The organism is Haloferula helveola (assembly GCF_037076345.1).
Classification (GTDB): domain Bacteria; phylum Verrucomicrobiota; class Verrucomicrobiia; order Verrucomicrobiales; family Akkermansiaceae; genus Haloferula; species Haloferula helveola.
Genome location: NZ_AP024702.1, coordinates 1,903,161 through 1,960,472, shown reverse-complemented (window position 1 = coordinate 1,960,472; position 57,312 = coordinate 1,903,161). Strand labels below are relative to the sequence as shown.

At 62.7% G+C, this 57,312-nt stretch carries 49 protein-coding genes (2 of these 49 running past the window's edge); 29 read left to right on the top strand and 20 right to left on the bottom strand.

Annotated features, from left to right (window positions below):
• Both HAHE_RS07160 and HAHE_RS07155 read left to right on the top strand, forming a co-directional pair.
• On the top strand, nt 1–454 hold the 3' portion of the coding sequence (locus HAHE_RS07160; RefSeq protein WP_338689760.1) for a hypothetical protein. 137 nt of this gene lie to the left of the window's left edge; the window shows 454 of its 591 coding nt (coding positions 138–591); the start codon falls outside the window, past its left edge; it ends in the stop codon at nt 452–454.
• A complete protein-coding gene (locus HAHE_RS07155; protein ID WP_338689758.1) occupies nt 429–1,784 on the top strand; it encodes a PQQ-binding-like beta-propeller repeat protein in 1,356 nt (451 codons plus the stop codon). Before HAHE_RS07160 ends, HAHE_RS07155 begins: the two co-directional genes overlap by 26 nt.
• A gap of 210 nt (nt 1,785–1,994) precedes the next feature.
• Here the strand turns inward: HAHE_RS07155 and HAHE_RS07150 are convergent, their stop codons facing one another.
• Nucleotides 1,995–2,870 (bottom strand): alpha/beta hydrolase, encoded by an 876-nt coding sequence (locus HAHE_RS07150; protein WP_338689756.1) that lies wholly within the window; start codon nt 2,868–2,870, stop codon nt 1,995–1,997.
• A gap of 379 nt (nt 2,871–3,249) precedes the next feature.
• Here HAHE_RS07150 and HAHE_RS07145 point away from each other — a divergent pair, with 379 nt between their 5' ends.
• Nucleotides 3,250–3,690: a DUF5069 domain-containing protein gene (locus tag HAHE_RS07145; RefSeq protein ID WP_338689753.1), complete on the top strand. Its 441-nt coding sequence runs from the start codon at nt 3,250–3,252 to the stop codon at nt 3,688–3,690.
• 30 nt (nt 3,691–3,720) lie between these two features.
• Here HAHE_RS07145 and HAHE_RS07140 read toward each other — a convergent pair whose 3' ends face one another.
• Nucleotides 3,721–4,668, bottom strand: a complete 948-nt coding sequence (locus HAHE_RS07140; protein WP_338689752.1) for a calcium/sodium antiporter — start codon at nt 4,666–4,668, stop codon at nt 3,721–3,723.
• A 155-nt stretch (nt 4,669–4,823) separates the two neighbouring features.
• On the opposite strand from HAHE_RS07140, the gene HAHE_RS07135 reads away from it, so the two are divergent.
• The 4 genes from HAHE_RS07135 to HAHE_RS07120 all read left to right on the top strand — a co-directional run bounded on the left by HAHE_RS07135 (nt 4,824) and on the right by HAHE_RS07120 (nt 8,976).
• Nucleotides 4,824–5,543 (top strand): DUF1080 domain-containing protein, encoded by a 720-nt coding sequence (locus HAHE_RS07135; RefSeq protein WP_338689751.1) that lies wholly within the window; start codon nt 4,824–4,826, stop codon nt 5,541–5,543.
• Between the two features lie 259 nt (nt 5,544–5,802).
• Nucleotides 5,803–6,966: an acyltransferase gene (locus HAHE_RS07130; protein WP_338689750.1), complete on the top strand. Its 1,164-nt coding sequence runs from the start codon at nt 5,803–5,805 to the stop codon at nt 6,964–6,966.
• A 111-nt stretch (nt 6,967–7,077) separates the two neighbouring features.
• A complete protein-coding gene (locus HAHE_RS07125) occupies nt 7,078–7,896 on the top strand; it encodes a membrane bound O-acyl transferase family-domain-containing protein (protein ID WP_338689748.1) in 819 nt (272 codons plus the stop codon).
• Nucleotides 7,897–8,505: 609 nt separating this feature from the next.
• Nucleotides 8,506–8,976, top strand: a complete 471-nt coding sequence (locus HAHE_RS07120) for a hypothetical protein (protein ID WP_338689746.1) — start codon at nt 8,506–8,508, stop codon at nt 8,974–8,976.
• Between the two features lie 464 nt (nt 8,977–9,440).
• On the opposite strand, the gene HAHE_RS07115 is transcribed toward HAHE_RS07120, so the two are convergent.
• Nucleotides 9,441–10,508 (bottom strand): IS110 family transposase, encoded by a 1,068-nt coding sequence (locus HAHE_RS07115; RefSeq protein WP_338684835.1) that lies wholly within the window; start codon nt 10,506–10,508, stop codon nt 9,441–9,443.
• Between the two features lie 234 nt (nt 10,509–10,742).
• Here HAHE_RS07115 and HAHE_RS07110 point away from each other — a divergent pair, with 234 nt between their 5' ends.
• From HAHE_RS07110 to HAHE_RS07065, 10 genes are all read left to right on the top strand, one after another.
• Complete coding sequence (locus tag HAHE_RS07110; protein WP_338689744.1) at nt 10,743–10,958, top strand: addiction module protein; 216 nt, start codon at nt 10,743–10,745, stop codon at nt 10,956–10,958.
• Nucleotides 10,955–11,251: a type II toxin-antitoxin system RelE/ParE family toxin gene (locus HAHE_RS07105; RefSeq protein ID WP_338689742.1), complete on the top strand. Its 297-nt coding sequence runs from the start codon at nt 10,955–10,957 to the stop codon at nt 11,249–11,251. Before HAHE_RS07110 ends, HAHE_RS07105 begins: the two co-directional genes overlap by 4 nt.
• Nucleotides 11,252–11,378: 127 nt before the next feature.
• On the top strand, nt 11,379–11,789 hold the full coding sequence (locus tag HAHE_RS07100) for a hypothetical protein (RefSeq protein ID WP_338689741.1): 411 nt from the start codon (nt 11,379–11,381) through the stop codon (nt 11,787–11,789).
• Between the two features lie 73 nt (nt 11,790–11,862).
• Entirely contained in the window at nt 11,863–12,387 is a 525-nt protein-coding gene (locus HAHE_RS07095) for a hypothetical protein (RefSeq protein ID WP_338689740.1), read from the top strand.
• Nucleotides 12,388–12,430: 43 nt separating this feature from the next.
• Entirely contained in the window at nt 12,431–13,582 is a 1,152-nt protein-coding gene (locus tag HAHE_RS07090) for a sialidase family protein (RefSeq protein WP_338689739.1), read from the top strand.
• Nucleotides 13,583–13,605: 23 nt separating this feature from the next.
• On the top strand, nt 13,606–13,923 hold the full coding sequence (locus HAHE_RS07085; RefSeq protein ID WP_338689738.1) for a hypothetical protein: 318 nt from the start codon (nt 13,606–13,608) through the stop codon (nt 13,921–13,923).
• Nucleotides 13,924–14,010: 87 nt separating this feature from the next.
• On the top strand, nt 14,011–14,502 hold the full coding sequence (locus HAHE_RS07080) for a nuclear transport factor 2 family protein (protein ID WP_338689737.1): 492 nt from the start codon (nt 14,011–14,013) through the stop codon (nt 14,500–14,502).
• Between the two features lie 108 nt (nt 14,503–14,610).
• The gene (locus HAHE_RS07075) at nt 14,611–14,979 is read left to right on the top strand and encodes a DUF2200 domain-containing protein (RefSeq protein WP_338689736.1); all 369 of its coding nucleotides are present in this window, start codon (nt 14,611–14,613) and stop codon (nt 14,977–14,979) included.
• A gap of 357 nt (nt 14,980–15,336) precedes the next feature.
• Entirely contained in the window at nt 15,337–15,987 is a 651-nt protein-coding gene (locus tag HAHE_RS07070) for a hypothetical protein (protein WP_338689735.1), read from the top strand.
• A gap of 362 nt (nt 15,988–16,349) precedes the next feature.
• On the top strand, nt 16,350–16,763 hold the full coding sequence (locus HAHE_RS07065) for a hypothetical protein (RefSeq protein ID WP_338689734.1): 414 nt from the start codon (nt 16,350–16,352) through the stop codon (nt 16,761–16,763).
• A 243-nt stretch (nt 16,764–17,006) separates the two neighbouring features.
• Here the strand turns inward: HAHE_RS07065 and HAHE_RS07060 are convergent, their stop codons facing one another.
• From HAHE_RS07060 to HAHE_RS07050, 3 genes are read right to left on the bottom strand one after another with little or no spacing between them, the layout of a single operon-like run.
• The gene (locus tag HAHE_RS07060; protein WP_338689733.1) at nt 17,007–20,135 is read right to left on the bottom strand and encodes a multidrug efflux RND transporter permease subunit; all 3,129 of its coding nucleotides are present in this window, start codon (nt 20,133–20,135) and stop codon (nt 17,007–17,009) included.
• A 21-nt stretch (nt 20,136–20,156) separates the two neighbouring features.
• Nucleotides 20,157–21,344, bottom strand: a complete 1,188-nt coding sequence (locus HAHE_RS07055; protein WP_338689732.1) for an efflux RND transporter periplasmic adaptor subunit — start codon at nt 21,342–21,344, stop codon at nt 20,157–20,159.
• Between the two features lie 19 nt (nt 21,345–21,363).
• A complete protein-coding gene (locus tag HAHE_RS07050) occupies nt 21,364–22,800 on the bottom strand; it encodes an efflux transporter outer membrane subunit (RefSeq protein WP_338689731.1) in 1,437 nt (478 codons plus the stop codon).
• Between the two features lie 109 nt (nt 22,801–22,909).
• Between HAHE_RS07050 and HAHE_RS07045 the strand changes: the two genes are divergently transcribed.
• The 4 genes from HAHE_RS07045 (at nt 22,910) to HAHE_RS07030 (ending at nt 28,984) form a co-directional block, all read left to right on the top strand.
• Nucleotides 22,910–24,226, top strand: a complete 1,317-nt coding sequence (locus HAHE_RS07045) for a sulfatase (protein ID WP_338689730.1) — start codon at nt 22,910–22,912, stop codon at nt 24,224–24,226.
• A 144-nt stretch (nt 24,227–24,370) separates the two neighbouring features.
• Nucleotides 24,371–26,941 carry a DUF1592 domain-containing protein gene (locus HAHE_RS07040; RefSeq protein ID WP_338689729.1) on the top strand — a complete coding sequence of 857 codons (2,571 nt, stop codon included), beginning with the start codon at nt 24,371–24,373 and terminating at the stop codon, nt 26,939–26,941.
• Entirely contained in the window at nt 26,938–28,284 is a 1,347-nt protein-coding gene (locus tag HAHE_RS07035) for a DUF1552 domain-containing protein (RefSeq protein WP_338689727.1), read from the top strand. The genes HAHE_RS07040 and HAHE_RS07035 overlap by 4 nt, the downstream gene beginning before the upstream one ends.
• Nucleotides 28,285–28,288: 4 nt before the next feature.
• On the top strand, nt 28,289–28,984 hold the full coding sequence (locus HAHE_RS07030) for an SGNH/GDSL hydrolase family protein (RefSeq protein ID WP_338689726.1): 696 nt from the start codon (nt 28,289–28,291) through the stop codon (nt 28,982–28,984).
• Between the two features lie 14 nt (nt 28,985–28,998).
• Here HAHE_RS07030 and HAHE_RS07025 read toward each other — a convergent pair whose 3' ends face one another.
• On the bottom strand, nt 28,999–29,454 hold the full coding sequence (locus tag HAHE_RS07025) for a VOC family protein (protein ID WP_338689725.1): 456 nt from the start codon (nt 29,452–29,454) through the stop codon (nt 28,999–29,001).
• A gap of 118 nt (nt 29,455–29,572) precedes the next feature.
• On the opposite strand from HAHE_RS07025, the gene HAHE_RS07020 reads away from it, so the two are divergent.
• The 3 genes from HAHE_RS07020 (at nt 29,573) to HAHE_RS07010 (ending at nt 33,152) form a co-directional block, all read left to right on the top strand.
• Nucleotides 29,573–31,102, top strand: a complete 1,530-nt coding sequence (locus HAHE_RS07020; RefSeq protein ID WP_338689723.1) for a DUF2235 domain-containing protein — start codon at nt 29,573–29,575, stop codon at nt 31,100–31,102.
• Nucleotides 31,103–31,120: 18 nt separating this feature from the next.
• Nucleotides 31,121–31,693 (top strand): DUF4256 domain-containing protein, encoded by a 573-nt coding sequence (locus HAHE_RS07015; protein WP_338689722.1) that lies wholly within the window; start codon nt 31,121–31,123, stop codon nt 31,691–31,693.
• A 130-nt stretch (nt 31,694–31,823) separates the two neighbouring features.
• Nucleotides 31,824–33,152, top strand: coding sequence for a hypothetical protein (locus HAHE_RS07010; RefSeq protein ID WP_338689721.1), 1,329 nt, complete (start codon nt 31,824–31,826; stop codon nt 33,150–33,152).
• Nucleotides 33,153–33,169: 17 nt separating this feature from the next.
• Here HAHE_RS07010 and HAHE_RS07005 read toward each other — a convergent pair whose 3' ends face one another.
• The 5 genes from HAHE_RS07005 to HAHE_RS06985 form a co-directional block, all read right to left on the bottom strand.
• Entirely contained in the window at nt 33,170–34,585 is a 1,416-nt protein-coding gene (locus HAHE_RS07005) for a sulfatase-like hydrolase/transferase (protein ID WP_338689719.1), read from the bottom strand.
• A gap of 155 nt (nt 34,586–34,740) precedes the next feature.
• The gene (locus HAHE_RS07000) at nt 34,741–34,986 is read right to left on the bottom strand and encodes a glycine zipper domain-containing protein (RefSeq protein ID WP_338689717.1); all 246 of its coding nucleotides are present in this window, start codon (nt 34,984–34,986) and stop codon (nt 34,741–34,743) included.
• A 124-nt stretch (nt 34,987–35,110) separates the two neighbouring features.
• The gene (locus HAHE_RS06995) at nt 35,111–35,959 is read right to left on the bottom strand and encodes a hypothetical protein (protein ID WP_338689716.1); all 849 of its coding nucleotides are present in this window, start codon (nt 35,957–35,959) and stop codon (nt 35,111–35,113) included.
• A gap of 123 nt (nt 35,960–36,082) precedes the next feature.
• Nucleotides 36,083–36,580 carry a c-type cytochrome gene (locus tag HAHE_RS06990; RefSeq protein WP_338689715.1) on the bottom strand — a complete coding sequence of 166 codons (498 nt, stop codon included), beginning with the start codon at nt 36,578–36,580 and terminating at the stop codon, nt 36,083–36,085.
• A gap of 116 nt (nt 36,581–36,696) precedes the next feature.
• Nucleotides 36,697–40,350: a POTRA domain-containing protein gene (locus HAHE_RS06985; protein WP_338689714.1), complete on the bottom strand. Its 3,654-nt coding sequence runs from the start codon at nt 40,348–40,350 to the stop codon at nt 36,697–36,699.
• A 182-nt stretch (nt 40,351–40,532) separates the two neighbouring features.
• On the opposite strand from HAHE_RS06985, the gene HAHE_RS06980 reads away from it, so the two are divergent.
• Nucleotides 40,533–41,057, top strand: coding sequence for a hypothetical protein (locus HAHE_RS06980; RefSeq protein WP_338689713.1), 525 nt, complete (start codon nt 40,533–40,535; stop codon nt 41,055–41,057).
• A 140-nt stretch (nt 41,058–41,197) separates the two neighbouring features.
• On the opposite strand, the gene HAHE_RS06975 is transcribed toward HAHE_RS06980, so the two are convergent.
• The 5 genes from HAHE_RS06975 to HAHE_RS06955 form a co-directional block, all read right to left on the bottom strand.
• Nucleotides 41,198–43,471 carry a TIR domain-containing protein gene (locus HAHE_RS06975; protein ID WP_338689712.1) on the bottom strand — a complete coding sequence of 758 codons (2,274 nt, stop codon included), beginning with the start codon at nt 43,469–43,471 and terminating at the stop codon, nt 41,198–41,200.
• Nucleotides 43,472–43,523: 52 nt separating this feature from the next.
• Nucleotides 43,524–44,405 (bottom strand): hypothetical protein, encoded by an 882-nt coding sequence (locus HAHE_RS06970; RefSeq protein WP_338689711.1) that lies wholly within the window; start codon nt 44,403–44,405, stop codon nt 43,524–43,526.
• A gap of 90 nt (nt 44,406–44,495) precedes the next feature.
• A complete protein-coding gene (locus tag HAHE_RS06965) occupies nt 44,496–45,356 on the bottom strand; it encodes a hypothetical protein (protein WP_338689710.1) in 861 nt (286 codons plus the stop codon).
• A gap of 22 nt (nt 45,357–45,378) precedes the next feature.
• Nucleotides 45,379–48,189, bottom strand: coding sequence for a hypothetical protein (locus HAHE_RS06960; RefSeq protein WP_338689709.1), 2,811 nt, complete (start codon nt 48,187–48,189; stop codon nt 45,379–45,381).
• An 87-nt stretch (nt 48,190–48,276) separates the two neighbouring features.
• On the bottom strand, nt 48,277–49,347 hold the full coding sequence (locus HAHE_RS06955; protein WP_338689707.1) for a putative peptidoglycan-binding domain-containing protein: 1,071 nt from the start codon (nt 49,345–49,347) through the stop codon (nt 48,277–48,279).
• A gap of 644 nt (nt 49,348–49,991) precedes the next feature.
• On the opposite strand from HAHE_RS06955, the gene HAHE_RS06950 reads away from it, so the two are divergent.
• Nucleotides 49,992–50,681, top strand: a complete 690-nt coding sequence (locus HAHE_RS06950) for a hypothetical protein (RefSeq protein ID WP_338689705.1) — start codon at nt 49,992–49,994, stop codon at nt 50,679–50,681.
• Between the two features lie 19 nt (nt 50,682–50,700).
• On the opposite strand, the gene HAHE_RS06945 is transcribed toward HAHE_RS06950, so the two are convergent.
• Entirely contained in the window at nt 50,701–52,269 is a 1,569-nt protein-coding gene (locus tag HAHE_RS06945; protein WP_338689703.1) for a glycosyl hydrolase, read from the bottom strand.
• A gap of 88 nt (nt 52,270–52,357) precedes the next feature.
• Nucleotides 52,358–53,593, bottom strand: coding sequence for an MFS transporter (locus tag HAHE_RS06940; protein WP_338689701.1), 1,236 nt, complete (start codon nt 53,591–53,593; stop codon nt 52,358–52,360).
• 350 nt (nt 53,594–53,943) lie between these two features.
• On the opposite strand from HAHE_RS06940, the gene HAHE_RS06935 reads away from it, so the two are divergent.
• Nucleotides 53,944–55,173, top strand: coding sequence for a PQQ-dependent sugar dehydrogenase (locus tag HAHE_RS06935; RefSeq protein WP_338689699.1), 1,230 nt, complete (start codon nt 53,944–53,946; stop codon nt 55,171–55,173).
• An 8-nt stretch (nt 55,174–55,181) separates the two neighbouring features.
• Here HAHE_RS06935 and HAHE_RS06930 read toward each other — a convergent pair whose 3' ends face one another.
• A complete protein-coding gene (locus HAHE_RS06930; RefSeq protein WP_338689698.1) occupies nt 55,182–55,646 on the bottom strand; it encodes an isoprenylcysteine carboxylmethyltransferase family protein in 465 nt (154 codons plus the stop codon).
• Between the two features lie 191 nt (nt 55,647–55,837).
• Between HAHE_RS06930 and HAHE_RS06925 the strand changes: the two genes are divergently transcribed.
• Together HAHE_RS06925 and HAHE_RS06920 are read left to right on the top strand one after the other, a co-directional pair.
• Nucleotides 55,838–56,899: a serine hydrolase domain-containing protein gene (locus HAHE_RS06925; protein ID WP_338689696.1), complete on the top strand. Its 1,062-nt coding sequence runs from the start codon at nt 55,838–55,840 to the stop codon at nt 56,897–56,899.
• 171 nt (nt 56,900–57,070) lie between these two features.
• Nucleotides 57,071–57,312, top strand: partial view of a S8 family serine peptidase gene (locus HAHE_RS06920; protein WP_338689695.1) — the start only. Its footprint extends 1,651 nt past the window's final position; the window shows 242 of its 1,893 coding nt (coding positions 1–242); the start codon lies at nt 57,071–57,073; its stop codon lies off the right edge, out of view.

Below are 57,312 nucleotides of genomic sequence, written 5' to 3'. Positions count from 1 at the left end.
TGAGGTGAAGCCGGTGAAGTATGTGGATCTCAGGGTCGATGGCAAATCGGAGGAGGCCTACAAGGCCGGGATCGGTGCGGATTCGTGGGCGGACTGGGACGAGGACAAACGCTGGATCGCCAAGTATTTCACGGACCATGTCCAGTCGTCCGCAGCGGATGGCGGGGTGAGCGCGACGATGGGCGACTCGTCCGCGCCGTTCGTGATCACTCCGACGGTTTCGATGATCGATACCGGTTACTACCGGATCCCCGCGTGGAATGCGGTCAGCAGGGTGAACTACAACGTGGTGATCACCGATCGCTCCGGTCGGCGGATCGATCACGTCGAGGCGGTTCACGGCATTCCTTTTGATGCGATGTTCGCTCCCTCGACCAGCGGTCGCCTGCAGAAGGTCGCCGCGATGTTGGGCGATGCGGTGGGTGAGTATGTGGTCGAAAGAACGGATGGGTAAGGCCGGATTCATCGCCGCCCGCCGATGGCGGCGGTTTTCAGTGTCGCTTCTGGTGGGCAAACTTGGCGTCGGCGCCGCGCTGGTGGCATCGGCCGATTGGCCGCAGTTCCGCGGGCCGAATGGCGATGGTTCCTACCCCGCTCGTGACGATGGGAAACCGCATGGTTTCCCGGTCGAATGGAGCGAGAAGGAGAACGTTGTCTGGAAAACGCCGGTGACCGGTCGCGCGTGGTCGACGCCGGCGGTGATGGGTGACCAGGTCTGGATGACCAACGCGACCGAGGACGGGAAGAAGATGTATGCCGTCTGCCTCGACAAGGCGACCGGCGAGAAACTCCACGACCTGCTGCTTTTCGAAAACGAGAACCCGGAGCCGCTCAGCAACCGGGTGAACAGCTACGGCTCGTGCTCGCCGACCATCGACGAAGAACGGGTCTACATTCACTTCGGCAGCTACGGCACCGCGGCGCTCGACCGGGAGACCGGCAAGGTCGTTTGGCAGCGTCGCGATCTGCCCTGCCGGCACTTCCGCGGCCCGGGATCTTCGGTGGTTCTCTACGGGGAAACGCTGATCCTTTCGATGGACGGCGTCGACGTGCAGTATCTGGTCGCGCTCGACCGCAAGACGGGTGAGACGGTTTGGAAGACGGATCGCACGACCGACTTCGGCGACGTCGAACCGAACGGCAAGATCCGCGGCGACGGGGACTTCCGGAAAGCCTACTCGACACCCGGATTCGTGACGGTCGACGGAACGGTGCAGCTCGTCAGTCCCGGGGCGAAGGCGTGCTACGGCTACGAGGCGAAGACCGGCAAGGAGCTTTGGAAGGTCACCTACGACGGCTTTTCGAACGCCGCCAGCCCGGTATTCGTCGATGGCAAGATGGCGATCATCAACACCGGCTTCGGCAAGGCCCACCTGCTCGGAGTGAAACTCGATGGCGGGATGAACGGCGACATCACCGGCTCGCATGTCGAGTGGGATGTCTTCAAGCGCATCCCGACGCTCTCATCGCCGCTGGTCGTCGATGGGAAAGTCTATGTGACATCCGATCTGGGCATCCTGAGCCGCATCGATGCCATGTCCGGCAAGATCGAGAAGGTGACCGCGCTGCAGGGCCGCTTCTCGGCCTCCGGTGTCTATGCCGATGGCCGTCTCTACTACCTGAGCGAGGAGGGCGACACGATCGTGGTCGACCCGAAGGGCGAGATGGAAGTGATCGCCACCAACCATCTCGATGACGGCTTCATGGCCTCACCGGCAGTTGATGGCAAAGCCATGTACCTCCGCACCCGATCCCATGTATATCGGATCGAGGCCCAACCCTGATGGGGCCGGAAGAGGTCGCAAGGCCTTGGACCGAAATGGACCGCGAGCTTCAGCTCGCCCCGTCATTCCGGCAGCTCTGGCTCCGGGGCGAGCTGAAGCTCGCGGTCCATTGCGGGTCATACCAGTCTTGCTGTTTTCCGGTTCGAATCTTCTCGATCGGGCGATGGCAGCTCTGGCTCCAGAGGTCGGAGTGCTTCTTGAAAACGTCTGCTAGGGCATCAGCTTCAGTTCGCGCAGCCACTCTAGCGATTCCTTCTGCCACTTGTCCCACATCGGTCCCTTGTAGCCGTTCAGGCCGTGGCCGCCGGACGGCAACTCGAGCAGCCGCGATGCGACGCCCTTGTCGACCAGCGCCTGATGGAGAAGCCGGCTGTTCTCCGGCACGACCACCTTGTCGTCGAGCGCGTGGGTGAGAAACACCGGCGGCGTGGCCTTGGTGACCTGCAGTTCGGGGGAGAAGTATTTCAGGAGCTCGTCGCTCGGTTCCTTGCCGAGCAACCTCTGGCGGCTTCCGCCGTGGGTGTGCTCGCCCATGCTGACGACCGGGTAAACGAGGATACCGAAGTCTGGGCGCGAGCTGACGTGTTCGACGGGATCCGATGCCTGGGAATCGCCAGAGGTGAAGTGGACGAGCGTCGTTGCCGCGAGATGACCACCCGCGGAGAATCCGATGATGCCGATGCGGTCGGGCTTGATCTGCCATTCCGCCGCCCGGCTCCGGACGGTGCGGATCGCGCGGCTGGAGTCATGCGACGGCACGAACGGCCTGCCCTTCGGCAAGCGGTACTCGAGCACCACGCCGGTGATGCCGTGACCGCCGAGCCACTTCGCAATCCCGTGCCCTTCGCCGCCGGTGACCAGTCCGCCATAGCCGCCGCCGGGGCAGATGACCATCGCCGTGCCATTGGGCTTTTCCGGACGATGCACGGTCATCCAGACCTCGGCCTTCTCCCGTTCCGTGCCGTCACGGCTGACCGGGGCTTCGCCGGGCCAGAGCGGAACGCGGAGCGGTTCGGACACTTCGGCGCTGGCGAGGCTGCAGGCGGCCGCGACGATCAGCGGAGCGAGGATGGAGAGTCGGTTCATCTCCGCCGGATCTACCGCCGCTGCGAACGCCCTGCCAGCACCAAGCTGATGGCGGAGCGGAGATTGGAACACGAATGGACACCAATGGACACGAATACTGCTTCAGATCCCTCACCGATCCACGAAGGCGAGTTCCTCTCGTCCTAAGACTGGGGCAGCTTTGTGGTCCCCGTCTCAATTCCATCTTCCGAGACATTCGTGTTCATTCGTGTTCATTCGTGTTCATTCGTGTTCATTCGTGTTCATTCGTGTTCATTCGTGTTCATTCGTGGTTCATCCCGGAATTCCTTGCGGCCGTCCGGCACCGGCTCCATGAATCGGTTGAATGCCGGGGCCCGTTTGACGCGTAGCCCGGCAGCAACCCCAAACACCAATCCCCATGAGCAACACCATCCCACTCGTCAGCTCCGGCGTCGCCGGTCCTCTCGGCGTTCTTCACCTTCCCCGACTTTGGGAAAAGGTCTCCCTCGACCAGGTCGGCAAACTCCATCCCGACTACCCCGCGATCGGAGCGGGCTACGACAGCATGGTCCTCGACGGCATCGGCATCGATAAGGACGCCTTCGTCGAGTTCATGAAGTCGAAGCCGAGCTACGTGCAACTCGAGGCATGGATTCTCGAGCAGAAGGGCGGCACGCTGGATGCCGTGGCGGTCAGCGAACTCAATTCCGCGATCACCGGTTACCTCCACGACGACGCGACCCGCGCCGAGATCCTCGCCGCCGCGGGCCGGGCCGACGACGGCTCGATCAAGGACGCCATCAACCTCAACAACCTCGACGACTGGGCCGCCTTCCATAAGCAGGAAATCGCGGGCTGAGACTCCGGTTTCCCACCGCGAGGCTATTCGTCAGCCCCGCGGCCACATCAGGAAAAGGTAAGCGGCGAAGGTGGCGAGGAGGATGGTTCCTTCCAGCCGCCCGAGCCGTTTCCCGGTGATCAGGAAGGGGACCAGCAAGCCCGTGACGAGCGCCATCGCTCCCAAGTCGAGGAGCGTTATTCCCGAGGTGCTCACGGGATGAACCAGAGCGCTGCCTCCGAGGACGAACAACAGGTTGAACAGGTTCGACCCGAGCACGTTGCCCAGCGCGATGTCGGATTGGCCCCGGAACGCGGCCACCACCGAGGTCGCGAGCTCGGGCATCGAGGTGCCGGCGGCGACGATGGTCAGTCCGATCACCGCCTCGGACACGCCGAGCGACTGCGCGATCTCGACCGCGTGCGTGACCAGCAGACGCGAGCCGAAGACGAGGACGCCAAGGCCCGCCGCAATCAACACGGCGGCGACGGCGAGTCCGGGTTTGGCGACGGTCGCAGCGTCGTCATCGCTGACTTCGACGTTGCTTCCCTCGCGCCGGGCGAGCCGGATCGCCCAGATGGTGTAGGCCGCCGCCAGTATCAAAAGGACTCCTCCCTCGGTCCGTGTCACCACTCCGTCGAGGAAGGTCAGCGGAGCCAGCAGGGTCACCGCCAGCAGAACGGGCGCGTCCCACCTGAGGATCTGCAAGTGGCTGCGGATCGGCAGGATCACCGCCGAAATGCCTAGGATGACGGCGATGTTGAACAGGTTCGATCCGACGACGTTTCCGACCGCGATGTCCGGTTGGCCGGCGAAGGCGGACTTCAGCGAGACCAGCAGCTCGGGCGTGGAGGTGCCGTAGGCGACGACCGTGAGACCCACGACTAGGGGTGTGAGTCCCAGCCGGATCGCCAGCGCCGAACCGCCGCGGACAAGCATCTCGGCCCCGGCGAAGAGGATCAGGAAACTGACGGCAACGAGCAGCGCGTGGAGCCACATGACCCGATGTTATCGCAGCCTTCGATCGCGGCGATTGGGATTTGAGGTGCAGAATCCATTCGACCCCTCTGCCGGTCGTCGAGGTGCAGCCCGATCCACCACTCGAAGGATTGCCATCGGGGTTAGAGCGGGCGCTTTTGGCACGTATGCCCCGTATGAAATTCGCTGCGATGCTTTTCCTGCTGCTGTCATCCTTCCTGCCGCTTCACGCAGACGAAGCCCTCCCGCAATGGCGCGAGCTTTTCAATGGCAAGGACCTCACCGGTTGGGTGGACGTCAACACTTCGCCGGAGACGTGGAGCGTGCGCGACGGCCTGCTTGTCTGCAGCGGTCATCCGATCGGCGTGATGCGCAGCGACCGGCAGTACGAGAATTTCATCCTGCACATCGAGTGGCGTCACATGGAGGCGGGAGGAAACTCCGGTGTCTTCGTGTGGAGCAACGCCGTGCCTTCGAAGAACCGCCTGCCGCTCGGCATGGAGGTGCAGATGCTCGAGCTCGCCTGGGTGAACCAGCACAAAGGCAAGGACGGCAAGCCGGCGCCGATCGGCTACATCAGCGGCGAGCTGTTCGGGGCCAACGGCCTGACCGCGACGCCCGAGAATCCGCGCGGCAACCGCAGCATGTCCTACGAACTGCGCTGCAAGCCCCACGGCGAGTGGAACACCTACGATGTCGTCTGCGTCGACGGCACCGTGAAGCTGTCGATCAACGGCAAGTTCGTGAACGGCATCCGCGATGCCTCGATCCGCAAAGGCTACCTCTGCCTCGAGTCGGAGGGTGCCGAGATCCATTTCCGCAACATCCGCATCCTCGAACTCCCGCCCGGCATGGCGACCCCCGAGCAAACCGCGCCGTTGATCGAGGCAGAGTGAAACGAACCGCAAAGTCGCCAAGGCGCAAAGGCCGGACTTCCTCAGATCCTTGAGAACTCCATCTTCTTTGCGCCTTCGCGACTTAGCGGTTCAATCCCCGCGAAGGGCTGTCAGGAGCCAGGAGTCTTTCCGAGACGCGTCTTGCTCCACGCCATCCCCGTTTCGCATCCATTCGCGAGTTTCGCGGTTCAACTCATCCGCGTCCGCCGCCGAAAGTGCTTCGGCCCTCTCGTCCATGCCGCTATGACTCCGGCGGCCCGTGAGCGAGCTTTTCCGCCGAACCGACCCCAGCCGGCTTCCGTTTCTCGACGGCTTCCGCGCGATTGCGATCCTATGGGTCATCGCGTTCCACACGCTCTGGCTGTTCGGGTTTTTCCGGCCGCCGGCCGAGTATGCCTCGATGACCGCCGGACCACTGCAGTCGGTGCTGCTGCAGGGTCATCTGGGCGTCGACCTGTTCTTCGTCCTCAGCGGATTTCTCATCGGCCGCATCCTGTTCCGGGAATACGAGCGCACCGGCTCGATCCGGATTCGCCGCTTCTATGTGCGGCGCTTTCTACGGCTGATGCCTGTTTACCTCGCCACCATGGTGCCGTGCGCCCTGGTCTTTCCCGACACCCTTCCGAAGGTCTGGGCGAACCTGCTCTACGTGAACAACTACCTGCCGAACCAGGAGAGCTTCATGCCGTGGACCTGGTCGCTGGCGATCGAGGAGCAGTTCTATCTCGTCTGTCCGCTCCTCCTGCTGCTCACGCTGCGCCGGGGATGGACGGGACAGACGCTGGGCATCGCGATCCTGCTGTCCTTCGTGATCCGCTACGCCATCGCCTTGCAGGGCGAGTTCCGCCTGCCGATTGCGGAAGCTTCCGGAGACGAGGGTGAGTTCTACCGTTTCTTCAACGCGCTCTATTCGCCGACGCATGTCCGCTTCGGCGGCCTCGCGATCGGTGTCGCGCTCGCCTTCATTCACTCCGGACAAAAGCACGAACTCTCGGCAAAGGCGGCGCGCTGGATGATGGCGGCTGCGCTTGCCCTGATCGCGCTCGTTGTTTGGTCGCCGGTTTCGAAATTCGGAGGAGCCGGTGGTCAAGTTTCGGCGCTGTGGATCGCCAGCGACAAGAACCTGTTTTCCATCGGAGCCGCGATGCTCTTCCATGTCTGCCTCTGCCGGCCACGCGAGATGTGGCTCAACCGTTTCCTCGGTCACGGCTTCTGGTATCCGATCGCGAAGCTTTCCTACAGCGCCTACCTGATCCACCTCGTGGTGATCGGGATCACCGCCCACTTCCTCTACGCCGGGTTGCCGATCGCGTTGCCCTACCTGCTCGGCTACGTGGTCGCGATGGCCATCGCCTCGCTGATGGTCGCCTATCCGTTCTACGCCCTTGTCGAACGCCCCCTCATGCGCCGCCGACCGGGGTAAACAAGGAGCGGCGGCTTCCAGCCGCCGGGTTTCGCCCATCCGCTCCCTCTCCGGCTTCCGGTTGCCGAATTCCCTTCGCTCCCGCCTTCGCATCGTGTTCCTTCCCGCTGCGTGGAAACGGTGCCTTGGCTTCCCGGCGACGGCCCGCGATGGGCGCTCATGTGGGCCATCGCGGTCGTCATGTTCGCCGTGCTCAAGGCCGCGTCGTTCTGGTGGGAAAGGGGGGGCCCGGCATCAAGCCCGCGCAAGCTCGCCTACCTCTTCCTCTGGCCGGGCATGGACGCCCGGGCGTTCCTCTCGGCGAAGGAGGTGCCACCGCCGTCGTCGCGCGAGTGGCTGGCGGCCGGATTCAAAACGGTGCTGGGAATCGTTCTGCTGGTGCTGGCCACGCGGCTCGAGCCGCCACTCCTGAGCGGCTGGTGCGCGATGGTCGGCATCATCTTCCTGCTCCACTTCGGGGCCTTCCATTTGCTGAGCTGCTTCTGGAGAAGCAGGGGAATCGACGCGGTCCCGTTGATGAACCGCCCGCTGCTGGCGACGTCGGTTTCCGGCTTCTGGGGACGGCACTGGAACATCGCGTTCCGAGACCTGACGCACCGGATGGTTTTCAAGCCGGTGCTGCGCCGCCATGGCGGATCCGCCGCGGTGCTCGCAGGGTTCCTGTTCAGCGGCATCCTCCACGAACTCGCCATCACCGTGCCGGCCGGTGGTGGCTACGGGCTGCCGACGGTGTTCTTCATGATCCAGGGCGTGGCGGCATTGGTCGAACGATCCGCCTTCGGCAAACGTTGCGGTTTGGGTGCGAGCTTCCGGGGCTGGACCTTCACCCAAGGCCTGCTCGCGCTCACCGTGGCACTGCTTTTCCCTCCGCCCTTCGTACTGAGAATCATCTACCCCTTCCTGGAATTCCTTCACCGCCCCTTCGCCTGATCGAAGCCGGACAGGCAACGAGTCCACAGCCGCGAGTGATGCATGGAGCGCCGGTTATGAAACCGGCCTCTTGCGTGAGGTCGAGCCGGTGGTCAGTGGTCGGTGGCCGGTGGTCAGAAATGTAGCGCCGGTTGTGAAACCGGCATCGGCCGTGAGCGAGAGGAGGGGGTCAGGGCCGAGGGGCCAGGGGCTGGAAATGGAGCGCCGGTTATGAAACCGGCATCTGCGGCGACGCGCATCCACCCAAGTCGCAAGGCACACCGGCTCAAAAAGCCCCGTCGGGGCTTCATCTTATAGCCCGGGGCAAGCGTAGCGCACCCCGGGTCATTCATCTTCCGGCACCGCCGCACTTCTCAGATCAAGGCGCAGCCTTGATTCGCATTCCCGCCCGCCCGCCGCACCCCGAGGATCAGATTCCCTCCTCCCGGGACCGAGTGATATCAGCACAGACCGTCCCGCCGAAATCCCGCGCACTCCCCAACCCTGATATCATCCTTCCGAGCTCAGGAATTCCTTGAAACATCAGGACCTCCAAGGCCACCCTCCCTCAAATCACCTCCCGGATATCAACCCTCGGGAGGGTATGAATAAATACTGTTGGGCCGAAGAATGAAGAAGCTCCTCATCGGCACTCTTTTGGTTGCCGCCATGGTTGGTGCGGTTGTGGTGACTCAGTTCGTCGTAGCGATGAACAGATCCTTCGAGTTCGCCCAGGAGCAGGCGCGAATTGGACGCGCTTACATGGACGGAATGGAAGATGCCGACTTTCGAGAGGTTGCCGCGTTTGCTCACAAGCTGATGTCGGAGCCGGAACCTGAGTGGAACTGGCACTCGATGTCCAAGCATGACGATCAGCCTGTGCCAGAACCTTGGCGAGAGCGGGGGGTAATTTTTGTGCGTTACCGCCCAGATTGGGTTTCGATTGGTTGGCACGGTGGGCCACATGCCCATACCCATCTCGACGTAGACCGGGCAGACGATGGCTCGTTCACGTTCACTGCTCGTTACACCGATCACGAGCCCGCCAAAGTCCTCCGAACAAAATTCCAAGCCCAACAAGGCGGCGATGGCGACGCCTAACCGCGGCCTTCCATGAGAAGGCAGTCAACTGGGAATTGAGGTTTGCCTCAACATTCGTTCTGGAGTGTTAGGATTGGAAGATGTCCCCCCGCTCCCCGGGGGGACGGGAGGGGCGAAGCCCCCGGATGGGGGTTTGGGGGGGAACCGAGTGTGGTCGAGCTGACCCCAGCTCGGCGGGGTGCGGGGCGGCAGCCCCGTGTCGTTACCGAGCGAGTGCTGCTGCGGCGGTCACGGAATGAAACAAGGCTCCGGGCTTCCATTCGCATTTGTCCGGCCCGCTTCCGTTTGGGGCCGGGTGCATGATTCGATCCTTGCTTCGTTGTTCTCATGGAGAGGGGTGGGACGCTGCCATCTTGTTAGCGCACTCGGGGCCTCTCGGCCTGGTGCTGCCGCGGTGCCGCAGTCGTCCCGAATCTGTTGGGAAGTCGTTTCATCGTGGGAAAAGGGTCGCCGTGCGCGGCGGGTCAGGCCGCTTCGGCGGGTTGTCCGGAATGGTGGAAGGGATCGTAGTCGAGTTCTCCGCGCCAGAGGGTGAGCATCAGGACCGCCAGCTTGCGGGCGACAGCGACGACGGCTTTCTTCTTCGCCCTGGGGCCACCCATGGCGGCAAGTTTCTCCCCGTGGCGTCTGAGCTCGCAGTCGATGCCGAAGTGACCGAGCAAGTATTGTGCGCAACCGATGAGCAGGCGTCTGAGGTAGGCGTTGCCGGCTTTGGAGATGCGCAGTTGCTTGTCGATGTCTCCGGACTGCTCGCGCCGCGGCACAAGTCCGAGGTAGGCGGCGACGTTGCGGTTGGAGGTGAAGCGTTCCGGATCACCGACGACGAGGACGAAGGTCAGGGCGGTGATGGGGCCGACTCCACGAATCTTCATGAGCCGGGCCGTGGCGGGATAGCGTGCGCAGGTCTCCTCGATGGACTTGTCGAGGCGATTGATGCCGGCGTTTAGCGAATCAAGGACCTCCAGTGAGGGTTCGATCATGGCGAGGATCTCCGCGTGTTCTCCGGCCAGGAACTCGCGGCAGCGTCTCGCCACGGCGGGTGTGCTGGATTTCGGAACGCGGATGCCGAGACTCTTGAGGGTCATGCGCACCGAGTTGAGGATGTCGACTCGGCGGGCAACGAGATTGTCACGCAACTTGACCTGAAGGAGGTCGCGCTGCGCCTGCTCGCTACCATGCTCGATGGGGTGGAGCAGCTCGCGGTCGGCGCGTGCGAGGCGGGCGAGCATGCGGGCGTCGTGGCGGTCGGACTTGCGGGTGTTGGCGTAGATGGCGCGAAGCTTGCGCGGGTTGGCGACGATGACCTCGTGACCACGCGAGGCGAGGAAGCGGCTCGTCCACGGACTGTGGGTTCCGACCTCCATGGCGATGGTGGCACCGGGGTGTTTTTCGGAGAGCCTGCGCAGTGACTCGCGATGGTTGGTGATCGTGCGCTCGTCGAGGATCGTGGCTGAGGCGTCGAGCGCGCAGATCGAGTGCTTCCGGTCTCCGAGGTCGATTCCGATGATGGTGGTCGATGATGTGGTATTCATGGCAGCAAGAGCTTACCCTTCTGGCGCTTCCGCGCCCTGCTGCCTTCTCATCTAATCTTGTTGAATTTCGTTTCCGGTGATTCAATCCCTTCAATCTGGCCCGGAGCCCCGCCATTGTTCGGGCGTCGCGCCATGCCTTTGACGTTGGAGAACCCCGATTGTTGACCCCTGAGTCGGAAGGGGGGGCGGTTCAGGACGCTTGAGGCCGGAGGAACTAGGTGGTAATTAGATCGCGTGAGCGTGCAGGAAGAAGCGTTGCGGTTGCCACGACCCGAGAAACTCAGGTTGATGGAGGCCCTGTGGACCGATTTGAGCCTTGTTGAGGAGGACTATGAGTCCCCCGCGTGGCACGAATTGGTCCTCCGTGAGACTGAGGCCCGTCTCGCGGCCGGCGAGGAACAGCAAGTGGACTGGGACGAGGCCAAGCGCCGCCTTCGGACACGACCATGAGGATCCGCATCCTCGAGTCCGCCATCGGTGATCTTGAGGCGGGCAGCGACTTCTACAACCGTCAGGAGGAGGGAGTCGGCGACTATTTTCAGGACTGCTTGTTCTCCGACATCGATTCCCTCGTCCTATATGGAGGCATTCACCGGCAGCTGTTCGGATTTCATCGGTTGCTTTCCAGGCGGTTCCCGTACGCGATCTACTACCGGATAGAGGGTGACGTCGTCATTGTCTATCGTGTGCTCGATTGTCGGAGGGATCCGCAACGGCTTCGTAGGTCGCTCGGGAATGAATAAACGAACAAGCCGTGGGGGATCGACGCTTAACCGCCGCTTTGTTGCGTTCCGCTTCGTGGATCCGGAGCGTTAGTCCATTCCCGGCGTGCGGCCTTGTGCTCGCGCGTCTTCACTGAGACGTTGTGCTATGAAAAAGAAGACTGCAGCGGCGCTTCTGAGAATGGGGCTGTGCTCCCTGCTGATCACAATCGCCGCCTCGCCATTACTGATTCAGTGGAGCCTTGAGGGCAGGTCCGGAAGCTCAGCAGCAGACTACTTGGCAGGATCTTCGAGAGTGGCCTACCTAGCTGGTCGCCCAACGCTGGGCGGGGAGTGGTCGCAGCAAGCGGATCTCATTCGTCAAGGCGTGGTCGCAATCCCCGTAGATGCAGTAGACCTGGCCGAATTGACCGACATTGCCGGCATGCTTAGGGAGGAGCTGGGAGTGTCCTTGATTACGGCTCGCTACAGCGTTTCGGGTGGCCCTCAAGTCTACGTCGACCAGTCGAAGGAGACGATGGCACGGAGAGCGATACAGAAGTGGAGAGCTACCCCATAATACCCAAGGCTCGGCTCAAGAGTGAAGTGCATCGCCGCCGAGCCATTCGTGTCCACCCTAAACCTTCATCTCCATGCGAACCATCATCCCGCTCGCGCTTGTCGCTTTGATTCTCACCAGTTGTGACAGGAGCAACGAAGAAGGCGCGACATCACCGAAATGGCAAGGTGGCGATATGTTTGCCGACGGAAGGGAATACCGCTGGAGGGCCGGCGGGCAAATGAATCAAGGGGACAACATCTACCGGGTCCTGATCCTTGAATATTATGTGCCCCCTGAGGAGGGGAGTGTCGCTCCTCGAGACAGTGTCACCTACTCTTCCGATCCACTTCCTGACATGAAGGGGTCGGCGACCGTTCTCAGTGCTTGGCCGGAGGGAACCAATGAGAGCGGATTGGTCGTCAACGGCGTCGTTCAGGAGCTTGGCTCCGGATTGAATGTGGCTTTCCTCTCGAACCTGGTCGATCCGGTCCGGTTCGATGTTCCTCCCGAGAATGTCGATTCCTTCATGGAGCAGCTGTCGAAGGGTGATTGGGATGAATTCTTCAGCGCCAATGTCCTACCTCACGTCGGAGAGTGGCCGGAGCAAGAGGACTGACGGGACTCTGAGCGGGAGGCTCCAGACAAGGAATGTGATGAGGATGATCAAGACCCTTTTGACGATACTGCTGCTCACTCCGCTGATCGGTTCCGCTGCCGAGAGGTCTGCGGTGATCATTCACCGAAGCGGCGAGGCGGACTGCCATACGTTCCGGATCCCCGCGATCGCCCGGACCGCCAAGGGCACGCTGCTGGCGGTGTACGACATGCGCTACAACAGCCGCCGTGACCTGCAGGGGCACATGGACATCGGGTTGTCCCGCTCGACCGACGGCGGCAAGACCTGGGAGAAACCCCGGCCCGTCATGGACATGGGCGAGTTCGGAGGGTTGGGGCAGGATCAGAACGGCTGTTCGGATCCCAACATCCTGATTGATCGGGAGACGGGCGAGATCATGGTTTCGGCGGTGTGGACCCACGGGAAGCCGGGAACCCACCAATGGCGCGGCAAGGGGTCGGAGCCGGGGCACGAGATCGCCAAGTCGACGCAGTTCATGATGGTCCGTTCCTCGGATGACGGCATCACATGGTCGGAGCCCGAGAACCTGACGAAGGAACTGAAGGATCCGAAGTGGCATTTGTTCGCTCCGGCTCCCGGCAATGGAATCACGATGTCCGACGGGACGCTGGTGATGCCGACCCAAGGCCGGGATGAGACCGGCAAGCCCTTTTCCAACATCATGTGGAGCGACGATCGCGGGAAGACATGGACGGTGTCGGCCTTTGCCCGTCGCGATACCACCGAATGCGCGGTGGTGGAGCTGAGCGACGGCTCGCTGATGCTGAACATGCGGGACAACCGGAACCGGAGCGACAAGTCGGAGACCAACGGCAGGGCGGTCAGCGTGACGAAGGACAAGGGGCGGACCTGGTCCAAGCATCCGTCGGATCACGGCGCGTTGCCGGAGCCGGTCTGCATGGCCAGCCTGATTGCCCACACGCTGAAGGATGGGCGGAGGGTGCTTTTCTTTTCGAATCCGAACAGCAAGACGAAGCGGGAGAAGATGACGGTCCGCGTCAGCCTCGATGACGGGATGACCTGGCCCGCCGGTAAGCAGATCCTGCTCGATAAGCGGGGTGGTGCGTACAGTTCGCTGGTGATCGTGGATGACGAAACGCTGGGCATTCTCTATGAATCCTCGCGGGCCGATCTGGTCTTCCAGACGATGAAGCTCTCCGAGTTCGGACTGTAGGAGGTCGGATTCCTTATCCAGCGATGCACATCATCAGCACCTTTCTTTCGGTCGGGATCCTTTGGTTCCTGATCACCCTGTTCACCCGCTCGACCAATGCGTCGCAGAGTCTCACCGAGACCTGGATCGTCATCATCGGGATGCTGATCGTCGGATTCATCTCGAGACTGCTGCTCTCCGGCGTTCTCGGCCCGTTCACCGTCATCATCGATATCGCGGCCTTGTATCTGCTGGTCGACAAGGTCTGCGGAGCCAGCCGGGGCGTGACGATCCGGATCTGCGCGTGGTACTTCGGACTGTCGTTTTTGATCTCGATTTTCTTTGCGATGCTGAGTCGCTGACACCGGCAGGTGAGTGGCGGAAGAACGACTTTCGATCATCAAGCCGGCACAGGAAATCGGTAACGATCCTTCAACATCCCCAAGACCATGAAAACACGTATCGCGCACCTTCGGACCTCCTGCTTCCTCTTGGGTTTGCTTCTGTTGCCGATGGTCAGGGCCGCGGAGGTGGAGGCGGTTGAAGCCCGGGTCAAGGCGTGGGCTTCTTCGCTGAGCAAGAACGATCCCGAAGTGATGGGAGCGTTTTATGAGGATAGCGAAGAGCTGGACATGGTGGATAGCGGCGGTCGTTGGCATCACGGCCTTGACGAGGTCAAAGAGTCCTACCGGGAGAGCCAAAGAGAGTGGACATGCTCCGACTCCGTTCCACTCCGTCTCGAGGTCAGGGTCTTCGGCGATGTGGCGGTCGCGGCGTTCGAGCACAGGTACAAGGCGCGGATGTCGGGGAACGGCGTGAATTTGCAGATCCACAAGCAAACGACCATGACCCTCCGCAAGGTCGACGGGCAATGGAAGATCGTCTCGGAGCACTCGTCCCCGATCGAGGGAATTCCGATGGCGATCCAAATCAAGCGTTGATGGGGGCTGGGCGCATCGTTCCGATGCCGGGGCAAGATCCTCTGCCACCTTCTGTCTGAACGCCGGGGCGGGCTGTCTTCTCGCTTCCTGTCCAAACATTGCCACTCCATGAAAAAGCCGCCTCCCGGTACCGCCGCACGCATTGCGAAGATGAGCTTCGCGTCGATCTATCCTCTCTATCTCGCAAAAGTGGTGAAGAAGGGGCGAACGGAAGAGGAGCTTCAGGAAGTGATCCGTTGGCTTACGGGCTACGACGCGGAGCGACAGCAATCGCTGGTCGACGGCGATGTGACTTTCGGCGAGTTCTTCGAAAAGTGCAGCCTCCACCCGAACGCGCACCTGATAACGGGCGTCATTTGCGGCTACCGGGTTGAGGAGATCGAAGACCCGTTGATTCGGAACTGCCGGTATCTGGACAAACTCGTCGACGAGTTGGCGAAGGGGAAGAAGATGGAGAAGATCCTGCGTGTGCCGTAGGCGTGTGGTGAATCGCCCTGTCGGCCGGTCCGGGTGCGGGGCTTGACTGCCGCGGGATATGGAACCGCCAAGACACCAAGGACGCGAAGAAGATTGGATTGGACCGGATGCCAAAAGTCCTTGCCGAAACGGAGTTGTGTCGCGGGCTGAGGCGGGGACATAACCCCGTTGGGGTTGGGGAAGGCGCCGATGATGCCCCCGGGGTAAACCGCCTACGGCGGTGCAACCCCGGGCTGTAGGACGCAATCCCGTTGGGATTAGCAGAGCTGGCGGAGAATACCCGGTTGCAAGAGTATGTTCCGTAATGTGGTAGCTGCGTGACAGCGACTGACCACAGCCGATTGAAGGGAGCTGCAAGTGAACAGCGAAAATCGCGAAAGGCCGCGAAATCCGAATCTAGGATGTCAGTTCAAGCTCTACCAGATTCGCGTAAATTCGCGATTTTCGCTGTTCAATCTCTTCATCGAGTCTCGTGAAACGGCTGCAGAATGGAGAAAGCGGTTGCTGGCTACTGGCCTGTCGGGCCCAGGGGGCGGTCCTGTTTCTGCTGGGATTGCGGAGAACGTTTTGCTTAGTTTCAGAGGTATCTCTTCCTTCCCCGTGATTGATCAGGATCCAGCCCGAGTCCGGGAACTGAAACCGAGTGTGTTGCAGCTCACGCCGTTTTCCCGGTGGATGCTTCGCTTTGGCACCGGGTTTCTCGCGTGTTGGGTGGTGTTGGCACTGCTCGCGAGCTTGCACGTGCCTCAGGCCACGAGCGGCGTCTGCGTGGTGCTAGGTCCGGTCTTTTTCGGGCTAGGGGTTGCCTTCCTTCTTTACGGCGCCGGTTACCATCTCGCCATCAATCTCGGCTACTGGCGGGAAGTGCGGGAAGACGAGCACGAAGGGCAGGCGGTGCTTTCGGGCCGCAAGCGCTTTGATCGGACGAAGAAGCTGCCGCTCGGCATGCCCGGCCCGAAGGAAGTCACGCCCGAGGATGAGACCGGGGTTTTTGACGACCTCGATTGAGGGAGTCGGACTTGAGGATCTGGGTGAGGGTTTCTGGAGGTAGAAGATGGAACCGCCAAGACGCCAAGGACGCAAAGAAGAAGGGATCAGTGCATTTTCCGATATGTCGTAGCCGCCAGGAAGCGAATGGAGATCACCGATTTCAGGCAACAATGGAAATAGAAGTGAACCGCGAAAATCGCGAAAAGCCGCTAAATCCAGAGGCAGGAAGTCATTTCAGATTTCGTGGCCTTTCGCGATTTTCGCGGTTCAGTCTCTTCATCGAGATTAGAGAAACGGCTACAGAATAAAGCAAAGCGCTGTAGGGGATGAGTCATTGGTCTTTGCATTGGCTTTCCGGCGGCCGATGATTCGTTTGTCGAATGAATCTTGCCACCGATCTTCCCGCTATCGTCCAGGGGGCGGGTGTGCTTCAGCTCTCGATCCTGGTGGCGTCGGCAATGGTGCCGAAGCAACTCGACTGGAAAGGGCACTTCGCGAGTTTGCCGAAACTGTTGCGGCAGATGTACTGGATCTATGGTGCCTACACCGCGGCGACGATCCTGACCTTCGGTTTGTTCAGTTTGCTGGTGCCCGGTGATCTGGCGGGTGGCAGTCGGCTGGCGCGATTGGTGTGTGGGGCGAATGCGGTTTTCTGGGGAGTGAGGCTGGGGCTTCAGGGGGTGATGGATGCGCGGCCGTTTCTGACGAAGTGGTGGCTGCGGGCCGGGTATCACCTGCTGACGTTGCTGTTCCTCGCTTTCACGGTTTTCTACGCGTGGTTGGCGGTGAGGTAGGGCCGGACGCCCTCGGCCGACCGGGGTGGGGGTGATGGAGTGGGTTCGAGGAACAGGCCCGATTTTGTTGGCGGACGAGCTTCGACTTCATCGGCGGACGAGCGAGGGCGCTCGTCCCTACCTTGCTTGGGTTTCCTCCTTCGCCACCTCCGTCGCCGGGGCTTCGGCGGACATGCCGGGGCGGACTGAAGTCCGCGCACCATGCTCGGGTTCCGGGGCGCGGTCGGAGCCGCGCGGTCCTTTCTATGACTCCTCGGCCGGCTCTTGCTTTTTGCCGCGGGTGGCTTCGACGAGGCGCTGGATGACGTAGTAGAGCATCGGGACGGCGGCGAGGGAGACGAGGGTGGCGGCGAGCATGCCGCCGAAGACGGCGGTGCCGAGGATCTTGCGGGACTCGGCGCCGGCACCTGATGCAATCAGTAGGGGAATGACGCCGAGAACGAACGAGAGAGCCGTCATCATCACGGCGCGGAAGCGCAGGCGGACGGCCTCCACGGCGGAGTCGAAGATGCTCATACCCTCATCGCGTTTCAGTTTGGCGAACTCGGTGAGCAGGATCGCGGTCTTGGTCGACATCGCGATGAGCAGGATGATCCCGATCTGCGTGTAGACGTTGTTTTCCATGTCGCGCAGGCTGACTGCTACGACCGCACCGAGCAGGGCGGTGGGGACCGAGAGGCACACGGAGATCGGTAGCGTCCAGCTTTCGTACTGCGCGGCCAGTACCAGATAGACCATGAGGATGGCGAAACCGAAGATTGCCCCGAGGCCGGCGCCGGCCTGCTTTTCCTGGAAGGAAAGATCCGACCACGAGAATCCCATCGAGCTGGGCAAAGTGGTGGCGGAGATCGCTTCCATGGTCCCCATCGCGTCGCCCGAGCTGTAGCCCGGCGATGGATTCCCGAGGATCTTCACCGAGGGCATCATGTTGAAACGAACGACGTTTTGGGGGCCGAGCACGTCCTGAAGCTCGGCGACGGCGCCGAGCGGGATCATCCGGCCGTCGGCCCCGCGAACTTGGAGGGCATTGATGTCATCGGGCTGGTCGCGGAACGGCGCGTCGGCCTGGGCGGTGACCTTGAAGACTCGGCCGAAGAGCGTGAAGTCGTTGACGTAGGCCGATCCGAGATGGACCTGCATCGTGTCGAAAACCTCGCCCATCGAGGTGCCGGTGCGCTTGACCTGCTCGCGATCGATATCGACGTAGATCTGCGGAACGCTGGCGCGGAAGGTCGTCCGCACGCCGGACAGCTTCGGGTCGGCATTGCCGGTGGCGATGACCTCGCCGGCGACGGCCTGGAGCTGGTCGAGCCCGACGCCTTCCTTGTCCTGAAGCATGTAGGTGAACCCGCCGGAAACACCGACGCCGGGAAGCGACGGCATCGCAAAGGCGAAGGCGCCGGCTTCCTGGATGGAGAACAGCTTCTTCTGCAGGGTTTCCAACAGGACCTTCTGGTGGAGTGAGGGAGCATCGCGTTCGCTCCAGTTCTTGAAGGTCACCACGCAGAAGCCGGTGTTCGCCGCCGCGGCGCCGTCGATGATCGAGTAGCCGGTAATCGACAGGCAATCGACGGTCCCCTCGGTGTCGGCGACGATCTTTTCGACCTTGGCGACGACGTCGAGCGTGCGGTCGAGCGTGGCGCCATCGGGCAGCTGGACGCCGATCATACAGTAGCCTTCGTCCTCCTGGGGGACAAAGCCGGTCGGCAGGCCGCCGAGGCCGTAGATCGACCCGCCGGTCATGGCGATGAATGCCAGCACACCGATCGGGGCGAAGCGCAGCGCGAGGCGCACGATCTTGCGGTAGGCGGAATTCGAGGCGTCGATCGACCGGTTGAAGACCTTGAACAGTCCGCGGGGTTCCTTTTTCTCCGGCTTGAGGAGAATCCCGCACAGCGCGGGGCTGAGGGTAAGCGCGTTGATCGAACTGAAGACCGTGGCGATGGCGATGGTCGCGGCGAACTGCTTGAACATCGTGCCGGTGATGCCGGTCATGGTGGCGGTCGGCACGAACACCGCGAGGAGCACGAGGGTGGTGGCGACCACCGGCCCGGAGACCTCCTTCATCGCCTCGGCGGCGGCCTCCTTTCCAGACAACCCCTTCTCGAGGTGAACGAAGGTGTTCTCCACCACGATGATGGCGTCGTCGACGACGATTCCGATCACCAGCACGAGGCCGAAGAGCGTGAGGATGTTCAGCGAGAACCCCATCGCCAGCAGCACCGAGAAGGTGCCGATCAGTGAGACCGGGATGGTGATGGTCGGGACCAGCGTGGCGCGGGCGTTCTGGAGGAAGAGGTAGACGGTGAGCACCACCAGCACGAGGGTGGCGAAGAGCGTGATCACGACCTCCTTGATCGAGGCGTTGATGACGTCGGTCGAGTCATAGACGACCTTCGACTCAACGTCCGCGGGAAAGGCCTGCTCGAGCTCGGCCATTTTCTCCCGGACGCCGGTGGCGACCTCGATGAGGTTCGAGCCGGGGATCTGATAGATCGCGAAGGTGGCGGAGGGGACACCGTTGAGCTGGGAGTTGATCGCGTAGGCGTCGGAGCCGAGCTCGACCCTGGCGACGTCGCGCAGGCGGATCGTGCCGCCCTCGTCGCCGGTGCGGACGATGATGTTCTCGAACTCCTCGGCTTCCACGAGGCGGCCCTGGGTCGAGAGGATGTATTCGAAAGCTGTGCCGGGGGTGGTCGGCGCGGCACCGACGCGGCCGGCGGCGACCTGGATGTTCTGCTCGCGAATGGCGGCGAGGACATCGGTGGCGGCGAGGTTGCGGGCGCGGAGCAGGTCGGGATTGAGCCAGATCCGCATGCTGAACTCACCGACGCCGAAGACCGTGACGTCGCCGACACCCGGAACACGGGAGAGCTCGTCGCGGATACGAAGGTTGGCGTAGTTCGACAGATAGGCGGCGTCGTAGGTGCCGTTCGGCGAGGTCAGGCCGATGAACATCACCGTGTCGGTGGACCTCTTCTTCACCTTCACACCGGTGCGCTTGACCTCCTCGGGGAGGCGTGGCTCGGCGACCGCGACGCGGTTCTGGACCAGCACGTTGGCGGTATCGAGGTCCGTGCCGGGCTCGAAGGTCACGGTCAGGTTCATGCTGCCGTCGTTGCCGCTGACCGACGACATGTAGATCATGCCCTCGACGCCATTGATCTCCTTCTCGATCGTCGCCGCGACGGTATCGGCCACCGTTCTCGCATCGGCGCCCGGGTAGGCGGCGGAGATCTGGATCGTCGGCGGCGCGAGGTCCGGGTAGCGCGCGATCGGCAGGTTGAGCAGCGCCACGGCGCCGAGCACCGTGATCACGATCGAGATGACCGCGGCGAAGATCGGGCGCTTGATGAAGAAGAGGCTGAACATGGAACTGGGGGAGCCGTGGTTCTACTCTTCCGCTTTCGCGGCCTGTTCCGCAGGAACGGGAGTGACGGGGGCTCCTTCGCGGGCGCGCTGGAGGCCGGAAACGATGATCCGTTCGGTGCCGTCGAGGCCCTTGTTGACGACCGTTTCGAGTTCCTTCGGCTTGTTGGGATCCTGATCCGGTTTTTCCACGGAGTCTCCCGTTTCAACTGCCCGGCGGCGGACGATGTTCTGGTCGTCCACGACCCAGACGAAGTTGCCGCCGATGTCGCGCAGGATGCAGCTCGAGGGGACGACGAAGGCCTCCTTTTCGGTGACGTTCTCCGGGTTCGGGCCGGCCGGGTATCCGACAAGGCCGTAGAGTCCGGCGGCGAGTTGGTGGTCGTCATTCGGGAACACCGCGCGGACGCGCGCCGTGCGTGTGGCGGGGTCGACCTCGTTCTCGATGTAGTCGATCTTCCCCGGCTTGTCGTAGATCGAACCGTCGGCCAGCTTCAGCCGGATGTCCGATTGGTAGACCGGCTCGTTCTCCTTGTCGGCGGTGCGGCGTTCCAGGAATCGGATCAGCGGCCGCTCGGGCACCTCGAAGTAGGCATACATCACCGAGTCGTCGATGATCGTCGCGAGCAGCGTCGACTCGGTCGCGCCGACGAGGTTGCCGGGGTCGACCAGCAGGCGCGACATCCGTCCGCTGATCGGCGCCTTGATGAGCGTGTAGTCCTCCGTCAGTACCGACTCGTTGAGTTGGGCCTTGGCCTGGGCCACGGCGGCCTCGGCCTCGGCGAGTTCGGCGGCGGCGATCTCGACGTCGAGCTCCGACACGGCCCGGGATTTTCCCGCCTTCGAGATCCGTTCGAAGGTCTTCTGCTTGAGATCACGGGTGGCTTCCGCCCGTTCGACCGCGGCCTGGGCGGCGGCGGTCGCCTGCTGGTAGGGATCGGGCTCGATGATGAACAGCTCGGTGTCCTTCTCGACCAGATTGCCGGCGAAATCGAGGTCCTCATCGGCCAGCGACAGGATGCCACGCACGCGGGCGCGGATCTCGACCTGCTGGGCGCCTGCCAGGGTGGCGGGGAAGTCGCGGTAGATCGTGACTTCGCGTTTCACCGGCTGGGCGACGGTGACCGGCAGCGGTTGCGGGGGTGGGGCCTCCGATTTCTTTTCGCAGGCGCTCAGCAGCACCGCGGCGAGCAGGAGCGGGGATGTTTTCACGGTTTCGGGAGTTTCGGGATCAGTCCTTCGTGCCGGACTTGGCGGAGCGCATGCGGGTGCCTCCGCCGAGGGATTTGAAGAGGGCGACGTAGGCGGCGGCGATCTGGCCCTGCGAGACCGCGCGCTCGTCCTCGTTGGCGAAGATGGTGCGCTCGGCATCGAGCACGTTCTGGAAGTCGATGAGCCCTTCGCCGTAGTTGTCCTTCACCAGCGACACCGTTTTCTCCGATGCAGTGACGGCGGTGTTGAGGGCGCCGAGCCGGTCGCGTTCGTTGCGCACCGATGAGAGCGCGTTTTCCACCTCCTCGACCGCCTTGAGCACGGTGCTTTCGTAATTCAGGTAGGCCTGCTTGGTGCGCGATTCCTCGATCGCGATCTGGTTCTTGATGCGGCCGGCGCTGAAGATGTTCCAGCGGAACGACGGGCCGAACGAGTAGTTGCGGGAGTTCGACTCGGTCAGGCTGGAGGCGGCGGTCGACTGGAGCTGGAAGGTGCCCGAGAGCGTGAAGCGGGGGAACAGGTCGGCCTCGGCCACGCCGATGAGGGCGGTCTGGGCCGCCAGCGAGCGTTCCGCGGCTCGGATGTCGGGGCGGGAACGGACGAGGTCGGACGGAATGCCGGTGCCCGCCGAGCGGGGCGGCACCGGGATGCCCTTCGAGCTGCCGATGAACGAGGACGCGGCGCCGGGGTAGCGGCCGATCAGGGTGGCGAGACGGTTGAGCGCGACATCGCGCTGGTTGCGCAAGGCAGGGACAAAGGCCTCGGTGCTGGCGAGGTTGGTGGTCGCCTGCGAGACATCGAGTTCCGGTGCGAGACCGGCGTCGAAGCGGTCCTGGGTGAGCCCGACCGAGTCGCGTTGGTTCTTGATGTTGTTCTCGGCGAGCCGGATGCGCTCGTCGAGCGTGCGGATCTGGATGTAGGCGTAGGCGACCTCGGCCAGCAGGCTGACCATGGTGTCGCGGTAGAGCTCCTCGGTGCCCTCGACGGTGGCGTTGGACGCCTCGATCGACCGACGGACGCCGCCGAAGAAGTCGATTTCCCACCCGGCGTCGAGGCCGGTCGACCAGAAGTCGCCCGTCTTGCCGGCCGGCGGCGAGGGCGTTCCGAGGTTCTGGCTGGTGCGGCCGCGCGAGACGCCGCCGCCGAAGTCGATCGTTGGGAAAAGCTGGCTGCGGGCGATGCCACGGCTGGCGCGTGCCTCGTTGATCCGCTCGTAGGCGATGGCGAGGTCGCGGTTCGATCCGCGCGCGGTGTCGATCAAGCGGTTGAGGGTCGGGTCATTGAAACGCGTCCACCATTTCTCCAGCGACGAGCTCCCCGAATGGAGGTCCGAGCTCAAGCTCTGGTGCCACGAGTCGGGCGTGATCGTGTCGGGCGAGGTGTAATCGGTGCCTACGACCATGCAGCCCGAGATGAGGGCGACCACGGGAGTCAGGGGGAGGATCCGGACGATCATTCGCCTACGGTCTAACCATGCGGGGCATCCAAGACCAATCCTTTCTGGTGATTGTACCCGCAGGAACTCTGTTCTTTTCCGGAGCGGCGGATGCCTTTGAATGGCGGGCATGTTTGCACGAGCCATCCGCCTTTGCTTTCTCCTTACGCTCACCCTCTGGATCCCGGCGTCCCTTGCCGCCGAGAAACCGAACGTGGTCATCCTTTTCGCCGACGACATGGGCTACGGGGATCCAGGCTGCTACGGCCATCCGCTGATCAAGACGCCGAATATCGACCGTCTCGCGGGGGAGGGAATCCGGCTGACCTCGTTCGTCACCGGATCGTGGTGTGTGCCTTCCCGGACGCAGCTCATCACCGGGCGCTACATGCCGCGGGTGAAATTCAATGGCGGCACCGGCTCGGACGGCAAAGGCGGCCTGCCCGACTCGGAGAAGACGTTGGCGGAGGCGCTCAAGGAAGCCGGCTATGCCACGCACATGGTCGGCAAGTGGCACCTCGGGTACAAGGAGAAGCGGTTCCTTCCGGTGAACCAGGGATTCGATACATGGTTCGGGCTGCCGTATTCGAACGACTACATCAAACCGTGGGTGCAGACCAACGAACCGCTCGGGCTCTATCGCGGCGATGAGATGGTCGAGCATCCCTTCGATCAGGACCCGCTGACCACGCGCTACACCGAGGAAGCGGTGGGTTTGATCGAGAAAGCCGAGGGACCGTTCTTTCTCTACCTCGCCTACGCGATGCCCCACCTCCCGATCCATGTGTCGGATGCCCGGCGCGGGAAGTCGGCGGGCGGACTCTACGGCGACGTGATCGAGGAAGTCGACTGGTCGGTCGGTGAAGTGCTGGCGGCCCTTGAGAAGAAGGGCGTGGCCGACAACACGCTGGTCTTCTTCGCCTCGGACAACGGCCCGTGGGTCGAGATGCCGCCGCGGATGCTGAGGACGCAGAACAAGCTGTGGCACGCCGGTTCAACCGGTCCGCTCCGCGGCTCGAAAGGCGAGACCTACGAAGGCGGCCCCCGCGTTCCGGCGATCGTGCGCTGGCCGGGGACCGTGCCGGCCGGCCAGGTGTCGGGCGAGCTGGTCGGCATGCCCGACATCTACCGGACCTGCCTCGCCGCCGGTGGAGCCACTCTGCCCGAGCACGTTCTCGACGGTCACGACCTGACACCTTTCCTCTCGGGCAAGGCGGATGCTTCTCCGCGAGAGGACTACTACTATTTCCGTAGTGGACTGGAGGCGGTGAGGGTCGGGCGGTGGAAACTGCGGACGGTCACCGGCAAGCCGGAGCTGTTCGACATGGTGACGGACCCCTATGAGCGGGTGAACCGCGCGGACGAACTTCCGGACAGGGTCGCCGAGCTTCGGAGCCGGATGGGCCAAATGGCGAAGGAGGTTTCCGTGAAGGTTGCGGGCGGTTGAGTCGGGCTTTTCGTCGCGCAAATCCACGACACAAAGACGCATTTTTGCGCCTATCGGGGGTCGATGGGCCGCAAGATGGCACTGCTGCGGCTCGTTCGGGAGGTTCCGAATCCTCGTTTGCCGCCCTTGAGCCGCCCCATCTCCATGCTTTTCCGATCCCAAGCGGCCCGAACCCGCTTGGTTGCGGGCTTTTGCGTCCGCCTCGCGCTGGTGGTCGGCTTGATCGGGTCTTCGGATGCGAAGGAGATCCCCACCGGGGTCGAGGGGCATCAGTCGGGGGTGAAGCCGTTTTTCGAGGAGTACTGCATCCGCTGCCACGGACCGGACAAGAGCAAGGGGAAGATCACGCTTCACACGCTCGATGGAGATCTGGCCGAGGGCCAGGAACTCGAACGCTGGGAGGACATCCTCGACGTGCTCGATTTCGAGGAGATGCCGCCGGAGGATGAGAAGCAGCCGAGCGATGCCGAACGCCAGGCCGTGGTGGACTGGATCGATGGGGGCCTGCGCGACTACGTGGACCATGCAAGCAAGGCGAGCGCCGCGCCTCAGGCCCGACGGCTGACGAACTTCGAGTATCAGAACACGATGCGCGATCTGTTCGGGTTCGAACTCGATCTGGTCAAGGCGCTGCCGGAGGACCCGAAGAAGCCGTATCATTTCAACAACACCGCCGAGTTCATGCTGCTCGGTCCGGAGCAGGTCGACCGTTACCTCGACAATGCCCGGCGGATGTTGTCGAGCGCGATCGTCGATCCGGAGAAGCCGGAGGTGATCCGGCACGAATGGAACTTCGAACCCGCGCGCTACACCCTGGCCGGCAGCCATGACGACGAGGTCGGGGTGTTTGACGGAGGTCGCCGCTCGGTGTCACGCGGAGTGAACATGCGCGAGTGGCCGTCGACGGGTGAGTACCGGATCCGGATCAAGGCGGGTGCCATCCTTCCTCCCGGTTACGACGAGGTGCCGCTGCGAATCGTGATGGGCTCGCACCTGCGCCACGATGCCGGCACCGGTGACTACCATCCGGTCGGGACCGTCCACGTGAGCAACGACGTCGATCACCTGAAGGAGTTCGAGTTCCGCGGACGGATCGAGAACCACCCCTACCAGGTCGGCAAGGTGCTCAAGTCGGGCAAGGAGCCGGACTCGATGTGGATCTACCCGCAGAACCTTTTCGACAACGGTCAGCTCAATGACCACCACTCGACCGGTTGGGAGTTCGACGTCCCTCGCGCCGTGGTGCGGAAGATCGAGTTCGAAGGGCCGATCGTCGATGTGTGGCCGCCGGAGCATCACACGCGCATTCTTCCGGAAGACTCGCTGCGCCATGCCGACCCGGATGCCTATGTCCGCGGCGTTCTCCAGCGCTTCATGACCCGTGCGTTCCGGCGCCCGGTGGCGTCGGAGGAACTCGATCGTTTCGCGAGCCTCTACAAGATGCTCGAGCCGGGGTTTGACAGCCTTGAGGCGACGATGCGCGAGACGCTCGCGATGGTGCTGATCTCGCCGCAGTTCCTCTACCACACCGTCGCCGGAGACGAGATCACGACTCCCGAGTATGAGCTCGCGTCGAAGCTCTCGTATTTCCTGTGGGGCAGTCTGCCGGACGAAGAACTGCTCGCGCTCGCTGCCGAAGGAGACCTCGATGATCCGGAAGTGATCGTCAATCAGGTCGGGCGCATGCTGGCCGACGAGCGGGCGGGTGACTTCATCGACAACTTCGCCACCCAGTGGCTGAGCATCGAGAAGATGAAGGCGGTGAACATCAATCTGAACCTGTTCCCGCGATTCCTCTACACCGTGCATCGCGGCGAGCGATCGGGTCAGGAGGTGCTCTTCCGTCCGACGATCCGCGACTACATGCACGAGGAAACGGTCGGCTTCATCCGCGAACTCGTGCGTCGCAATGCCAGCGTGCTCGACATCGTCGACTCGGACTTCGCATGGCTCAACGAACCGCTCGCCGCCCACTACGGGATCGAGGGAGTGAAGGGTCTCGGGTTCAGAGCGGTCGCGATCAAGCCGGACGACAACCTCGGCGGGCTGCCGACGCAAGGCTCGGTGCTGGTCGGCAATGGTACCGGCTCGGCGCCGCATCCGATCTACCGGGCGGTCTGGCTGCGTGAGGCGATCCTTGGCGACGAGGTCAAGCCGCCGCCGGCCGAGGTGCCGGCGCTGTCCGATACGGCCGGTGAGTCCGCCGACCATGCGGTCACGATCAAGGACCTGCTGGCACTTCACCGCACCGAAGAAACCTGCAACGACTGCCACGTGCGCCTGGATCCGTGGGGCATTCCCTTCGAGCGCTACAACGCGGCCGGACAGTTCCAGGCGTTCATCCCGCAGGACGGGGCGAGGGTGCCCCGTTTCAACGAAGGCCAGCACGGCGATCTCAAGGGCTACAACGACGCGCTCGCCAAGATCTTCAAGATCGAGGTCGATGCCTCGGCGCGGGTTCCGCACGGGCCGGAAGTCGACGGCATGCGCGAGTTGAAGGACTACCTGCTGGGCGATCGTGACAAGGACATCGCCGAGAACGTACTGCGGCGTCTGCTCGGCTATGGTCTCGGCCGAGCGCTGACCTATCGCGACCGCTACGCGGTCGAAGAGCTTTTGAAAACCTCCGAAAAGGACGACTATGCCTTCCAAGACATGATCGTGGCCGTGTGCAAGAGCGACACGTTCCGCAATCCGACTCCGAACCAACCATGACCGAAAAATCCTGGCACATGAACCGTCGCGACGTGCTTCGCGGCGGAGGCATCGCGCTCGCGCTTCCCTTCCTCAACAGCATGAGCTGGGCCCGCGGGCTGGCCGGCGGAGCGAACCAGCCGAAGCGCCTGGTGGTGAGCTACATTTCCTACGGCGTCTACGATCCGAACACGCCCGGCGGCAAGGCGCACGAGTGGAGTTGGTACCCACGCCATGATTCCGGGCCGATCACCTTCAACAAGGCCTCGGCTCCGTTCAAGGGACTGGAGCAGGACCTCAGCTACCTCCGCGGACTTGACCATGCCGGCGGCTACGGACTGGGCGGACACAGCAGCGGGGATGTCTTCGCCACCGGTGCCGACATGTCGGGACCGGAGAAGACCAACAACATCTCGATCGACCAGCTCGCGGCGAAAGTGAACGGGCATCACACGCGCTACGCGTCGCTGGTGATGGGCAGCGAGGGCGGCACCGGCTCGTACGGGATGTCGAAGACGCTTTCCCACCGCGGGCCGGGTCAGCCGATTCCTTCGCTGAAGGATCCGCAGGACATCTTCAACCGGCTCTTCAATCCGTACGCGAGCAAGACGGTCAACGACGTGCGCGCCGAACTGAAGCGAGAGGCGAGCGTGCTCGACCTGATGATGGAGAATTACAAGTCGTTGCACGGCAAACTCGGCGCGGAGGACAAGCAGAAGATGGAGGAGTATCTGGACTCGGTCCGGGCGCTCGAGCAGCGGGTCGAGCGTACCAGTCAGTGGACGCACGAGCCGCTGCCGGAAGTCGACACCAAGGGTCTCAACCTCGAAGCAAGCTACGAGAACCCGACGGAATACATCCGCTGCATGTATGACCTGCTCTACCTCGCTTTGCAGACCGACTCGACGCGCTTCGCGACCTTCATGACCGAGAGTGAGCACTCGACCGGCAATCTCGTCGGTAACTTCGCCAATCGCGTGCTCGGCTATACCGGCGCCACCCACGACATCGCGCACAAGCGGCCCGACGGCTTTTCCGGCGACTGGGAGAAGTGGCGTGCCGAGCAGCATTCCTACTTCCTCAAACGACTCAAGGACACGCCGGAGGGCGAGGGCAACATGCTCGACAACACCGTCGTGCTGTGGGGCTCGGCCCACCCGCACGGTTCGCACAGCACCAAGGACTATCCGATCCAGATTGCCGGCGGCAACCGCCTGGGCTTCAAGCACGGCCACCTGCACGCCTTCGAGGGCGACCGCAAGAAGCCGCTTTCCAACCTGTTCGTGTCGATGCTCAACGCGGTCGACACGCCGGTCGAGAAGTTCGCCGACAGCACCGGCGAACTGACCGAGATCCGCGCCTGATCCGATGTTCCGACTCCGCTCCGCTCTCTTCGGTATCGGCCTGCTGGCATCGGCCGCCGGGCTGCTCCGTGCGGAGGAGTCGCGTGTCCTTTGCCTGACGGACAACATCCACGCCCGGATGGTCGCGCAGCCCTTGGCGAGGGAGTTGGGGAAGGACGTGAAGGTCGAGATCCCGCGGAATGGGCCGAACGACTCCGGAACCGCGATTGCCGAACTCGACACCCTGCTCGGGGAGACGAAGTGGGACGTGATCTACTTCAACTACGGCATCGGCGAACTGTTCTACAAGGACCCCGCGACCCAGGAGATCCGCGCGATGAGCAAGAACGCCGGCGGGGTGCGTGTGGCGACGCCGGAGCAGTACGGGAAGAACCTCGACGAACTGGTGAAGCGGCTCAAGGCCACCGGCGCCAAGCTCCTGTGGGGAACCACGACGCCCCTGGTCAACGTGCACTCGTTTCCCAGCTACCAAGGCAATCTTTTCGATGCCGACTCGGAGGTTGAATACAACTCGATCGCCGCCGCAGTGATGAAACGCCACGGCGTGCCGGTGGTCGACGTCCATGCCCATGTGATGGCCCAGTTCGGACCGGATGAGAAACACCCCGGCTTCGCGAGCTACGACAAGACCCTCAATCAGAAGGACAAGTCTCCGGTGCACGAGCCGGTGGTCCGCGCGATCCGGTCGTCGCTGAAGTAACGGTTGGAAGGTCCTCAGCCCTCCATCATCGCCTTGAACCGGCGCTCAAGTTCCTCAGGGCTGATCTCTTCGATGAGTTGACGGATGTTCCAACGGTAGCCGAACGGATCGAGGACGATCGCGGTGCGCCAGCCCCACGGCTGATCGGCGGGTTCGGAGAGGGTCTTCATTCCTTCCGCCACCGCCTTCGAGAAAGCCGCGTCGCAGTCGGCGACATTCACTCCGAAGAGGCAGGATGCCACCTGATCCTCGTCCATCGCTTCGGCGCTCCAGTCAGGGTAGGCTTCGGAGAGGTAGAGGATCTGTTCGCCCACCTTGAACTCGGCGTGGGCGATGCCGCCACCCATATGCTCGGGCAGCGCCATCCGGTAGAGCTCCTCCGCCTCCAAGGCGCGGCGGTAGAGATCGAGCGCCGCTTTGCCATCGGCGACCGTGAGTGAAATCGAGAAGCCTCCGATCATCGGGTCCATCCGGGCACGCTAGCTGGGCCTGGGGATCGGTCAAGATGCCTGAAGGTCGCAACCCCGTCACCCGGGCGGCCGTCCCGCAGCGTTGACGCCGGGAAGCCGAGGCCCGAGGCTCGTCACCATGGCACTGTATGCATTCGACGGGACTTGGAACGACTCGAGCGCGCCGGACGGCGAACGCGATTGGAGGAAGGACACGAACGTGCACCGGTTCCGCAGTGTTTATGCCGACGGGAAACCGCCAGGTGTCCACTACCTCGATGGTGTCGGAAGCAGGGGCGGGCTCCTCGGGAAGTACATCGGGGGCATCACGGGCCTCGGGGCCGAGGCGCGGATCCGCGAGCAGTGGGACAATCTGGTGGCCAACTTCAAGTCAGGCGATACGACCATCGACATCGTCGGCTACAGCCGTGGTGCAGCGATTGCCCGGATGTTTGTCCACCGCATCGAGGAGACATTCGAAGGCCTGCAGCTCAATGGCACCCCGCTGACGTCCGCTCCCACGGTGCGTTTTCTCGGGCTCTTCGACACGGTGGCATCCTTCGGAGTGCCGTGGACCGCGGACGAGGGCGATTTCCGGCCGGACATTCCGGAGTTCGTCGAGAACACCTTCCACGCGATGGCACTTGATGAGACCCGCGAGACTTTCGGGATCGAACGCTGCCTCGGCAACCGGAAGAAGATCACCGAGGTCTGGTTCCGGGGCGGACATGGAGACATCGGTGGCAATGCGACCTACGCCGGGAGGCACGACACCGAGTCGAACCGGTTGCGGTCGGACATCGCACTCCGGTGGATGCTCGCGAAGGCCCGTGCCTGCGGACTGCCGGTCGCGAAAGTCGGGGATGGAGAGATTGACGGCGATCCGGACGAGGCGCCGGTCACTGCGAAGGAGGGGAAGATTTCGATCGGCAATGCCGGAACGCATTCGCGACGGATCCACCTTGGCGATCTGGTGCATCACTCGCTTGAGAGGATCGAGCTGACCCGGGGGCTCGACGGGCGCCTGCTTCGGCGGATTGCGGTGCCGACCCGTGTCGAGGACGAGGAGTTGGAAGCCAGCGCCGAAGCTTTGCACTGGGTCCCGACCGAGGAACCGGAGATGCCCGGCCGTCCCTCGGGGCCATCTTTGGTCGAACTGAGTTCGCGGCGCTATCCGTTCGACGTGCCTCCGGCGCGCAGGTGGAAGGCATGGCTGAAACGCTGGGGTTTCGAAAAAGTTCCCGAGATCGATGGTGAGAGTTTCGATGACGAGCGGCTCGACCTGTTCTGGTCCCCGAGTCCCGCCGATCGTGAACTGGCATGGGATCTGATCGTCGAACTCAAGACTCGGATCACGACGCAGAAAATGAAGGACGAGGACGGTGACGATGCCACCGCCTTGGAGAGCTACTACAAGCTGTTTCCCCATTCGCGGGAGTTCTTCCACCGCCACGGCCGGTCTTGCAGCAACAGCGCCACGCTGATCAGCTTCTTCCTCAACAAGCATGTCCGTCCGTTCACGGGCTCTTGGCATCCGCGCGTGCTGAAGGGAGAGTTGGACGGCCCTGATGCGGTGCATACCGAGTTCAGGAAGGAGATGGAGGAGGTCCGGCTCAAGATGCTTGAGCTTGTTGAAGCCCTTGAGGACCTCGCGGACATCCGCTTGTGATGATTCGGAATTGAACTGATGAAACGTGATCCTGCTTCCGCAAAGCTCCCGCCCCGTATGGAGGAGGAGCTGATGGCTTCGCTCAAGGCCCGCTTCGAGGCCCACCCGGAGCGACATCCGGAAGTCGGGTGGAAGGAGGTGGCGGCGCGGATCTCCGAGAATCCGGAAAAACTGCGGAGTCTTCATCGCATGGAAGAGACCGGCGGAGAGCCTGACGTCGTCGGCCGAGATGAAGTCACGGGAGAGTTGCTCTATTTCGATTGTTCACCGGAGACCCCGGACGGCCGCCGCAGTGTTTGCTACGATCGCGAGGGCCTGGAGTCCCGGAAGACCCACCGGCCGGATCACAATGCCGTCGAACTGGCTGCGGAGATCGGCATCGAGCTCCTCACCGAGGAGCAGTACCTTCACCTTCAGTCCCTCGGTGAGTTCGATGTGAAGACCTCGAGTTGGCTGAAGACCCCCGAGGATGTCCGCAAGCTAGGTGGTGCCATCTTCGGTGACCGCCGTTTCGGACGGGTATTCATCTATCACAACGGCGCCCAGTCCTACTATGCCGCAAGGGGCTTCAGGGGTTGTCTGAGGCTCTGATCGTCGTAACCCGATCGCTCACGGTCTTGACCTGAGGACTTTCGGTCGCCAATAGATGACCGGGACTATGGGTAGGAACGGGTCAAATCACAAGGTGGCCATCTCCTATGGCGGGGGTGAGCGGAGCTTCATGCGGGAGGTTGACCGGGCATTGCTCGATTATTTCGCTCCCGACGAGGTGTTTTATGATGAGAGAAACACCGCGCTCTTCGGCAGGCCTGATGCGGGCAAGTGGCTGGCCGGAGTCTATCGGGACGCGTCGCTTGCCGTGATCTTCTATTCCGATTCGCATGCGGGCTCCCCGTGGTGCCAACGTGAGCTGAATGCCGCGCGCGACCGGGATGTGTCGGGCGGGGAGCCGGTCCAGTTGTTCCATTTCGGTGATGCCGCCAATGATTCGATTCTCGGCTTCGGCATGGAGTACTGGCTCAGCATCGACCGGAAGTATCAGAGCGATCCGGACAAGGTCGCGGCCGCGGTTGCGGAATTCTATAACAAGGAGGTCCGGGAACGTGGGGAACCCCAGGTCACGAAGCGGCGCAGGCCGACGAAGGCCCGGCTGGCGGCGGAGCTTATTGTCCTTCTCGCAATCGTGGGCGGGTTGTCGGCATGGACTTCGTTTGGAGGTGCCGAGGAATACGACAGCGTTCTCGGCGTGGCTTCCCTGGGAGCGTTCTTTGTCGCGGTGTTCTTCCTGATGCTGCGGGTCTATCTGTATCTCGGGAGGCTGGACAAGCCGGTCACCTATGATCCGCTGCCCGAGGAAGCCAATCCTGACGGTTCGCTGGTTGAATCAACCGAGGACCGGCTAAGGCGGGAGAGGGAGGAGTGGCGTGACTACAGTCATCAACTCGAAGTCTATCACCAGTCGAAGATGTCGGTGGTGGGTGAGACCATGCGATCCCTCCGTGGCAGTCGAATCGTCGTCAGGTCCGGTCTCCTGATGGGCATGGCGCTGGCGACCTATCATCTCGTTCTCGAGTTGGTCGTCCGCAATCATGCCGCGGATGAAAAGACGATGACGGCCCCACCCGTCGACATGAATGGAGGCGGGACGGCCGAGCCGCAGGCCAGTCCATTTCTCGATTCCATGGGCGATTCCAAGAACTGGGATCTGCTCAAGGCTTACACGGAACATCACGCGCACATCTGTCTGGCGGGAGGAGCGGTGTGCCTCGCCTTTCTGTTGTCGCTGTGGTTCGCGGGTGGAGACGCACGGAATCGGGCCGTGTCCTTCGCAGTGGGGATCAGCGCGCCGTTATTGGTCGGTTGCGCCTACGTGGCGTTCATGGTCGGAAGCCGGTATGATGACCTTTTCCCGGAGGGTTCCCAACCGTTTACGGGCGAGCTGGGGAATTTCCTCGTCGTCGAGCGGCTTCTGCTCATCCCGGCGATCTGCTACATCGCCGCTTGGCTGGGGTGCCTGCTCCGGAAGCACTTCCAGAAAGTCCCCGCCTGACCCGGATTGCCTCGCGCTTACCGCTTCCCGTAGTCCTCGCCATTCAGGCTCTTCACGACCGACGCGAGCCACGTCTCGAGGGCTTTCTTCATCGGCTCCAGCTTATCCGGCTTCGTGTTGACGAGGTCGTTCTTTTCCGAAGGGTCGGCGACGAGGTCGTAGAGTTCCCAGCGGGGTGCCTTGTTGCCTTTCTGGATGCGGTGGAGCTTCAGGTCGCCGTCCGTCCATGCCGAGTGCCCGGGGAACGAATCGGTCGGGTAGGGCGTTTTCGGAAGCTCCGCGGCTTTGGCGCTGGCGGCGTTGGGTTCGAGATCGCCGCCGGCTTGCTGGGCCTTGAGAAGTTCCCGCATCCAGTTCTCGGAAGGTGTGCTGATGCCTCCGGTCGGATAATCCCAGAAGCCCATCGGCGCGGGCCGACGGTCGAGTTTGCCGTCGATGAGTGGGACCAGGCTGGTGCCGTCCAGCGGCACGCCCGCCGGAGGATTGCTACCGACGATGTCGAGCAGGGTGGGGAAGAGGTCGGAAGTGTTGCAGCGAACTGAAGTCTGTCGCGGTTTCGGAATGCGCGCAGGCCACTCGAGGATAGCGGGCACCAGCAAGCCGCCCTCGAGAACCTGCCCTTTGTTGCCGCGGAACGGACCCATATCCCCGAGTCCCGGCAGGCCGCCGTTGTCGCTGGTGTACCAGAGCACGGTGTTGTCACGGATACCCAGTTCATCGAGGGCGTCGCGCAGTTTTCCGAAGGCCCGATCCATGCCGGTGATCTCGCCGAGGAAGTGCTGCTTCTTCGCCGGTTGGTCGCGATAGTGGGCGAGGTCTTCCTCGACCGCGCGGTGGGGGTGGTGGGGACTTCCGAACCACACCACCGCGAAGATCGGCTGATCCTGCTTCAATGATTCGCGGATCCAGTCGAGTGCCGCATCGACCGCGATGATCGAGCTCTCACCTTCCTTCTTCACCGCCGTTCCCTTGTGGCTGAGGACCGGGTCATTGTCGTAGAAATTCGGAGCACTCAGCCATTCATCGAAGCCGTTCTTGCCGGGGTTGACCGGGCTCGAATTGCGGACGGATCCGAGGTGCCACTTTCCGAAGTGACCGGTGACATAGCCCGCCTGCTTCAGGGCTTCGGCGATGGTGGTCTCCTGCGGCCGGATCGGGTGGCCCCACTTGAAGACTCCCATGCGGTTGGGATGGCGTCCGGTCATCACGCTCGCACGGGTCGGGGAGCAGACCGGCGCGGCGGCGTAGAAGCGGTCGAAGCGAAGGCCTGCGGCGGCGGCCTTGTCGAAGTTCGGCGTCTTGAGCACCGGGTGGCCCTGATAGGCCATGTCGCCCCAGCCTTGGTCGTCGGCCATCACGAGGATGATGTGAGGCTTGTCTGCGGCGGAGGTCGGAAGCGCGTGGCAGACGAGCAGGAAGAGGAGGCGCAACATGGGATTCATGAGCCTTCTCAACGGAGATGAGGGGCTCCTCCTTGCAGATGGCGGCTTCTGCGGCCCGAGATCTTCCCGAACGCATCGGTTCCGAATCGCAACCGCCCTGCCGGACAGATGTCCGGCAGGGCGGCCAAGGATGGTTCAGATAAAACTCAGTAGCCGCGTCGGTCTTTCTGGCTGCCGACCGCGTAGCCGCCGGCGGCGCCGACACCCGCACCGATGGCCGCGCCTTCGGCGGTGTGTCCGGACTGGTGGCCGACGACGGCGCCGGCGGCACCACCGATCACAGCGCCGGTCGCGGCATCGCGCTGGGCGTTCGAGTAGCCCGGTCCGCAGTTGCTGAGGGTCAGGGCAGTGGTGACGGAGGCGATCGAGATCAGGATGGTTCGATATTTCATAGCGGTTCTAACCATCGCTGGATCCGTGCCTAACGGATTCATGCGGGTTCCAGCCGCCAACCCTCTCCGCTGCCATGCAAATTGCTTTGGAGAGTGATTCAAAAGGCAACCCGTGCCCGTCGGGTCAGCGCGACTCGCGGCGCTTCTGCGAGTAAGCGGCCGATGCCGCCATGAAAGCTTTCACCGCCTTCGAGAATTCCTTCCCGGCCGCCATGCGCACGTCGCGGTCCTCGGAACGCATGCCCTCCTTCGCCCGGTCAACCGCCGCCTGCCTTTCATCGCGGACCTGCTCCAGTTCCTCAAGGCTGAGCGTGGCGAGATAGGCTTTGTCCTTGTCCTGTGCCGCGGCTTCGTCCGCCCGCGCCCGCTCCTGTTCGGCCTTTGCCTGTTCCCGGCGTGCGTCGCGTTCCTTGCGCATGTCCTCCGCCCGCCGCAGCCGTTCTTCACGGGCCTCCCGTGCTTGATCCGCCTCACGTTCGCGGTTCTCAGCCATTTCCTGCTGTTGCCGTTCATGATCCGCGAAGGCCTCATTCATCTCCCGCTCCGCTTCGTCCCGGTCCTTTGCGATCGAATCGGTCATTTCCCGGAGCCGCCGGGAGGCGTCGTCCATCGAAGCAGGCGGCTTCGATTTGGTTCCGGGCGACTCGACGACCCGTGGCGGGATCTTCGGCTTCGGTTGGGGAGGAAGCTGATACTGCTCCGGCACACCCGGGCGGGAACCGCCAAAAACGGTCGGGTTCGCCTTGATGGTGAATTTCATCGAGAAGTAACCGGCGACCAACCCGCAGACTCCGTAGAGCGCCGCCTTCTGCCAAGCCGCGCCGTTCATGGCTCCACCTTTTTTCCTGATGCCGAGGATGATCATCAGCATCGCGAAGCCACCGACGAGCAACCCGATCCCGAGGGCGAGGATCAGGTGCCACAGGACAAGTTCGTTTCGGCTCGCTGCGAGCAGGCTGGGGAAGGGGTCCATGGACAGGTTCGGGTTGTTCTCCGGGAGCAGTCGGTGACTTCTCCGAGTTTCAAGCCAGCCTGCCGCGACGGTCCCACATCTGTCCATGACGGATTGGCGGGCGATTCCGATCCAAGTGTCGGGTCACTCGCCGCATCCGCCATCGCAGGACTTGCCGCATCCGCACGATTCCTTGTCTGCGGGTGATTTCGCGTTACGACCCCGGCCTTTCCCGTGTCCCATGCCGCCGTGTCCCGGCATCGGGAAGTCGGTGGCGTGAAGGTAGCGGGCGATCGCGGAGATCTCCTCCTTGGGCAGCGGCAATGGAGGCATTAGACCGAAATTGCGGACCGCTCCCGGCATCCTCGACTTCTTCTCATCCGGCTTCGGGACCCACTTGGAGACGGCCTTGATGAATGCCGCCTCATCGAGGTCGTCGTAGTGCCTCTTCACCATGGCGAACGGTGGCGCGAGGCGCTGGGCGCCCTCTCCCGGATTGGCATGGCAAACCATGCAGCGGGACGCGATCAGTTCGGCGGGGGAAGGTTTCGTGGCGCCGTGTTTTTCATCCTTCTCCTCGGCGATGACGGAGGGGGAGATGACGGCGAGCAGGAAAATCAGGAACGAACGGAAAGGTTTCATGGCGGTGGCGGTGGTCGGGAACCTGCCAACAGCTTAGCCACGCAAAATGATGCGAAGATGATGGGGGATCGGGATTTTCCGCAAGTTCATCGCACTGCGGATCGCGGCCGCAGCCCTCAGGGTTCGCCGAACACTTCCTTCCGCAGGGCCTTGAGCGTGTGATACACAGCGCAGCCTCCTTCGCCGTGGGTCGAGTGGAACTCCTCGATCTCCCGGCTCATCTCGCCGGCTTTGGCCCGGTCGGCCGCAGCCGCGCGTTTGAGGCACTCCCTGGTGGTGTCCTTAAGTTCTTGGCGGAGCATGAAACAGATCAGCGATTCGTCGTCCTTGGCCTTCTGGAAGATGTCATTGAGGGCATTCGAGACATCGGCTTCGACTTCGGAGCCGAGCTTTTTCCATCCGTTCAGCAAGCGGCCGACCATGGCCTCGGGATGCTCCAGACGAAGACGATCGAGAGGGGATGTCGGCATGCGGGGCCCCTTCGGATCCTCCAGGATGAGGACCTCCAGTTCCGCATCGAGATTGGCGAACATCTTCTGGACCTTCTCGCGAACCTGTTGCGACTTCCAGTGGGCGAGCACGGCATCCTTCATGTCGTCGTACTCGATTCTCGGGTCATCTTTTCTTGCGACCAGGCGGACGACCGCGACCCCCGCACCGAGATGGGTCGGATCCGATGTCTCGCCCGGTGCAAGGTCTTCGATGGCTTCGAGAATTGACGGGTTCAGGGTGTCCGGATCGACGTCGTTCTGCGGGAAGATCTTGATTCCGGTATCCGGTTCGAGATCGGCCAGTTTGCCGACGGCTTCCAGCGACAGCCCGTCGTCGGGTAGCGATGCCAGCGCGGAAGCAAGCCGGTAGGCTTCGCACACCGACCGGACGTCATTCCCGTTGGCCGGCTTGATGAAGACGAGCTGGGATGAGTAGAGGCTGCAGAAGAGGCGCTTGTGTTTCCGGAAGTGGTCGAGCAGCACCTTGTCGTCGTCCGGGACGGCGACCTGCTTCGCTGCGGAGCCAACGACGTATCCCGTGATCGAGAGAAGCCGGTGCCACGCATCGAGCTGATCGCGGGTGTAGCCCGTCGCCTCGATCCACGCCTGGGCATCCTTGCCGACAAGTTCCGGGTATTCCTTGGCGAAGAATTCGTCGAGCGCGTCCGCCTCCGGTGCCGCATCCTGCTTGCGGAACTTCTCAAGGATCAGTGTCGCGCGAATGACCGATGCGAGCGCGGGATCCATGGTCCAGGGACGGGCCTCGTCCGGTTCCGGCGCGATGAGGTCGCCTGCCGCGCCCATTTGCATGTCTCGCGCGAGCCGCACAAGGTAGCGGGGGATCGGGGTGCCGTCGGCAGTGGCGGCCATGGTCTCAGGGTCCGCGGGCGGGTCGATCTTCCGCTCGAAGTAATCGTCGGCGAGGTCCTTCAGCATCGCTTCCCAGAGTCGGTCCATGTGGGGGGCGATGGACTCTGTGTCGAGCGACGCGCCTTGCTGCTTTCCGAGGGTCTGGTGGAGTTCGGGCAGCCAGCCATCGAGCCGGGCCGGGAGGAGTTCGGCCATTTCCTTCAGCTTCTCCGGACTCGCGGCGACGAATGACGCTCGTACCTGTTCGATCGGCTCCGCCCAGAACGAATTCGGGTGGGTGAGGATCCGCCAGTCCTTCCGGAAGCCGGTCTCGTTGCTACGTTCTTTGCCGTACTTCAGGAACCGTTGCGAAAGTTCGCGACTGTCGGACTCGACGAGTCGGGCACAAAGAATGGCGCCGAGAGGGCCGAGCTCCGGATCGGAGAGAAGTGTTTCGAGGTTGCGCAAGCAGTGCTCGTCTCCGCCGCCGCGGAGGATCAGGAGTTCCCGCGCCAGCACGGTCGGCCAATCCGCGTCAGGCGCGGATTCCTCGATCGCCCAGAAGAATCCGATGCTGGCGAGCAGCGATGCCGTCTGGCTGCGCATGTAGGGTTTGAAGCTGCTCGGGATCCTGAAGGTCTCGGGATCGTCCTTGCTGACGAAGAGGTCGCTCAACTCTTCGAGGGTGCCGAAGGCGTCCGCTTCGCGCAGGATATCGAGGAGTCTCGCCATGTCACTGAGCGAGTCCATCTGCTTGCGGATCTCGGCAGGAATCGCGTCGCCGGGCAAGTTCTCGTCGATCATTTCGGACACCACCTGCCGCCACTCGTCGATGCCCAGTTCATCGGCACGGCCGACGTCGTTACGCAATTCGTCCATCCTGGCCTCGACGCATCCGGGCTCGAGGTCGACGGATCCCCCGCCGATCCCGAGCAGCTTGCCTGTCGCCAGATCAAGTTCGAGCAGGTCCTCGATGATCACCGTGTCGCCTTCCCGGCGGATGGAGTCGGCCTTGAGAAGCGGAACGGACGGGCTCACCAGGATGCCCAGGCTTGGGGGCAAATCCTGCCGGTGCTTGTTCGACAGGAATTGAGAGGCCACCGAGATCGCGAGGGGTTTTTCTTCGTGGGTGGGCAGCAGGCGGATCCAGTTCTTGCGAAGCCGGATGCCGAGATGGGCCGAAAGCCGCAGGTCTTCTTTTCCGAGGACCGCATCAAACCCGTCCTGCGAATAACGGAGAGCCACCTTGTGTTGGCGCTCGGGTATTCCGACCTCGGCGAGCAGTCCCGATTTCGCCGACCACCCCACGGCAAGATGCGGGGCGCCGTCGCCCTCGATCTCGTAAGTGACCAGGAACTCTTCGCCATCGAGTTCCAGATTGACCCATTCGATGAACTTCAGCACGGCCTCCTGCTCCGGCGAGAGTTGCTGGTCCAGCGGCGGGGTATCGTCGATCTCACAAAGCCGGATGCGGATGTCGATCTCCGGCCCCGGTCCGTTCCGGTTTTCGGTTTGGATCGCGAAGGGGAAGAATCGCCCGCTGTTCCAGAGCCCGAGCATGGCGCGGTCAATGTCCTGTGGCGCCACCGGATCCCCGTGGTGCAATCCGGTGAGTTGGAGGATCTCCTCGCGTCCGAAGCGGTTTGCGCCCTCGATGATGATCTGACCGATCTCGGGATCCGGGCCCGGGTCTTCGATATCGATCATCAGATCGGCCACGCCGTCGGGACCGCGTCGATGGCGGGTGCGGACGCGCGCGTTGGCCCGTCCCTGCTCCGCGAGATGGAACTTGATATCGCTGAGCAGGGGGGAAACACCTTCGCCCTTGAAAGGAACCGGTTGACCCGGATTCCAACTCGCCTCGTGAAGTTCTCCCCATTTCTCGAAGTAGTCGGGGCCGTGGGCCCCTTCTTTGGGGAGTCGGGATTCCTCGGCCTCGGCTGCCTCGCGAATCCGCTCGAGCAAAGTGCCCATCGGGGTCCGCGGCTTGCCTTGGGTGAGGTCGGCGATCAGCCGCTCGCGGTCGATGCCGTCCACGCCTTCAATGATGATCTTGCCTTGGCGGTAGCGTTTGCCTTCCTCGATCGTGACGAGGAATGGCAGCGCTTCGTTCCCGGGCCGGTGGGTCATCCTGACCTTCGCGTCGGGGCAACCGGACTTGCGGTAACCGGCGATCAACAACTCCGGGATCTCCTTGAGAAAGTGGTCCAGCGGTTCCGTCGGACGCGCCGCCATCGCGAAGCTGGCATCGGCCGCGAGGCCCTTCCTCAGCTCGTCCGCCGTGAAAATCTCATTGCCCTCGAAGGCCATCCGGTGACAGCGGCCGACCCTGCCGACGAGCGCAGGCTCTTTCCCGGCATCGGGTTCGTCCGCTTGAGCCTGGGTGGGGATGAGACAGAGAGACAGAAGCGGGAGGAGTAGTGCCTTCATGAAGACGGGGGCTAGGGGTGGAAAGGGTAGCCGAACTCCTTACACCGGCTCATGAGCCGGGGGGAGGAAGAAGTTGGCGGCTCCGGCCGGGATATCGTTGCCGTGCGGTGGCGTATCCTGCTCAATTCGGGCAACCCCGGTGCTGACCCGTTGCAGTCCGCCGAGTTCGCTTTCCTGGTATCATGAGTGAGATCAAATTCGCCTGCCCGAACTGCGACCAACACGTATCGGCCGGTCCCGAGTGGTTCGGTCGTGAGGTGGCGTGTCCCAACTGCCAGTTCATGCTGACGGTGCCGGGCGAACCGCAGGTTTCCGACGAGGAAGCGACGCCCCAGCCCGTTGCCGCCCGCCCGCCCGGCGGTGTCCGGTTTCTCGCGTGGTATTACCTCATCGGCGCGGCGCCCTTCATTCTGTTCGCATTGTTCGGGTTCACCATTCCGCCCGAGGAATTCACCAATCATCCTGAGTACATCGATCGGGATCGCGGGATGATTCAGGCACTGAAGGTTCTGATGTTCGGCGGCATGCTGCTCTATGCCGTGGCCCATGCCATCGCCGGAACGGGCCTGCTTCGCGGAAAAGGATGGGCCTACATCTTCGCTTGGGTTCTGACCGGTCTGGGACTGCTGCACCTGAATCTGTTCGCGGTGGCCGGCCTGATCGTGTGCCTCCGCAGCGACACCCGGGCCTATTTCGCGCGGAGCTGACCGCTCGGCTCGACGCTTGCCTGCGTGGCGAATCCGGGGATGGTCGCGGGCGTGAAGCCCTGGATCTAATCGGCGACTCGGTCTAGTCCGAGATCCCGTCTTGGGCCGGTGTAGGGAACAAACGGTTAAGCCCGTATGTCTTATCTTCCGGGCTCGGCCAGCCTTTCCAAGCCTTTGCCAATCAATCTGGCGATCTCGCCAAAGTCACCGGATCTGAGTAGATCCTCATTCTCTTCGTCGCTGAGTTTGTTTCGAAGGACCTCAGACAAGGAGGAGTCGTGGCGCGCCTGAATCAATTGCCACAGCTGGTCAAAAGCCTGCGTGGGACCAAGGCGGTCAGAGGCATCGTCCAATTGGTCAGCGAGCCAGCGGTAGACTTCCGGATCCCCAGACTGGCGCGCCTGATAGGCGACGCTGAGCTCGACGGGGCGGTCGACGGGTGGATTGAGCAACCACTCCCCAAGACGCCCGGCCGCGCCGCGGGTGGCTCGAACGACAAAGCAGGGGCGCTCCGCCAGGTAGGCATGGAGCATCTCCTCCCAAACACCGGGAATCATTCCCGAATACCTGCGGAGCTTGCCTCCGACAAAGAGGTGAGCAATCGGCTGGAACTCGAAGTTCTCCCGTTCGGGGGTGTCACAGGTGAAATCACCGCAGCGCCTGCGGCGCATCGCGGTGAGACAAACCGCGGTGTTCAGGATCTTCTGTCGCCGATGTTCCTCCTCGACGTGCTCCGGCCCCAGAATTTCGTCGGCCGGAATGCCTGCCATTCCTTGGGTAACGCAAAGAAACGAGCATGTGTTCACCCAGCGCGCCTCGTCTTCGATGGTGAAATCGAGGGAGTGCGGCCAAGCACTGAGATTGAAGAGTCGGGAAGGAAGGGTGTCTGCCTTCAGTCCTGGTTCACCGGATGGATTTCCATCGGTCTTGTCGCGTTCCGCGAGCAACAGACCGAGGAAAGTGTGGGTATAGTTCACCTTCGAGATCCACGGCTTATCGGGGTCATCCCACTTCGGGAGCCCTCCTCCGTAGAGCAGGGATATGTCTTTCTTGAAGAGTGGATGCAGGATGGCGGTCAGCAGCTCCACGGTGTGGTCGTCGCTGAACCCGGACTTCAGGATATCGCAGGCATTGCCTGCCGAGATCGCGAGGACCCTGCCTGCGAAGACTCCGGCCTTCCCGGAATCGTTACCGCCGCCGACGGATGCCGGTTCCTCGATTCGTGCGCCGAAGGCATGGAAACCGAAGTTTCCATACAGCGCCTGCAGTCCCTCAAGCTCGACGCTCGTGAGCCCGTGACCGGGATGATGGATGGTCACTCCCTTCGGGTGGTTGCGATCCACCTTGGCCAACTGCAGGAGTTGCTCGACCATTACCGGATCGGGCGGACGGTTGACGAGGAGCCTGCGTGGACCGTCGCTGTCCGGGAAACCGGACCGCTCCCGGCGCGCCAGAAGGCGGTAGAAATTGGAAAAGAGGATCTCCCGTAACAGGGTCACGACGGCGGACCGGGCGGCCTGCGGTTTCCACTGCACCGATGGCGCATGACCGAGCTCCGGTATCGTCCGCGCGACCTTGTTGCCTTCGAAATTGCTCACCACGACCGAGGGCATCACGGAGAACAATGCGGGACGGCCTGCTTCTTCTCCTGATTCCGAAATCCTCCTCGGCTCCAGAAAGTCCCGGATCTCCTTCCGGCACCACGGGCGGTCGGCGTAATGGTCGCCCTGCACGACCAGAAGGCCGGCTGACTCGGTCTGGAGAGCTTTCTCGATGACCTTGGCGAAGTCATGGCCATACGCGATATCGTTCTCGTCGAAGAAGGTATGCGCCTGGGTTTCGTTCTGGATGAAGCTCTTGATCTCTTTCGGGACATCCGTGCCGTCGGCTTTGGCGTGACTGAGGAATATCTTGATCGGATCAGTGACGCCCGGGCTGGCGATCCCCCGTAGCAGGAGGCAAAGCGCCTCGGTCAAGCGGCTCATCAGCACCTCGTCCGGTGCGTTTCCTGAGGGCCCCACCTTGCGGATGAAGTTCAGGCGCCGGACCGCTGACGGCATTTGATAGGCGGTGTCATGCAGGGCGATCGGGAGGAGGTGGCAGCGGGCTCCCTGCCAGTCCCCCGCCTCCGAGTCGCTGGCGGTGTTGGCCAGCTTCTCGATCTTCCTTCGCCAAGGCATGGAGGCCACCATGTTGGGCTCTACCAGCGGGATAATGATGTTGTGGTCGCAGTCCTCCTCCCGGATTTCAGGGAAACTCTCACCGAACGGATTCTCCGCGCACCTGAAGTAGACGGGAATTCCTTCCCCACTTGGCAACCGGAACCAGTGATAGATGTGCCTCGCCAAAGGGAGTCCCTCCGCGAAACTTTTGTGCCAGAGCACATAGATGCGGACGGGGGTACGTCGTCTCATCGGTCGTCGGAAATCCGGGAGGGGTGCAATTCGGGGTGTCGTCCGGAGCAGGCTACGCCTCGAAGGGAATCTTGAACGGCTTTGAGAGTCGTTCCGAGCCCTTCGGGTTCTCGATGTGAAGATGTAGGGTTTTCGGGCTGGCGGGTCGGTCGAGGTTGCTCAGTTCGATCGTCAACTTGTCATCGGAAAAGAAGCTGATCGTCAGTTCCTTGCCGTCGATGATCGCCTTGGCTCCTTCCTGAAAACCCCGGCCCTTGATCCGCAATTTCGTGGCGTTCTTCGGCACCGGCAAGGGATCGCAACTCTCGATCTCGGGCTGCACGTTGTCCAACTTGTCATTCCTCTGCGCATCGGCGTTGGTCTTGAAGAGCGTCTCGAAAACCTCCTGCAGCTTGTCGCTGGTTGTCTTGGAGAACCAGCCGCCCAGAAAACCGAGCGCGATGATGCCATAGTGGTTGATCGCGCCATCCGACATCGCGCTGGCACCGACCAGTCCGGCACTGAACACGACGAACACCGCGAAGCCGAGTGCTCCACCGATCCACGGCCGGAGCAGATACCAGGGAATCCAGGATCGCTTGAAGGACTCGTTCCCCAGATAGCTGGCCAGCGACTGGGCTGCGTGAATGAAGCTCCCGGCAACACCGGAAAAGAACGCGAGGAAAAGGAACAGCGTTCCGTTGGATTGCAAGGGCGCCTTGTGGACGAGGAAGTGAAAGCTCTTGTTGAGTACTTTGGCGTCCTCTCCGTCTGTGACCGCAGGGCCCGGGAAATTGATCGTCACGAGAATCGCGGAAACGAGTCCGACGAAGAACAGATAGAACATGACCATCCACCCCGTGATCAGGAGCGGGTCGGTCCCTTTCCAGAAGCGGCTCTCGTCGCGGGGTTCAGGAGAGGGATCGGGGGGAGGGGGTTTCGGTGTCTTGGGCATGGTCGGGGTAGGTTGGAGGGATTGATGCGTCGGTGCGGATTTGGAGCCGCCTGGAGTCGCTTGGACCGATTCTTTCGGTGTGTGCCACGATCACAATTTGTCGGAGTCGGTCCAGCCGATATCGATTCCCAAGCGGTGCTTGTTTCCCAAAAGGCGTCGGCCGACCCGGTCCATGTGGAATCGCCGGTATTCCGCTTCAGGTGTGCCGGGTTGTAGGTTGCGGGTTTCGGGCATCCGGTGGACTTGTAGCATCCTGGAGTTGGCCCGTTGGAAGGTTTCGACCCAGCGCGCATCGGCTTGCGGGTGTCGATCGGACTCAAAGAGTTGCACCGTCATGTCCGCGAAGATCGTGGAGAGATAGAATGCGAGCCCCGAATTCCTGTCGCGGATCGCGTCGCCGACTCCTGCGTCGAGCATGCCGAGGTAGGTCGAATCGAAACCGGATTCGGACGGAGCGATCGGCGGACTGCCAATGATCGAGTCGGAAGCCGCTTTCAGCGCCGTGGGTTTGTCACATGCCTGATACCAGAGCACGAGCGGCTCCCTTGACCGGTAGAGAATGCGGTCCCGACTGTCGAGGGTTCCGAGCGGGACGGAGTTCCAAGCGGCGCGGGCACTGATCGGCTCCTTTCGGACCGTATGGAGGATTGCGAGCCGGAACTGCAGGGGGCCGCTGATAGCGGGGTCGGGTTGTGAGGCGATCATCCGCCTCAAGCGGAACTCGGCATCTTCCTGCCTTCCAGCGATCGATGCCGCGGTTTTATCGCCCTCCGCCTTGCCAGCGACCGGGAAGTAGGGCTGGCCGGTTAGCGTTTCGACCGAGGCAATGTTTGCCGCGTTCGCTTCGGCTACAATGCGTTTGACGTCGGTTTGCGTGGCACACCCCTGGACGGCCAGGGCGGCGGTCGCCACAATCCCGAGGAGATGACGTGTGGAAAGGATTCGTTTCATGGTCGGCTGATGGATTGCCCTCTCATGCTGCGAGGATTTCGAGACGTTCTTCGATTTTGGCGACAAGTGCCTGCGCATCCGCCGGGAAGACGGCGCCGGAGGCCCACTCGCCCGCGACCGTTTCCAGAACCACCGGAAGGTCGGATGAGGAGAAACCATCTCCAATCCGGCGGAGGATCCCGGACAACGTCGCTGAGATCAAAGGCCCCAGTGATTGGGCGATGAGTGACCGGGCCGCATCCTGATCGAGACCCGACAGGAGCTGCTGCCCCTTGGCGGCGACTGCCCGGACTACCGCGCTCGTGAGTTCGGGCAGAATCGGAGCGATGATCCGGCGCGCGATTCGCGCGGGTTCGGCCTCCCCGGCGGTGGTCTCGCGGATGGCATCGATGGTCGACTTGAGCAAGGCGACCGCCACGCTTCCGTTCCCCGAAGTCAGCAGCGATTGGTTTTCGAGGAGGTCGAGCGCCGCGGCTTCGGCGACGGCCCGGACGGTCACTTCCGAGAACGGCGTTCCATCCAGCGCGCCTGCGACACAGGTCGCAACGGCGGCGATGGTTCTCGAATAGTCGGGATCGATGATCGAAGGGTCGGCAGCTACCGCCTGCAGCGCGCTTCTGAGTACTACGCTTGCGAGTGCTTCTGCGCTGATCTTGGACTGTATGCTGTCTCCGACGGCTTTCGTCACTCTACCTACAAGCTCGGCGACGCCCCGATGGACGTCTTCCTCGAGGAAGAACTCCGGGCGATCCGCCAACTCGCTGATCGTCAGACCGATCAGGCTCCGCAACCCTTCGGCAGTGAAGTGATTCACGACGTCATCCGAAGAGGCGGCTGCAAGCAATGCCTCAAGGGCTGCCCGGACCCGTCCGTCTCCGATGCCCGCGGTTACCTCGGCGGAATTGGTGGCGAAGTGACCGAGGACCACTTCGAAGTAGTGGACCCCTATCTCCCGCAGGTTGTCGGATCCGAGGCGGGTGCCTGACGGTGTGGCAACCACTGCCTCGCCGACTGCCTGCACGAGCAGGCGCAGCCATGACTCGTCGATGGTGCCGGCCATTGAAGGATCCTCCGACAAAGCCGTGGCGCCACTGCGGAGCACTCCCTCGATCCACGCGGTCGCCCCTTCCTTGTCGAGCAGGACAGCCACCCCGCTGGTTCCAAGGCCACCGACTGCGCCTTGGACCACCGCACTGAGCCAAGTTTCCGAGATCCCGTCCTGTATGAGCGACGGATCATTGGCAAACACGGAGGCTGCGGCGTCGGCCACCGCGATTGCGACACGCTTCAAACCGTCCGCGTCCAGTGTGCTCTGCAAACCGGGATCGGTGATCGCGACGACGATGGCCGGAGCGATCTGGCGGAGCCAGCTTTCGCCGACGGCGCCGTCCAATAGCGAGGGGTTGAGAGCAGCCGCGCGTGCTGTCGTGTGGATCACCTCCCGGGTCAGTGACGCGAGACCATCCGCGGTCAGCGTCTTTTGAAGCCCTTGGTTGCCCAAGACGGTCGCCGCGTGCCCGACCAACTCCCTGAACCACGGCTCGTCGATCTTTGCTTCTATGAGGCCTTTGTTCTCCACCACGGCGGTCACCGCCGCGTCCGCGAGCGAAGCGACCAGATCCGAGGAACCACTGCGAAGGAAAGCCGAGTCAGGACTTGATGAAAGTTGGTGCAGCACGCTTTGGAGCACTCGGCTCGCCAGTGAGGAGCCTGCCCCGCCGAGTAGTTCGTCCGCATGCGTGTTGATGCTCGAGAACGCGCCCCGGAGCAGATCGCCCCAACGGTGGCGGACGAAATCCCTGAGCGCGCCTTGGCCCTGGTCCTCGCACGACTTCAGCAGACCGGCCACTTGCTTCAGATAAGTGGCACTGAGCCTCTTGATCTCAGCACGGTGCCCTGCGCCGGCACCCCCTCCGGCTTGTCCGGCTGCCGTCTCGAGAAGCACGGCCACCAGACGGGGATAGCCTTTGCCTTGGAAGAGGCTCAGGACGAAAGTGTCGAAGCCGATCCCTTCGTCGCCGTCCAGCTCGTCCCTGAGTGATGCAACCGCACCCAGAAATTCTTCAAGCCAGGCATTGTCGAGGTCCAGCGCGTCCCGTGCATCCAGCACTCCGGAGAGAGTGGAGCTGAATCCAACCCGGAGCACGTCTTTGGCGCTCAGATTGCCTTCGTGTACATTGGCATCTCCGAAACTGACCAAAACCTTCTCCACAATCACCTGAAGCTTCGCGTCTTTGGTAATCAGTCCGGCATTGCTGGCCCCGAAATCCGCGAGGAGATCGAGCAGAAGCTTCGTCAGTCTCCAGACCGTTTCCTTGTTCCTGTCGACGGAGTCGCCGCCGGTTGCGCTGAGGCGGAAAACGGCTCGCATGCTCTCGGGCTCATTGATCCATGCCGGATGATGCTTGCGCACCCAGTCGATGTAGCCCTGGTCCTCCGAAGTCAGGTTGCCGACGACGATCGCTCTCGCGTCCCCGGGATCATCGAGGCGGGCTTGCCACCGATGCCGAAGCATCAGTGCGAAGACAGCGTAGTGGCGTTTGTAGGCCGTAACGAGTTCCTCGCCCGAGAACCCGTTCTCCGCTTTCACGAGCTCGCGGATGTCTTCGCGATCCTGTTTCGTTCCGAGGTCGTGAAGGTCCTCGTCTTCAACGAGGAAATCGAGGAACTCCTGCACGTTCGCCGGCGTGACGTTGGTCGCTGTCGGAATCGGGAGGGAGAGCGCGTCCTCCCGGGCGACCTTGGCGGCGGCGATGAGGTCGATCTCCCGCCCGATGCGGATGATGCCGTTTGCAAGGGCGAGTGCGGAGGCAAGGGTCAGGCTGAAACTCATGATGGTTGTTACTTCGGGAGGGAACGAGGTCTCGAAGGGGCGCAGGCGCATCGGGCCCGCGGCGGAAGGCGTAAGTTCAGGCAGCCCTCAGGCAAGGCTCCGCGAGAACGCGAGCGCCTTGTCCCAGCGGTTGACCAGACCTTTCCAGAACTTGCTGGTTTCGTCTCGTTTCACATACTCGCGTTCATACCGTTCCCGTGCAGCCCGAAGTTCGGCGAGAAAGGCGACAGGCTTCGCTTCGGCCGTGGCAAGAGCGCCCAGGGTCTGCGGCCCGACCAGGCCGTCGACGTCGCTCTTCTTGAACCCCAAGGCCAGTTGGAGGATCTTGGCGGCGCCACCCGGCCCTCGGTTCCACATCGAATCCCGCAGGTAGGACTCGACTCCGTAGTTAACAGACCAGCGGGCCGCCGCGTCGGTGTAGGTCGCGATGTAAATGACCGCCAGCGCCTCCGCCCGGTCTGGGTTCTTCTGGGTCTCGATCATCCGCTTCAACTTCGCAGCCATCTCCGGATGATACTTCTCGTTAATGCCGGCGATCTCGTAGGTGCCGCCACCGTCCCCGGAAGGCAGCTTGTAAACGATGATCTTGCCCTTGTTGTTGCGGCGTGCCTCGAAGTCGACGATCTTCTTGCAGATCCCCAGACGGACTGTCTCTTCAGTGGAATCGTCTTCCAGCAGCCGGGTGACCTCAGGTGTGTCAAGAAGAGCGTCGAGACTCCCCCTCAGCATCTGCCAGTCATCACCGTCGATCCCAAGATGTTCGACGACGGAGCTTAGTACTTCGATTTGGTGGGCGGCGGAATTCCCGGGGGAACTGGAGGTTCCGAACCCGATCTTGGCACTTTCCAGCAGAAAGCGCTTCCAGGTGGCGGGGGTGGTGATCTTGCCGGTGGAGCCCAGATCCTTGAGCGTCTGTTCGGTTGCCTGTTCGGTCTGAGGCCCCCATTGCCCGTCGATCACAACCTCGTGCCCGTGAATATGGGTCAGGACGCCCTGGAGGAACAGGGTATACGAGCGGGAACTCGTTACGAAGTCCACAGGGCGCCCCAAATCGAGATGGTAGTGGTCGTGGTGGGCGGAATTGTAGAGATAATTCAAACCGAGTCCGAAATACCTGCGAAAGATGCACTCTATCGACAGATAAAAGGTTGGATCCATTGGGAACTCTTTCGTGACGAATTCCCTTTCGGGCCAAAAAATAGCGTCGATATCCACCGCGAGGCCCTTGCCATGCTGGCCGGGCTTATTCACGAAGGTGCCTGCCGAGGTGATTAGTTGCGGCTTTCCGAGGGGGCATACTTCAGAGAGTTCACGAACAGCGTCCGTTAGAGCAGGGAGGAGACGGGCATCGCACCGGAAGACATGGGGCTTGCCTCTTGATCCGTACGGGGCAACGGGAGGTCGGGCGTAGTGAAAAGGCACGCCGTCAATGTCCGAAAATGAAGTGAGCTGTGACATGGTTTAACTTTGCCGAATAGATGTTAGAGAAAGAAGGACCTAACTTAGAGTGGTCCTCGTCCATTCTGGCAAGTCGAATGTTGTAAAGAGTTCATGATATAGGTTCGCTTCCGGGACAGGGTGACGTGATGTTCGGCTGGTAGATATTTGGTTTGATAGAAAATCAAAGTTAGTTTATATCATTGCGTTTTATGATATCGGATCTGGATGGGGTTTTGCCATGAGGCGTATTGATTCGCCGAGGTGTTGGAGGGCGGATGCGGCAATCGTCACACGCCCCCGCCGAGTACTGACCCTTCGGCTCGACGCTTGCCTGCGGGGCGAATCCGGGGATGGTCGCGGGCGTGAAGCCCTACGTGCAACTCGCAGAAGCCCGTCTGGCCGACGGCACCGTCTTTTCCCTGCACAAGCACGACGGGCGGTTCTATCTGAAGAACGACGGGCGCGAGCTGATGAGCACCCGGATGACCTACTCCGAGCAGTTGATGGCGGAGTTGGGATGTGCGGGCATTGCGGACGGCCGAAGCGGACGTCCTGCTCACCCCCGGGTCCTGATCGGCGGGCTAGGCATGGGCTTCACCCTCAAGCGGGCGCTCGAGGTGGTCGGCCATCCGGCCACGATCGAGGTCGCGGAGCTGATGCCGGAGATCGTCGAGTGGAACCGAACCTTTCTCTCCGAGCACAACGGGCCGGTCCTCGAGGATGAACGGACACGCGTGTTCCAAGGCGACCTTTTCGAGTGTCTGGCGAAGTACGGGAAGCATAGTCTCGACGTACTGCTGGTCGATATCGATGACGGCCCCGACATGCTGATCACCGAGGGAAACTCGCGGCTCTACACGCCGTCGTTCTTCTCCAAGGTTCGCGAGGTGCTGAAGCCGGAAGGTTGCGCGGCCTACTGGATGGCGCATCCGACGCCTGCGTTCGAAAAGAAACTCGTGCGCGCCGGGTTCCGCGTCGAAGCCCACCCGGCGAAACCGCACGAGAAGTCGAAGAAGCCGCGCCACTGCATCTACGTCGCGCGCTCGAAGTGAGGCAGGATGCCGCGGGGAACTATCGACCGTATTTCGGCTGCAGGAAGAAGACCGGCGATCGTTGGTCGCGGTAAGCGACACCGGCCGGGGTGAGCGATCCGTCGCCGCGCACCAGCATGCGGCAGTCCTCGACCCAGTTGAAAAGGGCGTAGCGCTCGACGAAGGGTGTCTCGTCGAGCATCTTGATCATCGCCTCGATGGCTTCCTTCTGCTGGCGGTCATTCGGGTGCGGCGTGCTCGTCCAGTTCGCTCCGTTGTTCCACTCGGTCACCCACAGAGGCCGCTTCACCCGGTCGTGAATACGTTGGAGGAAATCCCTTAGCTGGTTTGCGGCAGCCTTCGCGTCGTTCGGATTGCCGACACCGCGGTAGTAGTGGACGGCGACAAAATCGACCCGCAGGTTGGCTTTCTCGGCCTTGTCCATGAACTCGTAGAGCCAGCCGAGACCGCCGTCCGAGGTGGATGGCGAGCCGAGCCGCAGCCCGGTTCGCAGCAGTTCTGGCCAGCCGGCGATGGCATCGTCGACCGACATGTTCGCCTGGTCGGGACGGTCGGGCTCGTTGAATCCGAGCAGGTGGTTCACGCCGAGTGCGTTCCAGTCGTGGCCGAGCCCGGGCCACCAGCGCTTCTGCTTGATCGCCACATACTCGAGATCGAGCGACGAGCGGTCGCTGATGTTCCAGTTGTAAAACCAGCCGACGTTGAGGTTCTGGTGGATGCCTCCGGCGATGCCCTTCTTGGCTGTCCACTGCCATGGAAACACGCGGACGAACCGGACGCCGTTTTCAAGGCCCTCGGGCATCCGGTCGATCACCACGTCGTGGTCCTGCGCGACGTAGTTCCGGCTGATACCGGTTCCGTCCTCATTGGCGGCAAAGGTCGCCATGTATCCGCGCCTCAGGATGAAGGAGCCGACCGGGCCTTGCAGCGCGCCGAGTTCTTTCTCGCCGTAGCTGACGCGGCATTTCAGGTCGAGCGACTCGCCCGCTTGTGCCGGGTTTCGGAAGACCGTCAGGGCGGGGAAATCCGGAGTCTGCGGGATGATCACGCTGCCGTCGGCATAGCGGACGACACGGACGTTGGTATCGAGTTTGGCGGGAACTCCATTGACCAGCATGCGGTCGAGGAAGGTCGAGACCACGGCAGACGGTTGGATGCGCTCAAGAAAGAGCCAGCCGTCGGTGGCGGTGAAGTGGACCGAACTTCCCCGCAGCGGATCGCCGCCGCCCGTGACCCGGACTTCCGTCGCGGCCGCCGGGGTGATGAGGGTGTCGGTGAGGGTTTCGGACTCCTGCTTCTTGTAACCGCTGGCGCGTTCGACCGGCTTGCCCGGAGAGATCAGCGGCTTCTTCGATTCGGCATCGGCCGTCAGCAAGCCGATGAACTGTCGGTCCGGCTTGCTGAAGTTCGCGAGCGGCAGCTCGAAGCTCTTGCCGTTCTCGCCGCGGAGCACGACGTAGCCGTTGCTCTCGGCCACAAAGTCGGCCTCCACCGCATCCTTCACCCCGGGAAAGACCCACTGTCTCGCTCGGGCCGGGACCAGCCCGGCAAGGAGGGCGAGGGTGAGATTCGGGAGGAAGCGGTTCATCGGGATGTCCCAGAAATAAGAAAGCGGTTCCGCATTGGAAAGGGAGATTCCCGGCAGCGGCGCAGGCTGCCGGGAATCGGATGGAGTTTCAGCCGGCTTCTTCGGAAAGCGAGCCTACCGGCTCCGGCAGCTCTTCCTTCGTCCGTTGCCGGCACCCGGCGACACTGGCCGCTGCCAGTGCGCCGAGCCCGCAGCAGGCGATCCAGAGCAGGGCGGGTGAGTGTTCGAACAACGCCAGCCCGGCCGCCGGGCCGATCATGGTCGCGCTGCTCCACGCCACGCCTAGCACGCCCATGAAACGTCCGCGCATGTCGTCGGGCGCCAGGGTCGCGATGAAACTGTGGGCCACCGGCAGGGCGATCATCTCGCCGAGCGTGAACAGCACCATCACCGCCACCAGCAAGGGCATGGCTCCGCCGAAGGCGCTGAGTCCGATGCTCAGGCCGACGATCAGGTAGCCGATACTCATCACGCGCGGCGCGGCGAAGCGTCTTGTCAGCGAGGTCAGCGGCAGCTCGAGAGCGACGATCATCAGGCCGTTGAGCGCCATCAGCCAGCCGTAGACCTTTTCGCTGTAGCCGCCGACCACGGTCACGTGGAGGCCCCATGTGCTGCTGATCTGCCAGAAGACCATGGCGATGCAGAACGAGGCGAAGACCGCGCGCAGGTAGGCACCGTTCGAGCGCATCGAGCGCAGGGCGACGCCCCAGCCGGCGTTGGTGCGTGATGCCTTTCTGCCGGCCGGCAATCCGACCAACACCAGCAATCCGAGAGCCGCTGTCGTCGCGGCGTCGATCACGAACAGCCAGACGAACGAATGCGTCGCGAGCGCGCCCGCGGTCATCATGCCGAGGGCGAACCCGAGGTTCACTGCCAGCCGTTGGCAGCCGAAGGCACGCACCCGTAACTCAACCGGAACGAGATCTGCGAGCAGGGCGCTTGCGGCGGGGAAATACATCGCGCTGACCAATCCGACCATCCCGCTCAGCACGATGATCGACCCCGCGGTGTGGGCTTGCGAGAGGGCAAGCATCGCCGCCGCGGCGCTCATGCACGAGAACAGGATCGTCGGCTTGCGGCCGATCCGGTCGGCGCAGTATCCGCCGCTGATGTTCGCCAGCAAGCCGCCCGCACCGTACGCCGCGAGGGCAGCGCCGGTGACCCATGCGTCGTAGCCCTCGCGCTTCAGGTACAGCGCGAGGAACGGGATCACGAAGTGCCCGAAGCGGTTGATCAGGGTGCCGCTGAAAAGGATCCAGTAGCTGCGGGGGAGCCGCCGGAGGTCGCTCCAGAGGCTCGCATGGGGTGGGGCATTGGCATTCATGGGGACAAAAAAAGCCCCGCTCACCGGAATGGTGGCGGGGCTGTGGAAAGGAAATCTGTGGAATCAGAAACTAACGCTCAGCAGGCCCGCCTCGGCCTTTGATGAAAAGGGTGGTTTCGGTACGGACGGAAACGTCACCGCAGGCATACCACGACTGGTCCGCACCCATTGGGGAGCACGGACGGAAGTGGTTGGCTTGGAGCTGCGGATTCATGCGAGCGGGCGGAGGTGTATCACGAACCGCTGATTTGCCAAGGCTGCAGTTCCGCGGCTCGGGGATTTGACTGTCCGATCACGACGTGACGCCCGCCTTTTGATACGAAGTCCGGGGCGGACCGGTATTCACTGCGATGCGCCGGATCCGCTGCCTCTTCTCGCTCGCCTTGCTGGGTTTCTCCACGGCCTTTGGCAGCGCTTTGCCGGAAGGGTTCGTCGAGGAGCGCTTCGTCGACAACCTGCGCTCGCCGTCGGCGATGGCTTTCGGTCCGGGCGGCAACCTGTTCGTCGCCGAGCGGGTCGTGGGGGAACTGCGAATGGTGAATGCGAAAGGGAAGCTCCGCGCCGAGCCGGTTCTGCGCGTCCTGACACCGCGCAAGCGGGACGGCAGCATGCTGGACGGGCGAGGCCATCGGTCCGGAGGGCTGCGCGGTTTCGCCTTCGATCCGGAGTTTCCGGGGGAGCCGTATCTTTACGTGTTCTACATGCACGACGCTCCGCGACACAACCGGCTCAGCCGTTTCACCCTGACCACCGACGGTACGATGCGTGCCGTAGACGGGAGCGAGAAGGTGCTCATCGATCTTCCCTTTCGTGAAGGTGGTGAAACCGGCGGCAGTCACAACGGGGGAGCGGTCCTCTTCGGGGCCGACGGGAAACTCTACGTCACGACCGGCGACGGATTCGACCGCAAGCATGACTCCGTCCAGTCGCTGGAGACCTTCACCGGCAAGGTCCTGCGCCTCAACCGCGACGGATCGATTCCCGATGACAACCCGTTCCGTGGAGAAACTCGTGGAGCCCACCGGTCCATCTACGCGTTGGGTCTGCGGAACCCGTACGCGCTCGCGCTGGATCCCTCGACCGGCACGATGCTGCTCAACGACTGTTCCGGTCGTCGTAAGGCCGCGATCTACAAGTTGGAGGCAGGCGCGAACTTCGGAGTGAGCTTGGACACCGGACTGATCCCCGCGTGGAAGGAGAGCTATGTCGGCCGTCGGTCCGAGCCGGTCGCGGATGCGGCGATCGGGAAGCTCGATTGGCTGGTCACCGGCGGGGCTTGGTATCCGAAGGGAGGGTCGTTCCCCGAGGAGTATCACGGCAGCTACTTCGTGGCGCTGTGGGGATTCAACAACGACCGACCCGGAGCGATCCACCGTCTTACTCCCGGGCGAGGCGGGAAGGTCGTGCCGTTTGCGTCAGGTGTAGGTCTGCCGAAGGATCCCAAGCAGGATCCGGTGTTCCTGACCTCGGCGCGCAAGCCGGCGTCCCTGGCGGTCGGTCCGGACGGCAATCTGTATTGGCTCGGCACAACCTATCGCACCTCGCGAGGGGCCGTTTATCGCATCGCGTGGCGGGACTGACGGGGCTCTCAGTAAAGCCACGGGAACAGCCGCTTCACCCGACTGGCGTAGTCGTCGTAATCAGGAAACTTCTCTCGTAGGAGCCGTTCCTCGAGTCGGGCCTTGGCGTCGAGGAGGACGAACATCGCCAACGCAAGTCCGAGACCGGGAAAGCTGCGCCAGCCGAGCGCCCACGCCAGCGACAGGAGCACGAGGCTGGTGTAGAGCGGGTGTCGGACGATGGCATAAGGCCCGTGGCGCACGAGTTGTGAATCGGGAAGCGGCTGCGGAAAGATGGTCCGGTAGCGGCCGAGCGTGGCCTTCGCGGTGATGCCGAAAAGGGCACCGGCGAGGAAGAGGGGGACGGCGATCCAGACACTCACGTTCCCGGACCACTGTTCGCGCCATATCGGCCCGGCGGCGACAAAGGCCGGCATCAGTAGCCACTGGATCACTGCCCAGACGCCACCCCGTTGCCAAAATCCGGACTCCATCCCGCCCGACCTTGCCGAACGGAAAACCCCGCCGCAAGCCGAGCCGGAGCTCCCGATGTCATGGGATCTGATAGGCGGAGTGGTGAACCGGCGTTGGGAATGGTCGGGTCATGTCGTCGCCAACCGTTTCACGCCGCCGGTGCTTGCTACAGCTCGCCACCGCTGCAGGAGGGGCAATCCTTCCTTCCCGCGTGGCGGCCGACGAGGTCCCGAAGCCGACCGACGCGCAGCGTGCCTCGATGGAGAAGCTCGCCCGGAAATTCATGGGCGACTTCAAGGTCCCCGGGCTTTCCATTGCCTTCGCCCATCGCGAACGGCCTTCGTTTTCGACGAGCTACGGCTTTGCCGATGCGGAGTCGCGCGAGGAACTGACAGCCGATCACCGCTTCCGCATCGCCAGTGTTTCGAAACCCCTGACCTCGATCGCCTTGTTCCAACTGATGGAAGACGGGAAGCTGGCTTTGGACGACAAGGTCCTCGGTCCGCAAGGCCGGTTGGGGATGGAAATCCCTGAACTCAAACTCACGCCCCGGCTTCGCTCGCTCACCGTGCACCACCTCCTCACCCACACCGGCGGCGGTTGGGGAAACCAGCGGAACGATCCGATGTTCCGCAACCCGAAGCTCGATCATGCGGCATTGATCGAGAGTACGCTGCGCGACGATCCCCTGCAGCACGATCCGGGGGAGCAGTATGCCTACTCGAACTTCGGCTACTGCCTGTTGGGTCGGATCATCGAGAAGGCTGCGGGTGTCTCCTACGAAGGTTGCGTGAAGGACCGGTTGCTCAAGCGTTGCGGGATCGATGGCATGGAGATCGCCGGCAACACACGCGACGAACGACGTCCGGGCGAGGTCGTTTATCACTCGCGTAACGGCGACCGTCCGTATGCCATGAATGTCCGGCGCATGGATGCGCACGGCGGTTGGATCGCCCGGCCATCGGAGTTGATCAACATTCTGGTGCGGGTCGATGGCGGGAAAGTCCGCGCAGATGTGCTCAAGCAACCCTCCGGCGAGCGGATGTTCACGGCCAGCACCGCGAATCCCCGCTATGCCTGCGGTTGGGCGGTCAATCAGGTGCCGAACCGCTGGCACAATGGCAGTCTTCCCGGAACGGCGTCCATTGCCGTCATTACCGCCTCCGGCATGTGCTGGGCCGCGATGACCAATGCCCGGACTCCCGGGATCGGACCGGCCCTCGACCGGTTGATGTGGGACTTGGCCCGCTGCGTTCCCGACTGGAAGGCGTGAAGGGTCGGTGATGCGCTGGGGATTTGGCCCCGGCCGAACCGGATTTCAGGCATCCGGGAAAAATGCCGGCAAATTTGAAATCGGCTGCCCGGGATGGCGAATGGGGGATGGCGCCAACCGCATCCGCGGGACCAACCGGCGGCCCAAGCAACCTCATCCGTCAATCCGACCATGCAATCCCGATTCGCCTTCAACTGTCTGCCGGTCACCATCGGCACGATCATTGCCACCGCCTGCCTGGGGGGCGCCCAACAGCGCCCGGATCAACGTGCGGAGCCTCGTCCGGATGAGCGGGGGCCGGTGTGGCGCCGAGTCCTCGAGGAGAAGACTCCGCCGGGAACCCGCATGTCATCGGCCCTGCATCAGATCGGCCGATTCCAGAAGGGTGCGGACCGGGAACAGGTCCAGAAGAT

What these genes read in the sequence shown, in the direction of transcription:
- HAHE_RS06960 (WP_338689709.1), bottom strand. Translation starts at nt 48,189, where the DNA reads ATGAGTTTCAGCCTGACCCTTGCCTCCGCACTCGCCCTTGCAAACGGC.
- HAHE_RS07015 (WP_338689722.1), top strand. Translation starts at nt 31,121, where the DNA reads ATGAAACGTGATCCTGCTTCCGCAAAGCTCCCGCCCCGTATGGAGGAG.
- HAHE_RS06980 (WP_338689713.1), top strand. Translation starts at nt 40,533, where the DNA reads ATGAGTGAGATCAAATTCGCCTGCCCGAACTGCGACCAACACGTATCG.
- HAHE_RS07150 (WP_338689756.1), bottom strand. Translation starts at nt 2,870, where the DNA reads ATGAACCGACTCTCCATCCTCGCTCCGCTGATCGTCGCGGCCGCCTGC.
- HAHE_RS06970 (WP_338689711.1), bottom strand. Translation starts at nt 44,405, where the DNA reads ATGCCCAAGACACCGAAACCCCCTCCCCCCGATCCCTCTCCTGAACCC.
- HAHE_RS07140 (WP_338689752.1), bottom strand. Translation starts at nt 4,668, where the DNA reads ATGTGGCTCCACGCGCTGCTCGTTGCCGTCAGTTTCCTGATCCTCTTC.
- HAHE_RS07040 (WP_338689729.1), top strand. Translation starts at nt 24,371, where the DNA reads ATGCTTTTCCGATCCCAAGCGGCCCGAACCCGCTTGGTTGCGGGCTTT.
- HAHE_RS06995 (WP_338689716.1), bottom strand. Translation starts at nt 35,959, where the DNA reads ATGGACCCCTTCCCCAGCCTGCTCGCAGCGAGCCGAAACGAACTTGTC.
- HAHE_RS06975 (WP_338689712.1), bottom strand. Translation starts at nt 43,471, where the DNA reads ATGAGACGACGTACCCCCGTCCGCATCTATGTGCTCTGGCACAAAAGT.
- HAHE_RS06985 (WP_338689714.1), bottom strand. Translation starts at nt 40,350, where the DNA reads ATGAAGGCACTACTCCTCCCGCTTCTGTCTCTCTGTCTCATCCCCACC.
- HAHE_RS06930 (WP_338689698.1), bottom strand. Translation starts at nt 55,646, where the DNA reads ATGGAGTCCGGATTTTGGCAACGGGGTGGCGTCTGGGCAGTGATCCAG.
- HAHE_RS06990 (WP_338689715.1), bottom strand. Translation starts at nt 36,580, where the DNA reads ATGAAACCTTTCCGTTCGTTCCTGATTTTCCTGCTCGCCGTCATCTCC.
- HAHE_RS07060 (WP_338689733.1), bottom strand. Translation starts at nt 20,135, where the DNA reads ATGTTCAGCCTCTTCTTCATCAAGCGCCCGATCTTCGCCGCGGTCATC.
- HAHE_RS07000 (WP_338689717.1), bottom strand. Translation starts at nt 34,986, where the DNA reads ATGAAATATCGAACCATCCTGATCTCGATCGCCTCCGTCACCACTGCC.
- HAHE_RS07120 (WP_338689746.1), top strand. Translation starts at nt 8,506, where the DNA reads ATGAAGAAGCTCCTCATCGGCACTCTTTTGGTTGCCGCCATGGTTGGT.
- HAHE_RS07010 (WP_338689721.1), top strand. Translation starts at nt 31,824, where the DNA reads ATGCGGGAGGTTGACCGGGCATTGCTCGATTATTTCGCTCCCGACGAG.
- HAHE_RS07085 (WP_338689738.1), top strand. Translation starts at nt 13,606, where the DNA reads ATGCACATCATCAGCACCTTTCTTTCGGTCGGGATCCTTTGGTTCCTG.
- HAHE_RS07145 (WP_338689753.1), top strand. Translation starts at nt 3,250, where the DNA reads ATGAGCAACACCATCCCACTCGTCAGCTCCGGCGTCGCCGGTCCTCTC.
- HAHE_RS07135 (WP_338689751.1), top strand. Translation starts at nt 4,824, where the DNA reads ATGAAATTCGCTGCGATGCTTTTCCTGCTGCTGTCATCCTTCCTGCCG.
- HAHE_RS07095 (WP_338689740.1), top strand. Translation starts at nt 11,863, where the DNA reads ATGCGAACCATCATCCCGCTCGCGCTTGTCGCTTTGATTCTCACCAGT.
- HAHE_RS07025 (WP_338689725.1), bottom strand. Translation starts at nt 29,454, where the DNA reads ATGGACCCGATGATCGGAGGCTTCTCGATTTCACTCACGGTCGCCGAT.
- HAHE_RS07035 (WP_338689727.1), top strand. Translation starts at nt 26,938, where the DNA reads ATGACCGAAAAATCCTGGCACATGAACCGTCGCGACGTGCTTCGCGGC.
- HAHE_RS07105 (WP_338689742.1), top strand. Translation starts at nt 10,955, where the DNA reads ATGAGGATCCGCATCCTCGAGTCCGCCATCGGTGATCTTGAGGCGGGC.
- HAHE_RS07080 (WP_338689737.1), top strand. Translation starts at nt 14,011, where the DNA reads ATGAAAACACGTATCGCGCACCTTCGGACCTCCTGCTTCCTCTTGGGT.
- HAHE_RS07005 (WP_338689719.1), bottom strand. Translation starts at nt 34,585, where the DNA reads ATGTTGCGCCTCCTCTTCCTGCTCGTCTGCCACGCGCTTCCGACCTCC.
- HAHE_RS07115 (WP_338684835.1), bottom strand. Translation starts at nt 10,508, where the DNA reads ATGAATACCACATCATCGACCACCATCATCGGAATCGACCTCGGAGAC.
- HAHE_RS07075 (WP_338689736.1), top strand. Translation starts at nt 14,611, where the DNA reads ATGAAAAAGCCGCCTCCCGGTACCGCCGCACGCATTGCGAAGATGAGC.
- HAHE_RS07030 (WP_338689726.1), top strand. Translation starts at nt 28,289, where the DNA reads ATGTTCCGACTCCGCTCCGCTCTCTTCGGTATCGGCCTGCTGGCATCG.
- HAHE_RS07020 (WP_338689723.1), top strand. Translation starts at nt 29,573, where the DNA reads ATGGCACTGTATGCATTCGACGGGACTTGGAACGACTCGAGCGCGCCG.
- HAHE_RS06965 (WP_338689710.1), bottom strand. Translation starts at nt 45,356, where the DNA reads ATGAAACGAATCCTTTCCACACGTCATCTCCTCGGGATTGTGGCGACC.
- HAHE_RS07155 (WP_338689758.1), top strand. Translation starts at nt 429, where the DNA reads ATGTGGTCGAAAGAACGGATGGGTAAGGCCGGATTCATCGCCGCCCGC.
- HAHE_RS07045 (WP_338689730.1), top strand. Translation starts at nt 22,910, where the DNA reads ATGTTTGCACGAGCCATCCGCCTTTGCTTTCTCCTTACGCTCACCCTC.
- HAHE_RS06945 (WP_338689703.1), bottom strand. Translation starts at nt 52,269, where the DNA reads ATGAACCGCTTCCTCCCGAATCTCACCCTCGCCCTCCTTGCCGGGCTG.
- HAHE_RS07050 (WP_338689731.1), bottom strand. Translation starts at nt 22,800, where the DNA reads ATGATCGTCCGGATCCTCCCCCTGACTCCCGTGGTCGCCCTCATCTCG.
- HAHE_RS06955 (WP_338689707.1), bottom strand. Translation starts at nt 49,347, where the DNA reads ATGGATCCAACCTTTTATCTGTCGATAGAGTGCATCTTTCGCAGGTAT.
- HAHE_RS07090 (WP_338689739.1), top strand. Translation starts at nt 12,431, where the DNA reads ATGATCAAGACCCTTTTGACGATACTGCTGCTCACTCCGCTGATCGGT.
- HAHE_RS06935 (WP_338689699.1), top strand. Translation starts at nt 53,944, where the DNA reads ATGCGCCGGATCCGCTGCCTCTTCTCGCTCGCCTTGCTGGGTTTCTCC.
- HAHE_RS07100 (WP_338689741.1), top strand. Translation starts at nt 11,379, where the DNA reads ATGAAAAAGAAGACTGCAGCGGCGCTTCTGAGAATGGGGCTGTGCTCC.
- HAHE_RS07065 (WP_338689734.1), top strand. Translation starts at nt 16,350, where the DNA reads ATGAATCTTGCCACCGATCTTCCCGCTATCGTCCAGGGGGCGGGTGTG.
- HAHE_RS06940 (WP_338689701.1), bottom strand. Translation starts at nt 53,593, where the DNA reads ATGAATGCCAATGCCCCACCCCATGCGAGCCTCTGGAGCGACCTCCGG.